Below are 57,671 nucleotides of genomic sequence, written 5' to 3'. Positions count from 1 at the left end.
GGGCGGCGATGGCCGTGGGCTCGCGGCCGTCCTGGGACGCCTGGTGGAGTTCATGGCCCAGCAGGTCCTCCGGCTGGACCCAGGTGAGGCGGAGAGGGGTCACCGGGCGACCGCCAGGGCGGTGAAGGCGGCCTCGTGGGCCCGGCGGCGGCGTACGTCCCGGTCGTGGATCTCCCGGGTGACCTCGGCGAGGGTCGTCGCCGGCGCGTGCAGGTCCAGGCGGCTGGCCTCGGCGACCGTTTTCGCCCAGTCCGGCGGGATCTCCGAGCCCAGCGCTCCCGCCAGGGCGCCCGACATCGTGGCGATGGAGTCGCAGTCGCGGCCGTAGTTCACCGAACCCAGGACCGCGTGGCGGTAGTCGCCGCGGGCCACCAGCAACATGCCCAGGGCGATGGGCAGTTCCTCGATCGCGTGCAGACGGGAGGGGCGGCGGGCGCCGAGGGAGGGGGCGCGGTAGTCGGGGCCGACCGTGTCGAAGGGGGTCACCGCCTCGCGCAGGGGGCGCAGCGCCGACTCGAAGTCCGAGTGGCGGGACGCGACTTCGCACACCGACTCGATCGCCTGGCGTGTGCCGTCCTTCGCCAGGCGGACGCATGTCCCGATCACCGACTCGGCGGTCGCGCCCGGCCGGCAAGCCGCCGCCACCGCCGCCGCGAACACGCCCGCCGCCTCCCTGCCGTACGACGACTGATGGGCACCGGCGATGTCGAGCGCCTCGGCGTACGCGCCCCTGGGGTCGGCGGCGTTGACCAGGCCGACGGGGGCCATGTACATCGCGGCACCGCAGTTGACGATGTTGCCGACGCCGGCCTCGCGGGGGTCGATGTGGCCGTAGTGGAGGCGGGCCACCAGCCATTTCTCCGCGAGGAAGACACGGTGCAGGGGCAGGGCCTCGGCCTCCAGTTCCGGGATCCAGCGGGGGGTCGTCATCAGGTCCGGCACCAGGTGCTCGGCGATCGCGTACGCGTCGAGGTGGTCGCGGACCTTCGCGTAGACCCTTACCAGCGCGTGCGTCATCAAGGTGTCGTCGGTGACATGGCCGTCGCCCTTGTGGTACGGGGCGATGGGGCGGGCGGTGCGCCAGTCGTCGCCGTTCCAGGGGCCGACGATGCCGTGGACCCGGCCTCCGTGGCGTTCGAGGATCTGCTCCGGGGCGTAGCCCTCGACCGGGCCGCCGAGCGCGTCACCGACCGCGGCACCGACCAGGGCGCCGGTGACGCGGTCTTCGAGGGCCGCTGTGGGGGGTGCGTCGGCGGTTACTTCGGTGGGTGCGTCGGTTGTCGGTCCGCCGGTCGCTTCGGCGGTCGGTTCGGGGGTGCCTTCAGCAGGGGGTTCCGGGGAGGGCGTCATGCCCGAATCATCCTCCTGGGACGGCCAGTTCCGTGGCTGCGAGAAGTTCGGCGAGGTGTACGAGATCCGTACCGGTGAGGCGGGGGAGGGCGCAGCCGGAGAGGGTGCGGCAGGCGTCCCGCCAGGCGTCGGGGATGGCGGCGCCGCCGCTGAGCGCGCCGGTCAGGGCGCCGGCGAGGGCGGGGGCGGAGTCGGCGACGCGGGAGAGACAGGCGGCTGCGGGGACCGCCTCGGCGATCCGGCCGCGGGCGGCGGTGGCCAGGGCGAGGGCCACGGGGACGGTCTCGGCGGCGGCGATGCCGTAGCTGTAGACATGGTCGACGATCTGGTGCTCAAGGAGCGGCACCAGAGCGAATGTTCCTTCTCTCTTGTGGCGGTGGGCCAGGTCCAGGGCGTGCCGGGCGTTGCGGCCGATCTCGGTCTCCTCGGGGAGTTCGGCCAGCGCCGCCGCCACGCAGTCGTCCACGTCCGCGCCCACCAGGGCGAGTGCCAGTGCGGCGGCCATCGCGCGGGCGCCGTGCACCCCGTCGCCGTCCTGGGTGTAGCGGGCGTCGAACTCGGCCAGCTCGGCGGCCGGTCGGGGTTCGCCGGGGTGGGCGATCGCCAGCACGCAGGCGCGTACACAGGCCGCGTCGTCGAAGTAGTGCGGGTTGTCGTGGCCGGTGGCGGGTGGGCGCAGGCCGGTGGCGAGGTTGCCCAGTCCGGCGCGTACGGAGATACGGGCGCGCAGGGGGAGTACGGCGGACTCGACCTCGGGGGCGCGTTCCGCCGCCGCCGCGATCTCGCTGGCAACGGCGTTCCAGGACAGGTCGATGGAGGCTCGGGTGCGTCTTTCCAGGCTCAGGTCGCCCAGTGCGCCCGCGTCCCCGGCCCGCAGTACGGCCTCCGCCGCGAACGCCGCCCACTCCGCGTCGTCGGAGGGACCGAGGCGTAGGGGCTCGGGGGGTTGGTTGAGCGCGATCGGCACCGGCAGCGTGGTGGTCGCGTTCTGCTCCGCGAACGTGTCCAGTTCGCGGGTGAGGCGGCGGGTCCACTCCGGCATGCGGGCGGCGCGGTGGCGGGCGGCCGGCCAGCCGGCGGCGTCGCCCGCGGCGAGGCCGAGGAGGAGGCCTTCGATACGGCGGCCCTCCGGGGGGTGCGCGGTGCGGGCCTCGGTTTCGCCTTCGGCCGGGTTGTTCCGACCGGCACCACCAGGACCACCCGCACCACCGGCATCACCCGTGCGACTTTCGTCGTCGGGTGCGGGTGGCCTGTGGGGGGCGTTCTCACCGTCGGCGACCGCGGGTCGGGGGGCGAGCGGCTGCGCCACGACCGTGAGTTCCATCCCGCCGGAGATGGTCTCCGCCCACGAGGTGGGTGCGACGGTGGGCGCGGTCTCGGCAGACGGGGCGGGGGCTGCGGTCGTCGCCGCGTCCCACGAGATCGGCTTCGCGCCGGGCGGCTCCCCTTCCCCGTAGGGGGGTGCGGTGGCGGGCGGGGCCGCGTCGTGCGCGGCCGAGGTTGTGCCCGGTGGCTCCTCGTCCCACAGCGAAGGCGTTGTGCCGGGCGTCGTCCCGTCCCACGGGGTCGGCGGTTTCATCAGGGGGTCTCCGTGTTGTTGTCCGGCCTCAGGGCGAGGTTGTCGTCGGATGCCGAAGTGAGGGCGCTCGGGTCCGGCAGTCGCCACTCGTCGTGTCGCAGGGGATCCGTGCTCGTGGCCCACTTGCCGCCCTCGCCGGGGACCAGCAACTCCGCGACGTCCAGCACGTGATGGCCCGCCATCGACGGCAGGCAGGTGCCGCGCGCGGGGCCGACGGCCGCGGCCCAGTCGGTCGGGATCGCCGAGGCGCCCCGGGTCGCGCCGGCCAACGCGCCGGCGACCGCCGCGGTGGTGTCGGCGTCGCGGCCCATGTTGACCGCGGTGAGGACGGACTCGGTGAAGTCGCCGTCGGCCGCCGCGTAGGCGCCGAAGGCGAGGGCGACGGCTTCGGGGGCGAGGTCGGTCCAGGGGTAACCGCCGATCACCACCGCGGAGCGGACGGCGCGTTCGCCGCGGTGGGCGGCGGCCATCGCGCGGCGCAGGGAGCGGGCCGTCCAGGAGTCGTCGGGGATGACCGCCAGGGCGGAGGCCGCCACCGCTATCGTCGGTGCGCCCGCCATGGCCGCCGCCACGCCCGCGGCGACCGCCTGGCCGCCGTAGATGCCCTCCCCTTCGTGGCTCACCGAGCCGTCGATGGCGACCAGTCGGGCGGCCTCCGCCGGACGGCCGGCCGCGAAGACGCCGAAGGGGGCCGCGCGCATGGCCAGACCGTCGCTCCAGGCGTGCCGGTGCTGGGCGGAGATGGGGGCGGCCAGGCCCCGGCGCAGGTTCTCCAGGGTGCCGCGTTCGCTGAAGCCGGCGCCCCGGAACGGGCCCTCGTCGCGGTCCGCGATCCACTGGTGCCAAGCCGTCTCCACATGCGTGACGGTGAGCGCCGAGCCGTGCCGGGCCAGCAGCAGCCCGGAGAAGATGGCGTACTCGGTGTCGTCCGTGCCGGAGGGGTCCTCGGCCACGTACCCCGTGATGCGCCCCCAGCGCGCGCGGATCTCGGACGGCTTCATGTTCTCCGCGGGCGCCCCCAGCGCGTCCCCGACGGCGAGCCCGAGCATGGCTCCGCGCGCCCGCTCGCGGAGATCGGCGGCGTCCCCCGGCGCCGGTACCGACGGAACGCAGACGATGGAAGGCATACGGCGCCTCTCTGGCCCAAGGGGCGGTCCGGCCCGTTGACCTGATTGATGTGCTTGGTGCTTGATCTGCTCTGAAGATTTCTTCCTGCAAGATCTCTGCCACATCACGTGCCTCGCCCGGCGCCGGAACGGGCTGGTATCACCCGGTCGACATCTGTGCGGCGTCATGTACGAATGAGCGTCATCGTTTCCTCGAACAGTCGCGAGCCCCCGGCGGGCTCCGCCCCAACCCCGGTAAGTACGGCCTTCCTTGCTGGCAGAAGCGATTTTCCGAGCGTACGTTCGAGATATGGCGATCATTGAGACCGAAGCGGCGCTGCACGTGGCGCACCGCGACAACCACACCCACCGGGACGTGACCGGCGGCTGGCTGCGGCCCGCCGTCTTCGGCGCGATGGACGGGCTCGTGTCCAATCTGGCGCTGATGACCGGTGTCGCCGGGGGATCGGCGAGCCGCGAGGCGGTCGTCATCGCCGGGCTGGCGGGGCTCGCCGCCGGGGCCTTCTCCATGGCGGCCGGCGAGTACACCTCCGTGGCCTCGCAGCGCGAACTCGTCGAGGCCGAACTCGACGTCGAGCGACGGGAGCTGCGCAAGCACCCCAAGGACGAGGAGAAGGAACTGGCCGCGCTCTACGAGAGCCGGGGTGTCGAGCCGGGGCTCGCCCGCGAGGTGGCGCGGCAGCTGTCGAGCGACCCCGAGCAGGCGCTGGAGATCCATGCGCGTGAGGAGCTGGGCGTCGACCCCGGCGACCTCCCCTCGCCGACCGTCGCCGCCGTGTCCAGCTTCGGCTCGTTCGCCCTGGGCGCCCTGCTGCCCGTACTGCCGTATCTGTTCGGCGCGAGCGTGCTGTGGCCGGCCGTGCTGGTCGCGCTGCTCGGGCTCTTCGTGTGCGGTGCGGTGGTGGCCCGGGTGACGGCCAGAACATGGTGGTTCAGCGGGCTGCGTCAGCTGGCCCTCGGAGGCGCCGCCGCGGGTGTGACGTACGCCCTGGGCGGCCTGTTCGGAACGGCCGTATGATGGATCGGATCGCCTACGTATGCGAGGGGCCGCATAAGTAGTCGTTACTAGACGGTTTCGAATGCTTAACCGCCGGGCATGAGCCGTAAGCGCTCAGGCAATGACGCCTGTGCCGCACCCCCAGCAGTACCTCACGTGGTGGGCGACGACGCCCTCTGCGCCCCGAGTCGACGGACATGGATCTGCCCGGCCGACTCTTCTCACTTTCGCCGCTGTGCGCAGCACCGCTTCGCGCCCGCGGCGTCCCGCATGTTGGAACGAAGTATCCACTTCCCGAGAACCGCTCCATCATGTAACCTGCACGAAATTTTGCACTCCGCGCAGAGGGCCAGCGTCGTCCCTCGGCAAATGCATATGCCAGATGACGACGACGGGAGAGCCGATGCGTCCGCCGCGCCAGCCGTCCCAGCACTCCACGAATGGCCAGAAGTGGTCGTTCATGGATGCTCGCCCTGCCGCGCAGGGTATGTACGACCCCCGCAACGAGCGCGACGCCTGTGGCGTCGGCTTCGTGGCCACCCTCACCGGCGAGGCGAGCCATGCGCTGGTCGAGCAGGCGCTCACCGTTCTGCGCAACCTGGAGCACCGCGGAGCCACCGGCTCCGAGCCGGACTCCGGTGACGGCGCCGGCATCCTCTCCCAGGTGCCGGACGCGTTCTTCCGTGAGGTGGCCGGATTCGAGCTGCCCGAGGCCGGCTCCTACGCCGTCGGTATCGCCTTCCTCCCCGAGGACGGCGCGGACGACGCCGCCGCCCGTATCGACGCGATCGCGGCCGAGGAGGGCCTGACCGTCCTCGGCTGGCGCGAGGTGCCCGTCGCCCCCGAACTGCTCGGTGCCACGGCCCGCTCCACGATGCCCGTCTTCCGTCAGGTCTTCGTCGCCGACGGCACGGCCGCGCCCGCCGCGGGCATCGACCTCGACCGCAAGACGTTCGTGCTGCGCAAGCGCGCCGAGCGCGAGGTCGACGTCTACTTCCCCTCGCTGTCCGCGCGGACCATCGTCTACAAGGGCATGCTGACCACCGGCCAGCTGGAGCCCTTCTTCCCGGACCTGTCCGACCGCCGCTTCGCCTCCGCGATCGCGCTCGTGCACTCCCGGTTCTCCACGAACACCTTCCCGTCGTGGCCGCTCGCGCACCCCTACCGCTTCGTCGCCCACAACGGTGAGATCAACACCGTCATGGGCAACCGCAACTGGATGCGCGCCCGCGAGTCCCAGCTGGTCTCCGACCTGTTCGGCCCGCAGGAGAAGCTGAAGCGGATCTTCCCGATCTGTACGCCGGACGCCTCCGACTCCGCCTCGTTCGACGAGGTCCTGGAACTGCTCCACCTCGGTGGCCGCTCCCTGCCGCACTCCGTGCTGATGATGATCCCGGAGGCGTGGGAGAACCACGACTCCATGGACCCGGCCCGGCGCGCCTTCTACCAGTACCACTCCACGATGATGGAGCCCTGGGACGGCCCGGCCTGCGTCACCTTCACCGACGGCAAGCAGGTCGGCGCGGTCCTCGACCGCAACGGCCTTCGCCCCGGCCGCTACTGGGTCACCGACGACGGCCTCGTCGTCCTCGGCTCCGAGGTCGGCGTCCTCGACATCGAGCCCTCCAAGGTCGTCCGCAAGGGCCGACTGCAGCCCGGCCGTATGTTCCTCGTCGACACCGTCGAGCACCGCATCATCGAGGACGACGAGATCAAGGCGCAGCTCGCCGCCGAGCACCCGTACGCGGAGTGGCTGGAGGCCGGCGAGATCGAGCTCTCCGACCTGCCCGAGCGCGAGCACATCGTGCACACCCACGCCTCGGTCACCCGCCGCCAGCAGACCTTCGGCTACACCGAGGAGGAGCTGCGCGTCATCCTCGCGCCGATGGCCAAGGCCGGTGCCGAGCCGATCGGCTCCATGGGCACGGACTCACCGATCGCCGCGCTGTCCTCGCGTCCGCGGCTGCTCTTCGACTACTTCACCCAGCTGTTCGCGCAGGTCACCAACCCGCCGCTGGACGCCATCCGCGAAGAGCTCGTCACCTCGCTGCGCTCCTCGCTGGGCCCGCAGGGCAACCTGCTGGAGCCGACCGCCGCGTCCTGCCGGTCGGTCACCCTGCCCTTCCCGGTGATCGACAACGACGAGCTGGCCAAGCTCATCCACATCAACGCCGACGGCGACATGCCCGGCATGAAGGCCGCCACGCTCTCCGGCCTGTACCGGGTCTCCGGCGGCGGTGACGCCCTCGCCGCGCGCATCGAGGAGATCTGCGCCGAGGCCGACGCCGCCATCGACAACGGCGCCCGCCTGATCGTCCTGTCCGACCGCCACTCGGACGCCGAGCACGCGCCGATCCCGTCGCTGCTGCTCACCGCGGCCGTCCACCACCACCTCATCCGCACCAAGCAGCGCACCCACGTGGGCCTGCTGGTCGAGGCCGGTGACGTCCGCGAGGTCCACCACGTCGCCCTGCTCATCGGCTACGGCGCCGCAGCCGTCAACCCGTACCTGGCGATGGAGTCCGTCGAGGACCTGGTCCGGGCCGGAACGTTCCTCTCCGACATCGAGCCCGAGCAGGCCATCCGCAACCTGATCTACGCCCTCGGCAAGGGCGTACTGAAGGTCATGTCCAAGATGGGCATCTCCACGGTCGCCTCCTACCGCGGCGCCCAGGTCTTCGAGGCCGTCGGCCTCGCCGACGAGTTCGTCGAGAAGTACTTCAACGGCACGGCCACCAAGATCGGCGGCGTCGGCATCGACGTCATCGCCAAGGAGGTCGCCGCCCGCCACGCCAAGGCGTACCCGGCGTCCGGCATCGCGCCGGCCCACCGCGCCCTGGACATAGGCGGCGAGTACCAGTGGCGTCGCGAGGGCGAGCCGCACCTGTTCGACCCGGAGACGGTCTTCCGCCTCCAGCACTCGACCCGGGCGCGCCGCTACGACATCTTCAAGAAGTACACGGACCGTGTGAACGAGCAGTCCGAGCGCCTGATGACGCTGCGCGGCCTGTTCGGCTTCAAGTCCGACCGGCAGCCGATCCCGATCGACGAGGTCGAGCCGGTCTCCGAGATCGTCAAGCGGTTCTCGACCGGCGCCATGTCGTACGGCTCCATCTCCAAGGAGGCGCACGAGACGCTCGCCATCGCCATGAACCAGTTGGGCGGCAAGTCCAACACCGGTGAGGGCGGCGAGGACCCGGACCGTCTGTACGACCCGGCGCGGCGTTCGTCGATCAAGCAGGTGGCGTCCGGCCGCTTCGGTGTGACCTCCGAGTACCTGGTCAACGCGGACGACATCCAGATCAAGATGGCCCAGGGCGCCAAGCCCGGTGAGGGCGGTCAGCTGCCCGGCCACAAGGTGTACCCGTGGGTCGCCAAGACGCGTCACTCGACGCCGGGCGTGGGCCTCATCTCCCCGCCGCCGCACCACGACATCTACTCCATCGAGGACCTGGCCCAGCTGATCCACGACCTCAAGAACGCGAACCCGCAGGCGCGGATTCACGTGAAGCTGGTCTCGGAGGTCGGCGTCGGCACGGTCGCGGCCGGTGTGTCCAAGGCGCACGCGGACGTCGTCCTCATCTCCGGCCACGACGGCGGTACGGGTGCCTCGCCGCTGACGTCGCTGAAGCACGCGGGCGGCCCCTGGGAGCTCGGCCTCGCCGAGACCCAGCAGACGCTGCTGCTCAACGGCCTGCGCGACCGCATCGTCGTCCAGACCGACGGCCAGCTGAAGACCGGCCGTGACGTGGTCATCGCCGCGCTGCTCGGCGCCGAGGAGTTCGGCTTCGCCACCGCGCCGCTGGTCGTGTCCGGCTGCGTGATGATGCGCGTCTGCCACCTGGACACCTGCCCGGTCGGCATCGCCACGCAGAACCCGGTGCTGCGCGACCGGTTCTCCGGCAAGGCCGAGTACGTCGTGAACTTCTTCGAGTTCATCGCCGAGGAGGTCCGCGAGATCCTCGCCGAGCTGGGCTTCCGCTCGATCGAGGAGGCCGTCGGCCACGCCGAGACGCTCGACGTGACCCGCGCGGTCGACCACTGGAAGGCGCAGGGCCTGGACCTGGCCCCGCTGTTCCACGTGCCCGAACTGCCCGAGGGCGCGGTGCGCCACCAGGTGATCGAGCAGGACCACGGTCTGGAGAAGGCCCTCGACAACGAGCTGATCAAGCTCGCCGCGGACGCGCTGGCCGCCTCGGACGCCACCGACGCCCAGCCGGTGCGCGCCCAGGTCAAGGTCCGCAACATCAACCGCACGGTCGGCACGATGCTCGGCCACGAGGTGACGAAGAAGTTCGGCGGCGCCGGTCTGCCCGACGACACCATCGACATCACCTTCACCGGCTCGGCGGGCCAGTCGTTCGGCGCGTTCCTGCCGCGCGGTGTGACGCTGCGCCTGGAGGGCGACGCCAACGACTACGTCGGCAAGGGCCTCTCCGGCGGCCGTGTGATCGTCCGCCCGGACCGGGGCGCCGACCACCTCGCCGAGTTCTCGACGATCGCGGGCAACACCATCGCCTACGGCGCGACCGGCGGCGAGCTGTTCCTCCGGGGTCGTACGGGTGAGCGGTTCTGCGTCCGCAACTCCGGCGCCCTGGTGGTGTCCGAGGGCGTGGGCGACCACGGCTGCGAGTACATGACCGGCGGTCACGCGGTGGTCCTCGGCGAGACGGGCCGCAACTTCGCGGCCGGTATGTCGGGCGGTATCGCGTACGTCATCGACCTGAACCGCGACAACGTCAACGTCGGCAACGTGGGCGCCATCGAGGCCCTGTCCGACGACGACAAGCAGTGGCTGCACGACGTGGTGCGCCGCCACGCCGAGGAGACCGGCTCCACGGTCGCCGAGAAGCTGCTCGCGGAGTGGGACGAGGCCGTGACCCGCTTCAGCAAGATCATCCCCAGCACGTACAAGGCAGTGCTCGCCGCCAAGGACGCCGCCGAGCGAGCCGGTCTCTCCGAGACCGAGATCACCGAGAAGATGATGGAGGCGGCGACCAATGGCTGATCCCAAGGGCTTTCTGAACCACGGCCGCGAGGTCGCCAAGTCCCGCCCCGTCGACGTACGGCTGAAGGACTGGAACGAGGTCTACGTCCCCGGCTCGCTGCTGCCGATCATCTCGAAGCAGGCGTCGCGCTGCATGGACTGCGGCATCCCGTTCTGCCACAACGGCTGTCCGCTCGGGAACCTGATCCCCGAGTGGAACGACTACGCCTACCGCGAGGACTGGGCGGCGGCCTCGGAGCGGCTGCACGCGACCAACAACTTCCCGGAGTTCACCGGTCGCCTCTGCCCGGCCCCCTGCGAGTCGGCCTGTGTCCTCGGCATCAACCAGCCGGCCGTGACCATCAAGAACGTCGAGGTCTCGATCATCGACAAGGCGTGGGAGGCGGGCGACGTCGCCCCGCAGGCTCCCGAGCGCCTGTCCGGCAAGACGGTCGCGGTCATCGGCTCCGGCCCGGCGGGCCTGGCGGCGGCGCAGCAGCTGACGCGGGCCGGCCACACGGTCGCGGTGTACGAGCGCGCGGACCGCATCGGCGGTCTGCTCCGCTACGGCATCCCCGAGTTCAAGATGGAGAAGCGGCACATCAACCGCCGTATCGAGCAGATGCGCGCGGAGGGCACCCGCTTCCGTACGGGCATCGAGATCGGCCGCGACCTCAAGGCGACGGACCTGAAGAAGCGGTACGACGCCGTCGTGATCGCGGCGGGCGCCACGACCGCGCGCGACCTGCCGGTCCCCGGCCGCGAGCTGACCGGCATCTACCAGGCCATGGAGTACCTGCCGCTGGCCAACAAGGTCCAGGAGGGCGACTACGTCACCTCCCCGATCTCGGCCGAGGGCAAGCACGTGGTCGTGATCGGCGGCGGCGACACGGGCGCGGACTGCGTGGGTACGGCCCACCGTCAGGGCGCGGCCTCCGTGACCCAGCTGGAGATCATGCCGAAGCCGGGTGAGGAGCGTGCCGCGCACCAGCCGTGGCCGACCTTCCCGATGCTGTACAAGGTCACGTCGGCCCACGAGGAGGGCGGCGAGCGCGTCTACTCCGTCTCGACCACCCACTTCGAGGGCGACGAGGACGGCAACGTCCAGTGGCTGCACCTCGTCGAGGTCGAGTTCGTCGACGGCAAGCTCACGCAGAAGCCGGGCACGGAGCGCAAGATCCCGGCCCAGCTGGTGACGCTGGCGATGGGCTTCACGGGCACCGACCGCGAGAACGGCCTGGTGGAGCAGTTCGGCCTGGAGCTGGACGAGCGCGGCAACATCGCGCGCGACGCCGACTTCCAGACCAACGTGCCGGGCGTGTTCGTCGCGGGCGACGCCGGTCGCGGCCAGTCCCTGATCGTGTGGGCGATCGCGGAGGGCCGCTCGGCGGCCCGCGGCTGCGACCGCTTCCTGACCGGCGCGAGCGACCTGCCGGCCCCGATCCGTCCTACGGACCGCGCGCTGACGGTCTGACGGCCGACGGCCACGGAAACACGGTGACCTGAGGGGTTTCCTGACGGTCACCCCGACACACGTCCCGTACAACGGCGTACGGGCGGGACATCTGGGGGGAGACCCCCCAGACCCCCCGAGACGGCGCCTGCCCGCCAGTCCCCGACCGGACGACTGGGCAGGCGCCGTTGCTGCATGTCGGGGGCGGGGAGCCCCGATGTGCCGTGCTCCGCGTCTCAGCCCGTCATCGCCACGACCTACCCCACCGCCAGCACCACCAACAGCGCCAGTACGGCCACACACGCCCCCGCCTGCACCAGCACCCGCCGTCGATCACGAGGCGCGTAGGCGAAGGCCAGGGCGATCAAGCCGCCCGTCAGCAGCCCCCCGAGGTGGCCCTGCCAGGATGTGACGACCGCCGAGATGATCAGCCAGATCAGCAGGCCGGCCATGAAGCGGTTGATGCCTGCCGGGTCGGCGCCCAGGCGGCGGGCCAGGACGTAGTAGGCGGTGCAGACGCCGAAGATCGCGCCGGAGGCGCCGACCGTGTTGCTGTCCGGGGCGAGGAGCAGCACGAGGACCGAGCCGCCGAGGGCCGAGAGCAGATACAGGGTCAGGTAGCGGGCGCGGCCCAGTTGGGTCTCCACCACCCGGCCCACGTTCCACAGCGTGGCCATGTTCATCACGATGTGGAGGATGCCGAAGGTCCCCTCGGTGGGCGGCAGGTGGAGGAACGCGCCGGTCAGGAGGCGGTACCACTCGCCCTCCAGCACGCCCTCGGGGCGGAAGTCGGACGGGTAGGCCTCCTGCCAGACGTAGTGGAGCCCGTCCGGGCCGACCAGGCCGCGTCCCAGCATCGCGAAGTCGTCCACGATCTCCGGGCGGACGAGTTCGGCCAGGTAGGCCAGGACGTTGAGGGCGATCAGCAGGTACGTCACCAGCGGCACGACCGAGATACGGCCGCCGAACGCCGTCCGCGCCTGGCGGACCGTCCGCGCGCCCTCCTTCACGCACTCGGGGCACTGGTGGCCCACCGCCGCGTCACGCATGCAGTCCGGGCAGATGAACCGTTCGCAGCGCGTGCAGCGGACGTACGACTCCACTTTCGGGTGGCGGTAGCACGTGGAGACGGCGGGCGGGGCGGGGGACGGGGGCGGGGTCGAGGGCGAGGACTCCGGGGACTCGGGTTCCACTGCCGGCTCCTTATGAGGGTGCGGGACTGATGTTGAGCCGGTGGGGACGGCGGCGAACAAAATAGCGAACGGTCGGGGGCGAGCGGTGAGGCGGCCCGGGGAATCGTCGCGCGGGCGGGCTCGGGGCATGTCACATCAGCGGGCTCGGGCTCGTCGAGTAAGGAGTGGAAGCGGAGTGGCATAAGTGGGGAGTGGGCCCCATTTACATCAACGGGTGTGCGTGCCACTCTGGGACGAGCCGAGGGGAGGGCTACGCATGGACGGCGCGCGGGCGGGCAGGTCGGACGGCGGTGGCGGAAACGGTGGCCGTGGAAGCGGTGGTCGTGGAAGCGGCGGGGGCGCGAGGGGCGCCGCGGCGAGCGGCCGGGGACGACGGGGCGAGGCCGGTAAAGGGGAGCGGGTCGCGGACTGGGCCGATGGGCGGCTCGGGCTGTACGGGATCGCCAAGGCCAATCTGCGCAAGGTGTTCCCGGACCACTGGTCGTTCATGCTCGGCGAGATCTGCCTCTACAGCTTCCTCATCCTGATCCTCACCGGCGTCTATCTGACCCTGTTCTTCGAACCGAGCGGCGTCGAGGTCGAGTACAACGGCACGTACGAGCCGCTGAACGGCGTCCTGATGACACGGGCGTACGAGTCCACGCTGGAGATCAGTTTCGACGTACGCGGTGGGCTGCTGATCCGGCAGATCCACCACTGGGCGGCGCTGGTCTTCGTCGCCGGGATGCTCATCCACATGATGCGGGTGTTCTTCACCGGCGCCTTCCGCAAGCCGCGCGAGCTGAACTGGCTGTTCGGCTGGACGCTGCTGTTCCTCGGCATCATCACCGGCCTCACCGGCTACTCGCTCCCGGACGACCTGCTCTCCGGCACCGGCATCCGCTTCGCCCAGGGCGCCATCCTGTCCGTCCCGGTCGTGGGGACGTACCTGTCGTTCTTCCTGTTTGGCGGGGAGTTCCCCGGGCACGACATCATCTCCCGGCTCTTCCCGATCCATGTGCTGCTGCTGCCCGGGATCATGCTGGGGCTCGTCGTCGCCCACCTGATCCTCGTCTTCTACCACAAGCACACCCAGTACCCCGGGCCCGGACGGGACCAGAAATCCGTCGTCGGCATGCCGTTCATGCCGGTCTACATGGCCAAGGCCGGCGGCTTCTTCTTCCTCGTCTTCGGCGTGCTCACCTTCATGGGCGCGATCGCGACGATCAACCCGGTGTGGGCCTTCGGGCCCTACCGCCCCGACCTGGTCACCACCGGCGCCCAACCCGACTGGTACCTCGGCTTCTCCGAGGGCCTGATCCGGGTGATGCCGGGATGGGAGATCAACGCCTTCGGACACACCCTCGTCCTCGGCGTCTTCATCCCCTTCTCCCTCTTCCCGCTGATCATGCTGGCCATCGGCGTCTATCCGTTCGTCGAGGCATGGATCACCGGCGACAAACGCGAACACCACATCCTCGACCGGCCGCGCAACGTACCCGTGCGCACCGGACTCGGTGTGGCCTGGCTGAGTCTGTACGGCGTCCTGCTGATCGGCGGTGGCAACGACATCGTCGCCACCCGTCTGCATCTCTCCATCAACGCGATCACCTGGTTCGTGCGCATCGGTTTCTTCGTCGTGCCCGTGGTCGCCTTCATCGTCACCAAGCGGATCTGTCTGGGGCTGCAGCTCCGGGACCGCGACAAAGTGCTGCACGGCCGGGAGACCGGCATCATCAAACGGCTCCCGCACGGCGAGTACGTCGAGGTCCACGAACCGCTCTCCCAGGCGCGGCTGTTCACGCTCACCCAGCATGAGCAGGATCCGCCGTACGAGATCGGGCCGCGTGTCGACGCCCATGGGGTGCGGCGGCGCGTCAGGCCCACCGACCGGCTGCGCGCCCGTCTCGCCCGGGCCATGTTCGGGCCGGGGACGCGCATCGAGAAGCCGACGGCAAAGGAGTACCGGGAGCTCACGAGCAGCGACCACCACCACTGAAATCACCGGCGGCGCCCAGGACTTCGTCCCTGCACTCCGCCGGGCTGCCCCAAGCCGTCCGCAGCGCACGGGCCTTGGTCAGCCACAGGGACAGGTCGTACTCCGCGGTGTAGCCGATCGCACCGTGCGACTGCAGCGCGGTGCGGGCGGTGGTGTACGCCGCCTCGCAGGCCGCGACCTTGGCCGCCGCCACATCGGCCGGGGTCAACGTGACCGCCGCCCCGAAGACCAGCGGGCGCGCGAACTCCAGGGCGATCTTGGCATCGGCCAGCCGGTGCTTCACCGCCTGGAAGGAACCTATGGGCACGCCGAACTGCGTTCGCTGCTTGACGTAGGCCACCGTCCGGTCCAGCAGGGCCAGTCCGACGCCGAGGGACTGGGCGGCCACCGCGAGACGAGCCCACAGGAGCGCCCGGGGGACGGGTGGGCGTGTGGAGAGCACCTCACCGCCGGGGGAGAGAGGAGTCAGGCGGCGGGCCGGGTCCAGGGACGGGCGGATCGGGCCGTGGCCGGGGGCCAGCCGCAGTTCGCCGTCGGCCAGGGACAGGCGGGTCGTCGCCGCGTCCCCGTCCAGGGCGTACGACCCCCAGGGCGCGACCGTGGCCATGGCCTCCCCGGCCACGAGTGCCGGGAGCAGACGCTTCGCCGGGCCCGGGTCGTCCAGCCCGGCCAGCAGGACCGCCGCCGTGACCGTCTCCACCAGTGGGCCCGGCACCGCGTGCCTGCCCAACTCCACGAAGGCGGCGGCCAGTTCCACCGGAAGGGGACCCACACCCTCGTACTCCTCCGGGACGGCCAGCGCGAACAGCCCGGCCTTGGCGATACGGCGCCACAGCGCGCGTCCGCTCGCGTGCTCCGCACGGCTCCAGTCCCGTATGACCGACGGCGTGCCGGCGGCCGTCAGCATCGCGTTCAGTGAATCGGCGAACGCGCGCTGTTCGGTGTCGAGGAGGAACTGCATCAGCGGCCTCTCTTCGACGGCCCCGGCGCTTCTTCCCTTGTCACCGCGTCCCCTTTCGTGCGCGCGGCCCTTCCTTCGGTGTCGGCGGAGCCTTCTCGCATCAGCGTCGCCCCTTCGGCAGCCCCAGCAGTCGCTCGGCGATGATGTCGCGCTGGATCTCGTTCGTGCCCGCGTAGATCGGGCCCGCGAGGGAGAAGACATAGCCCTCGGACCATGCGGTGTCGGCCAACTCGCCCTCCTCACCGAGCAGTTCCAGTGCCGTCTCGTGCAGGGTCATGTCGTACTCGGACCAGAAGACCTTGTTCAGGCTGGACTCCGGGCCGACCGGGGTGCCGTCGAGGAAGCGGGACGCGGCGGCGTAGGTGAAGAGTTGGTAGGCGCGGGCGCCTATCAGGGCGTCGGCCACCCGGGCACGCTCCGTGGACGGACGCCCTCGCCTGTGCCACAGGTCGTGCAGTCGGGCGGAGGCCGCGAGGAAACGGCCGGGGGAGCGGAGCATCAGGCCGCGTTCGTTGCCGGCGGTGGACATGGCGATGCGCCAGCCCTGGCCGGGCTCGCCGATGACGTCCTCGTCCGGGACGAACACCTCGTCGAGGAAGAGCTCCGCGAAGGCCGGCTTGCCGTCGAGGCGGCCGATCGGGCGGACCGTCACACCCGGGGCGCGCAGGTCGAACATGACGTACGTCAGACCCTGGTGGGGTCTCGGGGTGTCCGGCTCGCTGCGGAACAGGCCGAACGCCCGATCCGCGAAGGCGGCACGCGACGACCAGGTCTTCTGGCCGCTGAGCAGCCAGCCTCCGTCGGTGCGTACGGCTCTGGAGGTGAGCGAGGCGAGATCCGACCCGGCCTCCGGCTCCGACCACGCCTGGGCCCACACCACCTCCCCGGAGGCCATCGGCGGCAGTACCCGGGCCCGTTGCTCCTCCGTGCCGTGGTCGAAGAGTGTCGGGGCGAGGAGGCTGATGCCGTTCTGGCTGACGCGCCCGGGGGCGCCCGCCGCGTAGTACTCCTCCTCGAAGATCAGCCAGCGCAGCAGGCCCGCGTCACGGCCGCCGTACGCCGTCGGCCAGTTCACCACCGACCAGCGGTCCGCCGCCATTTCGGCCTCCCAGGCGCGGTGCGCGGCGAAGCCCTCCTCCGTCTCCAGGGAGGGCAGCGGCTCGGGCGGGACACGGTCGCGCAGCCAGGCGCGCGCCTCGGCACGGAAGGCCTCGTCGGCGGGGGAGTGGGCCAGGTCCACGGGGGTGCCCTCCTTCCCTGACAAACGTTTGGGCGTTCTAACAAGTGTTTGGCAGGTTCCCTAACAAGTGTTTGGTAGGTTAGCGTGCCCTCATGAACAACGTCGAGGCTCCGGCGTACATCCCCGGGCACGGACTGCTCAGCGGACGCACCGCGGTCGTCACCGCGGCGGCCGGCGCGGGCATCGGCGGGGCGACCGCGCGGCGCTTGTTGGAGGAGGGCGCACGCGTACTGATCAGCGACGCGCACACCCGACGGCTCAAGGAGCACGAGGCCCGGCTGGCCGGGGAGTTCGGGGCGGAGTCGGTCGGAGCGATGCCCTGCGACGTGACGGACGAGGACCAGGTGCGCGCGCTGTTCGAGGCCGCCGTACGGGAGCACGGGCGGCTCGACATAGTCGTCAACAACGCGGGACTCGGCGGGACCTCGGCCCTGGTCGACATGAGCGACGACCAGTGGTCCCGGGTACTGGACGTGACGCTGAACGGCACGTTCCGGTGCATACGGGCGGCACTGCGGCTCTTTCGTGACCAGGCAGGACGGGAGCGGGGGCGCGGCGGTGGGGTGATCGTCAACAACGCCTCCGTCGTCGGCTGGCGCGCCCAGGCCGGGCAGGCGCACTACGCGGCGGCGAAGGCCGGGGTCATGGCGCTGACGAGGTGCGCGGCCCTGGAGGCCGCCGAGTACGGAGTCCGGGTCAACGCCGTATCGCCGAGCCTCGCCATGCACCCGCACCTGGCGAAGGTGACCACACCCGAACTGCTGGAGGAGCTGACCGCGCGGGAGGCCTTCGGACGGTACGCCGAGCCGTGGGAGGTGGCCAACGTGATCGTGTTCCTGGCGTCCGGCTACTCCTCGTACATGACGGGAGAGGTCGTCGCCGTCAGCAGCCAACATCCCTGACGACCGGAGCAGCCCACAATGGAACCGTGCCGACCAAGAAAGCGCCTCAGAAGCAACTCCGGAAACCCGCCGCGAAGCCGAGTGGGAAGCCCCCGGTGACCGCCGCGCCCGCCCGCCGCCGCGAACTCCTCGACAAGGCAGCCGCGGTCTTCGCCGACCTGGGCTACAACGCCACCACCGTCCGCAGGATCGCGGACGACGCGGGCATGCTCGCGGGCAGCCTCTACTACTACTTCGAGTCCAAGGACGCGATGCTCGAGGAGATCCTGCGGACCTTCCTCGACGAGCTCTGGGACGCCTACGACACCGTCCTGGCCGCGGAACGCGGGCCCAGGGAAACCCTGGAGGCCCTTGTCACCGAGTCGTTCAGGGCGATTCACCGGCACCGCTCCGCCGTCTCGATCTACCAGAAGGAAGCCCGGCAGCTCATCGCGCAGGAGCGGTTCCGGTTCCTCGAAGCGTCGCAGGCCAGGTTCGAGAAGGTGTGGCTGTCCGCACTGGAGCGAGGGGTCGCCGCCCAGGTCTTCCGGGACGACCTCGACATGAGGGTCACCTACCGGTTCCTGCGCGACACCGTATGGGTCGCCGCGGCCTGGTACCTGCCCGGCGGACAGTACAGCGCCGAGGAGATCGCCAGGCAGTACCTGTCGACGGTGCTGGACGGGATCGCCGTACGCACATGACCGCACACAACCACTGACGAGTCTGACGAGTCCGGGGAGTCGCCATGGCCGAGGCCTACATCGTCGAAGCGGTCCGTACGCCCGTGGGGCGGCGCGGGGGAGGGCTCGGCGCGGTGCATCCGGCCGACCTGGGCGCGCATGTGCTGAAGGAGTTGGTGACACGCTCCGGCATCGACCCGGCCGCCGTGGAGGACGTCGTCTTCGGCTGTCTGGACGCCGTCGGGCCGCAGGCCGGTGACATCGCCCGGACCAGCTGGCTGGCCGCCGGGCTGCCCGAGGAGGTGCCGGGCACGACCGTCGACCGGCAGTGCGGCTCCTCGCAGCAGGCCGTGCACTTCGCCGCCCAGGCCGTGCTCTCCGGCACCCAGGACCTGGTCGTCGCGGGCGGCGTCCAGAACATGACGATGATCCCCATCGCCTTCGCCTCCCGCCAGGCCGCCGTACCGCTCGGCCTCACCGAGGGACCGTTCGCGGGCAGCGAGGGCTGGCGGGCCCGGTACGGGGACCGGCCCGTCAACCAGTTCGCCGGCGCCGAGATGATCGCCGCCAAGTGGGGCATCAGCCGCCGCGACCAGGAGGAGTACGCCCTCCGCTCCCACCAGCGGGCGGTACGGGCCGTCGACGAGGGCCGGTTCGAGAAGGAGACCGTCCCCTACGGGGAGGTGACCGTCGACGAGGGCCCGCGCCGCGACACCTCGCTGGAGAAGATGGCCGCGCTGAAACCGGTGATCGACGGTGGAACCGTCACCGCCGCTTGCTCCTCCCAGGTCTCCGACGGCGCCGCCGCGCTCCTCCTCGCCTCCGAGCGAGCCGTACGCGAACACGGGCTCACCCCCCGCGCCCGCGTCCACCACCTCTCCGTACGCGGCGAGGACCCCATCCGCATGCTCACCGCCCCCATACCGGCGACGGCGCACGCGCTGAAGAAGACCGGCCTCACCCTCGACGCCATCGACCTCGTCGAGATCAACGAGGCCTTCGCCCCCGTCGTCCTCGCCTGGCTCAAGGAGACCGGCGCCGACCCCGACAGGGTCAACGTCAACGGCGGCGCCATCGCCCTCGGCCATCCCCTCGGCGCCACCGGGGCCAAGCTGATGACGACGCTGCTGCACGAACTGGAACGCACGGGCGGCCGGTACGGGCTCCAGACGATGTGCGAGGGCGGGGGGCAGGCGAACGTGACGATCATCGAGCGGTTGTGAGGCCGGCGGTTGTGAGGAGGCGTACGTGGCGTCGAGTGGCTGTGAGCGGCTTCGTCAGCCGGCCACCGTGAGCCGCTTCCGTACTTCGTCCGCCTCCTTGATGATCCGCTCCACCAGTTCCGCGCACGACGGCAGGTCGTCGATCACCCCGGCGACCTGCCCGGAGGCCATCACGCCGAGATCCGTACGGCCGTCCACCATCGCCGACCTGAGGAGCATGGGTGTGTTGGCGGCGAGCAGGACCTGGCTCCAGGTGAGGTCCTTGCCGTGGCGCAGGGCGAGGCCGTCGTGGATCAGCTGCCGCCAGGTCAGGCCGGAGAGTTTCCGGAAGCGGGCCGCGCGGCGGACCGCGTGCGACAGGGCCTTCGCGTGGCCGGAGTTCTCCAGGGCGGCGACGAGGTCCGTACGCAGCATGCGGTGCGGCAGGCCGTCGACGGCCCGGGTCACGGTCACGTCCTTGACGGTCGCCGCCAGATAGCGCGCCTTCACCGCGTCCGGCACCGTCGAGTCCGAGGTGAGCAGGAAACGCGTCCCCATGGCGACGCCCGCCGCGCCGTACGCCAGCGCCGCGACCAGGCCCCGACCGTCGAAGAAGCCGCCCGCCGCCACCACCGGGATGTCCACCGCGTCCACGACCTGCGGCAGCAGTACGGTCGTCGCCACCTCGCCGGTGTGCCCGCCGCCCTCGCCGCCCTGCACGATCACCGCGTCCGCGCCCCACGCCGCCACCTTCTCCGCGTGCCGCCGTGCCCCGACGGACGGGATGACGACGACACCGGCCTCCTTGAGCTGCGCGATCAGTTCACGTGAGGGTGCGAGGGCGAAGGAGGCGACGCGTACGCCCCCCTCGATCATGACGCCCACCCGGTCCCCGGCGTCCGCCGCGTCGGCGCGCAGATTGACGCCGAAGGGCGCGTCCGTACGGGACTTCACCTCCCGTACCGCATCGCGCAGTCGGTCGAGGGTCATGGTCGCGGAGGCCAGGATGCCGAGGGCGCCCGCGTTCGCCGTGGCGGAGACCAGACGGGGGCCGGCGACCCAGCCCATGCCGGTCTGCACGATCGGATGACGGACGCCGACGAGCCGGGTGAGGGCCGTGTCCATCGGTGACTTCCCCTCTGTCGGTGCCGTGCCGTGCCGTGCCGTGCCAATGCTGCGTTGGTGCTGTCAGCCGGCGACCTCACGCGCGCGGGTGTTCTCCGGGTCGATGACCTCACGGATCAGGCGCAGCTCTTCCGTGGTCGGCTCACGGGTGTACGGCACCTCGTCCGGGACGGCGAGTTCGAAGCCGGTCGCCTCCCGCACCTGCTCGACCGTGACCCCGGGGTGGAGTGAGGCCAGCCGCATCGAGTGGTCCGGGGTGGCGAAGTCGAAGACACCGAGATCGGACACGACGCGGGGGAGGCGGTGGAAGCGGGCGGTCACGGGATGCCCGGCCGCGCGGTCGTACCCCACCCCGCACACCATGTCGACCTTCTCGACGAAGACCCGCCGGGAGTGCCGTGGCACCCAGTAACTGGTGGGGTGGTTGAGGGAGTTGACCGGAGCGCCCCGCACCCCGAGCAACTGCCGTGCGGGCTTGGCCCAGTCGCCGACGCAGGAGATGTTCTGGTTGCCGTACCGGTCGAGCTGGCTCGCGCCCATCATGACGTGCCGTCGGCCGCCGGTGACCAGGGCCAGGTGCCGGCGGTACGGCAACCAGCCCTCGACGGTGCCGTCCAGGCCGACGAGCAGGGCCTCGCCGTCGGTCAGCAGCAGGTCCGGGGAGAAGGTGCGCCGGGCGAGGCGGGCGCCGAGTGACGGGATCAGCCCCATGGGACTGGCCAGCACTTCACCGTTGTCCCGCCAGGCCTCGGCGCAGGCGATCACGCAGTACTCGGCGCGGGTGGGGCGTGCGGTCGCGGCGGCGGGGGACGGGGCTGCGGTGGTGGGGGAGGGGGCTGCGGCGTTCGGCGGTGGTGTGTGCGAGGGCGGCGGCGTGGTCATGAGGAGCGCTCCTTGTGCCAGGTCTGCACGGCCGCCTGGTAGGCGTGTTCGTCGTCTGCCAGGAACCGTTCCGAGAACTCCGCCCAGGGAGTGGTGGCGTAGTGCTTCTGGAAGGCCTCGTCGCGGGGGTGGTCGGGGGCGCAGGAGGTGAAGTGCGCGCCGTTCGGTGCCTCGATCACGCCCGTGACCGTGTGGCGCTTGATGAGCAGCGACTGGGGCGGGCCCTCCTTCGTCAACTCGGCCGTGTCCACCACCCGTTCGCAGGAGACGTACGCCGTGTCGGCCGCCTCGCAGAAGAGGTCGTCGAAGTACGGGTCCGGGCCCAGATACTGGCCGTTGCCGAGCCGGTCGGCGCGGTTGACGTGCACGAACGCCGCGTCCAGGCGCAGGGCGGGCATGGCGACGTAGGTCTCCCCGTCGTCGTACGGGGAGGTGACGGTGCGCAGACCGGGGTTGACGCGCAGGACGTCCGAACCGATCCCGGCGCGTACCGGCATGAAGGACAGCCGGTTGGCCGCCGCGTGCAGCCCCCACATGAACATCGCCTCGTCGACCTCCATCAGTTCGAAGGCGCCGCGCTCGCGTGCCGCGCGGAAGTGCGGTTCGAGGGGGATGGAGTCGAGGGTGGCGAAGGCGGCGACCAGTTTCCGGATGCGCCCGGCGGCGGCCAGCATGCCGATGTCCGGGCCGCCGTACGAGACGACGGTGAGATCGGTGATCCCGGTACGGAGCAGTGCTCGCACCAGGGCCATGGGTTTACGGCGCGAGCCCCAGCCGCCGATGCCGAGGGTCATCCCGCTCGCCAGCCGCGAGACGGCCTCGTCGGCGGACATCGTCTTGTCACTCACCGCGCCCCCTGTTCCCGATCTTCCCGATCTTCCCGGCCGTCCCGACCATCTACGCCCCCTCGCCCCTGTCGTTACCGGTCTTGCCGCCCGTGCCGAAGGTGTCGCGGAGTTCGTCGGCGACTCCGCTGAGGTTCGCCTCGAAGGTGAAGCCCTGTTCGAAGCGGTAGCTGTGGCGGACGTCGACGGGGTCGATGCCGTTGATCGCGGCCTTGGCCAGCCGGATCAGCCGTCCGTCCTTCGCGGCGATCTCCCGCGCCAACTCCATGGCCGCCTCGCGCAGTCCGGCACGCGGTACGACCCGCCACACCGAGCCATGCGCCCGCAGTTCGGCCGCGGTGGCCGTGCGCGAGGTGTAGTAGAGGGCGCGCATCAGATGCTGGGGCACCAGCCGGGCCAGATGCGTCGCCGCGCCGAGTGCGCCACGGTCCAGTTCCGGCAGTCCGAACGTGGCGTCGTCGCTCGCCACGATCGCGTCCGCGTTGCCCACCAGTCCGATCCCGCCGCCCAGACAGAACCCCTGCACGGCGGCGACGACCGGCACCTCGCACTCGTACACCGCGGCGAACGCCTCCGCACAGCAGTGGTTGGCGCCGAGCAGCGCGCTCCGCCCGGCCGTCTGGATCTCCTTGATGTCCACCCCGGCGTTGAAGCCGCGCCCCTCCGCCGTCAGCACCACACACCCCACCGACGGATCACGCCCCGCGCCGCGCACCGCCTCGGCCAGCTCGAACCAGCCGCGCACCGGCAACGCGTTCACCGGCGGGAAGTCCACCGTGACAACGGAAATCCCCTTTTCGGGGGACGAGGTGGAGACACCCATGGGAGCATCAGCTACCTTCCACCTAACGTTTGTTAGGTACGCCTCTTGGGTGGAAGGTAGCAGCGGATGGAGCTCAACGGGAAGCTCGCCGTCGTCACCGGCGGCACGCGCGGCATCGGCGCCGGCATCGCCCAAGCCTTCGCCGAAGCGGGCGCCGAGGTGGTGATCTGCGCCCGGAAGCCCCCTGAAGTGCCGCTGAAGGGGGCGGAGTTCGTCCCGGTCGACGTGCGTGACCCCGAGGCCGTGCAGAGTCTCTTCGAGGGCTTGCCTCGCCTTGACGTCCTGGTCAACAACGTGGGCGGTACGCCGTATCGGTTGCTGGGCGGGGCGGGGGCGGCCGAGGTGGGTGCCGGAGACGGGGAAGAGGTGGCTGGGCGGGGTGCCGAGGTCGGGGTGGGAGCGGCCGGCCGTAGCGGTGGGTTCGGGGTCGAAGCCTGTCGTCATGCCCGAGTCATCGAGCTCAACCTCATCGCCCCCCTGACCGTCTCCCTCGCCGCCCACGAGCACTTACGGCGGACCAGAGGCTCCATCGTGATGATCGGCAGCGTCAGCGGCAGCCGCCCCTCGCCCGGCTCGGCGGCCTACGGCGCGGCCAAGGCAGGGCTCGCCCACCTGGCCCGCTCCATGGCCGTCGAATGGGCCCCCGAGATCCGCGTCAACACCCTGATCCTCGGCATGGTCCACACCGAACGCGCCCACCTCCACTACGGCGACGACACCGGCATCGCCGCCGTGGCCCGCACAGTCCCTCTGGGCCGCCTCGCCACCCCCTCCGACGTGGCCGCCGCAGCCCTCTTCCTGGCCTCCGACGCGGCGGCGTACATCACCGGAGCGTCCCTGCTCGTCCACGGCGGCGGTGAACGACCGGCGTTTCTCGACCAGGCGACGGTCAACAGGGCGGCCGGTGAGAACCAAGAGGCCGGTGAGAACCAAGAGAAAGACGAGGAGAAAGGAGAACCCGCGTGAGTGTGCAGCGACTCTGTGAGGGGCGCGTTGTGGTGGTTACGGGCGCGGGGCGCGGACTGGGGCGGGCGCATGCTCTCGCGTACGCCGCCGAGGGCGCCCGAGTCGTCGTCAACGACCTCGGCGTAGGACTGGACGGCACGCCGGACCCCGAGAGCCCGGCAGTCCAGGTGGTGGAGGAGATCCGCGCGGCGGGAGGTTCGGCGGTCGCCCACGGCGGCGACGTGGCGACGACCGAGGGCGCCGCCTCCCTCATCCACACCGCGCTGGAGACATACGACCGTCTCGACACCTTGGTCAACAACGCCGGCTTCCTCCGCGACCGCATGCTCGTCAACCTCGACGAGGACGACTGGGACGCCGTCGTCCGCGTCCACCTGAAGGGCCACTTCCTCCCCCTGAAGCACGCCGCGGCCCACTGGCGGGCGGAGGCGAAGGCAGGACGCGTGCCCACGGCCCGGGTCGTCAACACCAGCAGCGGAGCCGGCCTGCTCGGCTCGGTCGGACAGGCCAACTACAGCGCGGCCAAGGCAGGCATCGTGGCCCTCACCCTTGTCGCGGCGGCCGAACTCCAGCGCTACGGCATCCAGGTCAACGCGATCGCCCCCGCGGCCCGCACCCGCATGACCGAGCACGTCTTCGCCGAAACGATGGCCGCGCCCGCAGACGGCTTCGACGCGATGGCCCCGGAGAACGTCTCCCCGCTGGTCGTCTGGCTCGGCTCGGCCGCCGGTGCGGGAGTAACCGGCCGAGTCTTCGAAGCGGAAGCCGGCCGCATCACCGTCATGCAGGGCTGGCACCAGGGCCCCACCACAACCAAGCCCACCCGCTGGACCCCCACGGAGGCAGGCGAGGCCACCCTGAAACTACTGGCCCAGGCACAGCGACCCGGTCCGGTGTACGGGGCGGAGTGAGGGACGGCGAACAGGACTGGGCTGTGGCGGTACCCCAACCACACCCCCACCCCCTACGTGTCACACTCCAAAACCGTCCGGCACAACCCACACCGAGCCCGCACCCGCCCCCGAACCGGTACCCGAATCCGCTGGTGGCAGGTCGGACAAGGAAACGACACCCGCAGCGGCCCCCGCCCATCAGGCGTGAACGCATACACCACCCCCGCCTGCCTCCCACCCCCGGCCTGCGCCCCCACGCGCGGCCGAGCCGACCGCAGGTCCTGCGCATGGCGCCGATCCCGCGCATACCGTCGCCGCCCAGCCCACCCCGCCCCGGACAGCGGCGGCTGCTGCTCATCCCGGCGAGCCCGGGCACGGCCCTCCGTGTACGCGGAATACGCCTGCGGACTCGTGAACCACACCGAGGGATCCTCCCCGAACAGCTGCGCCCGCTTGGCCAGCACGTACCCGAACTCCTCCGGCGTCAGATACCCCAGCTTCTGCGACGACGTGCCGTCCTCCCGGTACGCGTCGAGGAGCAGCCACCCCGCCCCCAGATACGTCGCCGCCGTGTCCGTGAGGATCTCGTTCTCGCGGGTCCCGGGAAAGGACAGTCCCAGGCGGTGCAGATAGACGTGCATCACCTCGTGCGAGAGGGCCGCACCGATGTCCCGGCGGTGGGTACGGAAGCGATCGTTGAGCTCGACGAAGTACTCGGGGCCGGCGGCCAGTTCGACGTTTGCCGCATGGGTCATCCCACGGAACCCGACGATCATCCGCGCGTTCGGCAGCCGATAGTGCCGCACCAGCTCACGGGCCACCCGCTGGGTGCCGAGATAAAGATCGTCCGTGTCGCAGAACGCCACGTCGACGGGGGCCACGCTGGTGTCGAAGGTCCGGATCGTGTCGTACGAGAGCCGCTTGTACAGCGCGGTGATCGACGCCCGCACGGTCTCCAGGTGCGGGTAGCCATGCTCGACAGGTCCGCCGTTCGCCACGTCCGCACCCCCAAAGACGCCGATATGTTCCACTCTAAGCCGATGCGCACGGATACCGGCGTACGGACGGATACCGGCGACGGAGCCCAACCGGTGTCCGAATGACGGCTCCGCACGATGATCGGCCGCCCACCTCCCCGTAGGGTGACGACCATGACCACCAGCAACACCAACGAGGCGAACAGCAGGCCCGCGGCCGGCGAGATCGACGCGGACGTGCGGGCGGAGCTCGCCCGGCTGCGGGACAGCATCGACAACATCGACGCGGCCGTCGTCCACATGCTCGCCGAGCGCTTCAAGTGCACCCAGCGCGTCGGCCACCTCAAGGCCGAGCACCACCTGCCCGCCGCCGACCCGGCCCGCGAGGCACAGCAGATCAACCGGCTGCGCGGACTCGCCGAAAGTGCCAAGCTGGACCCGGCGTTCGCGGAGAAGCTGCTCAACTTCATCATCGCCGAGGTCATCCGGCACCACGAACGCATCGCGGACGACGCACAGAACGGCACCACGAACGCATCGCGGACGAGCCACTGAACGACACGACACGCACGGCACAGCACCACACGAAGACGGCACCGCACCGCAAAAACAGAGAGCAGCACAGAACACGACCGCACGGTGTACGAACGCGCGGCGTACAAACGCACGACGTACGACCGCACGGCGTAGGAACACGCAGGCACAGCCGTGGGCACAGGGGGAGTGACACGGCTGCCTCCAGCAGGCATCCTGCGCGGGCACTCTTCGTCAAGAATCAACTACCTTCAGTGAGGGACTCGGGTCCAGGCGCCGGACGTGGTCCGACGGGCCGAGCGAGGGGACATCTGCCATGCCGCCGCAAGCCAAGATCCTCATCGTCGACGACCATGAGGACACGGTGTACGCCCTCGAGAGCGCCCTGGCCCCACTGGGCTACCGCCTGACACACGCCACCAACGGCGACGCGGCCCTCAAGGAAGTCCTGCGCGGCCCGGTCGGCCTGCTCCTTTTGGACGTACGCATGCCCGGCGTCAGCGGACTCGACGTCGTCCGCTACATGCGGGGCGTGGAGCAGACCCAGCACATCCCCGTCATCCTGCTCACCGGCTTCGGCCCCGACGCCGAACTCACCTCCACCGCCTTCCGCCTCGGTGTCGCCGACCTCGTCATGAAACCCATCGACCCCTTGGCCCTGCGGATCAAGGTCCGCTACCTCTACGACGCCCACGAACGCGCCCACGCGCTGGAACGCGAGATCCACACCCTCCGCGCGCGCCTCAAGAACCACGAGGAGCACAACGAGACCGACGCCGCCACAGCGAGCGAAGCACACGAGGACCACGCACCCCACCAGCAACAGCACCATGCCCACCATCAGCAACAGCACCATGCCGACCATCAGCAACAGGAACCCATCACCCACCCCGAAGAACATTGCGTACCCGCCCAGCGGGACGGCGTGAACGACCGGGCATAGGCCCGCATACGACCGGGCGTACGGCGCATACGACCGGACATAGGTGGCGTACCCGGCCCGCCCCTGTCCCGCGTCAAGGGCATCAGGCAGCATGTCCCCCATGTCCGTACTGACGCGCGACGAAGCGCAGACCCGTGCCAAGCTCCTCGACGTCCACCACTACGAGATCGCACTCGACCTCACGCGTGGCGACGAGACCTTCGACTCCCGCACCGCCATCCGCTTCACCGTGCGGGGGAAGAAAAAGGCCGCGGACACCTTCGTCGAGCTCAAGCCCGCCGAACTGCGCTCCGTCACCCTCGACGGACAACCCCTCGACCCGGAAACCCTCGACGGCAACCGGCTGCCCCTCAAGGGCCTCACCCCGGGCGAGCACGAACTGCGCGTCGACGCCGCCATGCGCTACTCCCGCACCGGCGAGGGCATGCACCGCTTCACCGACCCCACCGACGGCGAGACCTACGTCTACACCCAGCTCTTCATGGAAGACGTCCAACGCGTCTTCGCCGCCTTCGACCAGCCCGACCTCAAGGCCGTCTTCGACCTCACCGTGACCGCCCCACAAGGCTGGACCGTCCTCGCCAACGGCATCACCGAGCAGCAGGACGGCGGCAGTTGGCGCGCCGCCACCACTCCGCCGATCTCCACCTACCTCGTCGCCGTCGCCGCCGGCCCCTGGCACTCCGTGCGCACCGAACACCGCGGCCTGCCCTTCGGCATCCACTGCCGCCGCTCCCTCGCCCCCTACCTCGACACAGACGCCGACGAGATCCTCGACGTCACCCGCGCCTGCTTCGACCGCTACCACGAGAAGTTCGAGGAGCCGTACCCCTTCGACTCCTACGACCAGGCCTTCGTCCCCGAGTTCAACGCGGGCGCCATGGAGAACCCCGGACTCGTCACCTTCCGCGACGAGTTCGTCTACCGCTCCGCCGTCACCGACACCGAACGCCAGACCCGCGCCATGGTCATCGCCCACGAGATGGCCCACATGTGGTTCGGCGACCTCGTCACCCTCAAATGGTGGGACGACATCTGGCTGAACGAGTCCTTCGCCGAGTACATGGGCTACCAGACCCTCACCGAAGCCACCCGCTTCGTCGACACCTGGGTCGACTTCGGCATCGCCCGCAAGGCCTGGGGCTACGACGCCGACCAGCGCCCCTCCACCCACCCCGTCGCCCCCGAGGCCGTCGACGACACCGCCGCCGCCCTCCTCAACTTCGACGGCATCTCCTACGCCAAGGGCGCCTCCGCACTGCGCCAACTCGTCGCCTGGCTCGGCGAGAAGGACTTCCTCGCCGGCATCAACACCCACTTCACCCGCCACCGCTTCGGCAACGCCACCCTCGCCGACTTCATCGACAACCTCGCCGGCGCCACCGAACGCGACGTCCACGCCTGGGCCGACGCCTGGCTGCGCACCACCGGCGTCGACACCCTCACCCCCAAGATCACCCGCGGCACCGACGGCACCTACACCCTCACCGTCGACCACATCGGCAGCCGCCCCCACCACATCACCGTCGGCCTCTACGACCAGGACCTCGCCGACGACCAGGGCCACCTCACCCGCCGCGGCAGCCTCGCACTCGACATCCCCCAGAGCACCGAACAGCCCATCGGCAAACGCCCCGCGCTGCTCCTCCTCAACGACGGCGACCTCACCTACGCCAAGATCCGCTTCGACCCCGACTCCTTCGCCACCGTCACGGGCAGCCTCTCCGGCCTCCCCGACCCGCTCACCCGCGCCGTCGTCTGGAACGCCCTCCGCGACGCCGTACGCGACGGCGAACTCCCGCCCACCGCCTACCTGGACGCCGCCCGTACCCACCTCCCGCGCGAGACCGACCTCGCCATCGTCCAAGGCGTCCTGTCCTTCGTCGCCACCCAGGTCGCCGACCGCTTCCTCACCCCCGAACAGCGCCCCGCGGGCCTGAGCACCCTCACCGCCCTGTGCCGCGACCTCATCCGCCGCACCGAGGACGGCGACAACCCCGGCCTGCGCCTGACCGCCGTACGCCACTACATCGACGTCGCCGCGCACCCCGAGACCATCGCCGCCTGGCTCGCCGAAGGCACGGTGCCGGGCGGCCCCGAGCTCGACCCCGAGCTGCGCTGGCGCGTCCTCGGCCGTCTCGCCGTCCTCGGCGCGGTGGACGCCGCCGCGATCGCCGAAGAGCTGGAGCGGGACCCGAGCGCCACCGGACAGGAGGGCGCCGCCCGCTGCCGGGCCGCCCTGCCCGACCCGGAGAGCAAGCGCAAGACCTGGGAGGAGATGTTCACCTCCGACCACCTCTCCAACTACCTCTTCACCGCCACCGCCCAGGGCTTCTGGCAGCCGGAACAGTCGGACATCCTCGGGGAGTACGTCGAGCGCTACTGGGCGGACGCGGTGTCGCTGGCCGCGAGGCGGGGCCCGGCCATCGCGGAGGCGGCCGGACGTTGGGCGTTCCCGGTGTATGCCGTGGATGGGGAGACGCTGAGCCTGGGTGAGCGCTGCCTGACCGAGGCCGACCCGATTCCGGCCCTGCGCCGCAAGCTGGTGGACCAACTGGATGATCTGGGCCGAGCTTTGAAGGTGAGGGCGGTGTAGCGCGCCCCTGAGGACGCGGGGCTGTATCGACATGCGGCTCCGCCGCGACGGGGGCCACTCAATGGCGCTCCCCAGCAAAACGGCGTCCCCAGCAAGACGGGGCCCCTAGCAAACCGGCGCCCCCAGCGAAACGGCGCCCCAACGGAGCGTCGCCGTACCCTCTTTCGGCTGTAATCAGCGGCTTTTTGAGTGCCAGCACCCAATCGACGCACAAAATGGGGTTCCCCGCGCTCCGGAGAACCCCATGCCCATCCCGCCCCTCGCCTCAGGCCCCCAAGGCCCCGGCGCGCTCCGCCCGTTGCTCGACACCGTCCTCGACGCACTCGGCGCGGGCGCCGAAGCGAGGGGCGGCCCCCTCCCCGCCGGTGGCCCGGAGGCGGTCGCGGCCCGGATGCGGGACGCACTCGGCGACCCGCTCCCCGCCGAAGGCGACCCCCAGGCCCTCCACCGGCTCGTCCACGCCCTCACCGCGGGCTCCGCGGACCCGGCCGACCCCCTGTGCGCGGCCCACCTCCACACCCCACCCCTGGCCGTCGCCACCGCCGCCGACCTCGCCGCCTCCGTACTGAACCCGTCCCTCGACTCCTGGGACCAGGCCCCGGCAGCCTCCGCGCTGGAAGCCCTCGTCACCGAGGCCCTGGCCAAAGAGGTCCACCCGACCGCCACCCCCGCGAAAAACACCCCGGCGGCGCCTGCCCCAGCGGCCGACGCCCCTGCGAGGACCACCCCGGAGGGCACCGCCCTCGTCACCACCGGCGGCACCGAGTCCAACCAACTCGCCGTCCTCCTGGCCCGGGAAACGCACCCCGGCGTGCAGCTGATCTGCGGAGACAACGCACACCACTCCCTCCCACGCGCCGCCTGGCTCCTCGGCCTGCCCGAACCCCTCACCGTGCCCGCACCCGCCGGCACCCTGGACCCCGCCGCCCTCGACCACGCCCTCTCCCGGCTCAACGGCCGCACCGCCCTCGTCACCGCCACCGCCGGCACCACCGACGCCGGCCTCATCGATCCGCTCCCCGACATCGCCGACCTGTGCGAGTCCCACGGCGCCCGCCTCCACATCGACGCGGCGTACGGCGGAGGACTCCTCTTCAGCGACCGGCGCCGAGCCCTGCTGACCGGCCTCGACCGCGCCCACACCGTCGCCCTCGACCTGCACAAACTCGGCTGGCAACCGGTCGCCGCCGGCCTCTTCGCCGTACGCGACAGCACCGACCTCGCCGCCCTCGCACTCCCCCACTCCCGGCTTCGCTCAAGCGGGGGGACCCCCATGGCCGACTACCTCAACGCCGAGGACGACACCGAAGCCGGATTTCCCGACCTCCTCGGCCGCTCCCTGCGGACGACCCGCCGCCCCGACATCCTCAAGATCGCCGTCACCCTCAAAACCCTCGGCCGCACAGGACTCGGCGCACTCGTCGACCAGGTCTGCGACCTCGCCCAGGAGTTCGCCGCCCTCGTCGACGCCCACCCCGGCTTCGAACTCCACGACCGGCCCACCATCAGCACCGTCCTGTTCCGGCCCACCGGAGCCTCCGACGACACCGTGGCCGCCGTACGGCGAAAACTCCTCCACGACGGCCGAGCCGTCATAGGCCGGGCCGCACTCGACGGCCGCCTCTGGTTCAAGACCACGCTGCTGAATCCCCACAGCCGCCCGGGCGACCTGACCGCCCTCCTGAAGCTCATAGAGGTCGCACAATCCGCCGACCTCCCAGAAGGAACAGAAGGAATCACCCCTACATGAGCACGCCCCCACCACGCCCGACCCCCACGAGCCCCACTCCGAGCACACCCGCCACACCCCCGGGCACCGCCACGAGCACACCCCCCACACTCCCGGGCACCGCCACGAGCACACCCCCGACGCCCCCGGGCACCGCCACCAGCACGCCCGAGGACCCGTCCACGCCCCTCCCCGACGAACCCGAAGCCCCCCGCGACCTCGTCGGCGTCGGCATCGGCCCCGCCAACCTCTCCCTCGCCGCCCTCGCCCACCCCCTCGCCGAACTCGACACGGTCTTCTACGAACAGCGCCCCGCCTTCGACTGGCACCCCGGCCTGCTCATCGAGGGCAGCACCGTCCAAGTGCCCTTCCTCGCCGACCTGGTCTCCCTCGCCGACCCCACGAGCCCCTGGTCGTTCCTGAACTACCTCCGCGCCCGCGACCGGCTCTTCCCGTTCTACTTCGCCGAGCGGTTCCACATCCAGCGCGCCGAGTACGACGCCTACTGCCGCTGGGTCAGCGAGGGCCTGCCCGGGCTGCGCTTCGGCCACCAGGTCGACTCGGTGCGCTGGAACCCCGAACGCGACCTGTTCGAGATCGACTTCACCCGGCTGGACGCCGACGGCGAGGTCGAAGGACTCGGTCGTACATACGCAAGGAACGTAGCCCTCGGCGTCGGCACCGAACCGTATGTGCCCGAACCCCTCAAGCCGCTCGTCGAGGCACCCGGCGTACCCGTCCTCCACGCCGCCGACTACCTCCGCGAACGCGACCGCCTCCTCACCGCCGGACACGTCACCGTCATCGGCGCGGGACAGTCCGGCGCAGAGGTCTTCCTCGACCTGCTGCGCCACCGGCCCGTAGGGCGGGAAGGCCTGCACTGGCTCGGCCGCACGGAGGCGTTCGCGCCCATGGAGTACTCCAAGCTCGGCCTGGAACACTTCACACCCGACTACACCCGCTACTTCCACGCCCTCGCCGAGGCCACCCGGGACCGGCTCGTCATCGCCCAGTGGCAGCTCCACAAGGGCATCGGCGCCGACACCATCGCCGCCATCCACGACGAGCTCTACCGCCGCACCCTCGACGGCGGCTGGCCCGACGCCGTCCTCACCCCCGGCGTCCACGTCCGCACCGCCGGACGGCTGGCCACCACCAAGGTCGAACTCCACCTCGAACACAGCGAACAGGGCACCCGTTCCCGCCTCACCACCGACGCCGTCGTCCTCGCCACCGGCTACCGCGAACGCCCCCTCGACCGCGTCCTCGCCGGACTCGACCCGTACATCCGCCGCGACAGCCGAGAGCGACCCCGCGTCGACGAACAGTTCCGCATGGTCCTCGACCCGTCGGTCACCGCCGCCGGCTGCCACGTCTACGTGCAGAACGCCGAACTGCACACCCACGGCGTCGGCGCCCCCGACCTGGGCCTCGCCGCCTGGCGCAGCGCCACCATCCTCAACACCCTCACCGGCAAGGAGCCCTACCTCCTCCCCGGCCGCACGGCCTTCACCACCTTCGGCCTCCAGCCACAGCCGCAGATCCCGTCGGCCCGGCAGGAGAAGCCGGCCACCCCGCTCACACCCCTCGCCGACGTAAGGTAATTGAAAGGTAAAGAAGCAAGGCAAGAGTGGTGACGGCTGCAAGAAAACTGCCTACCTTGCCGCCATGACCAGCACCCGCGCAGACAACACCTGGATCGCCGCTCACCGCTCCGCCGTGATCGACCCACACGAAGCCTTCAAACTCTTCGAAGTCCGAGGCTTCACCGACCAGACCGTACGCCAGACCCTCCGCCCCGCCGGCGGCGGCCAGGCACTGCGCGTCCGACTCAGCAACCGCTACGGCCAGACCCCCCTGGAGATCGGCGGCGCCCACCTCGCCCGCCGCACCGAACGCAGCACCATCGACCCCACAACAGACATCCCCCTCCTCTTCGCCGGCGCCGAAACCATCACCATCCCGGTCGGCGAGGACATCGTCAGCGACCCCGTCGAAGGCACCGTCACCCCCGGCGAAGAACTCGCCCTCAGCCTCTACCTCCCCGGCGACACCGGCCTGTCCACCTACTCCGCCATCCCCTACGACGTCGGCCACGCCGTCCCCGGCAACCAGCTCACCGCCGAAAGCCTCGACGAATCAGAAGAGCTGATCACCAGCCACTTCATCACCGGCATCGACGTTCTCGCCCCCGAGGGCACCCGCATCGCCGTCGCCTTCGGAGACTCCTGGATCGAAGGCATGGCCACCACCCCCGGCACCGGCAGCAGCTTCCCCGCCCAACTCGACCGCCGCCTCACAGACGGCTGGATCGTCGCCCCCGGCATCTCCGGCAACCGCCTCCTCACCGACGAGATCGGCGCCCACCTGCTCTCCCGCGTCGAACGCGACGTCCTCGACATACCCGGCGCCAGCCACGTCATCATCCACGTCGGCCTCAACGACCTCGGCCTACCCGGCGCCATCGCCTTCCCCGAGCCCGGCAAACTACCGACCAGCGCTGATCTGATCGCAGGCCTGACCGCCCTCGCCGACCGCCTCCACACCGCCGGACTCACCGTCATCGGCTCCACCATCGGCCCCTACGCCGGCACCGTCTACCCCGGCTACGACACCGCCGAAGGCCAAACCATACGAGCCGAGGTCAACACCTGGCTCCTCGGCACCGACCACCCCTTCGACGCCGTCATCGACATCGCCGCAGCCGTCGCGGACCCCGACCAACCCACCAGAATCCACGACGACTACAACAGCGGCGACGGCCTCCACGTCAACGACGCCGGCGCCAAAGCCATCGCCGACGCCGTCGACCTCTCCCTACTGCCCCTCTAGAACACAGGCACCCCGTCACGCGTCAGCTTCCAGTCCACCGAAGCGAACTCGGCCGGATCGATCGACCCCTTCGCCTTCACCCAGGCGATCATCGTGTTACGGATCTCGTCCGAGTTCGACCACAGCAACTGGGCCGCGGCGACATACGGGAAATTACCCCCGCCGTTGGCCCGGTAGTTGTTCACCGCGAACACGAACTGCTTGTCATCCGCCAACGGCGCACCCTCGAACCGCACATTCGTCACCCGCGACCCCGCCGGCTTCGCAATGTCGATCTCATACGACAGACCGCTCACCGCGTCATAGTTGTAGTCCGGCGTACCATTCGCGTTCGTCAGCTTCGCCGGATCGATCACCGCATCCGCCGCCGTCTGCACGAAATAGTTCGCCGAATACTCCAGATACGCCTTCATCTGCGCACCCGTCATCAGACGCGCCTCCAACGTGTTCTCGAACACGTACAGACCCGCCACATCCCGAATCGTGACGTTCCCCGCCGGAATCACCGCACTCCGCGAAAACGCGGCAGCCTGCGACAGCACCGGCAGCGACGCGTACTCCGTCGACGCCAACGCCTGCCTCACCGTATCCGCCTGAATGTGATTGATCAGATCGATGATCGCCACATCCTTGTACGGCGCCTCCACCGACGTCATCTCGACCGCATTCGTACCGATCACCTGATTGACGTACGCGACGACCTTCTCGTGCTCGTCCGAGAGCAGCTTCACGATCTCCGGATCCTCAGCCACCGTGTTGGAGTTGAGAACCTGCGCACCGACCTTCTCGACCTTCCAGCAGCCCCTGCTCCACACCATCTCGAAGTCGAACAGCGTCAACCGCTGCCCCCACTTGAGCGGCTCGGACAGCACAACCTGCTTACCCGTCTCCTTGTTGGTCACGAAATACTCGGCGATCTCCGTGTGCGCATGCCCCACCAGAATCGCGTCGATCCCCGGCACCTGCTCGGCCACCAACCCGGCCGCATTCTCGATGTACGGCAACTGATCACCGTACGACGACGTACCGGAAGACCCACTGTGCGCCGACACGATCACGACATCCGCACCCATCGACCGCAGCTTCGGCACCCACTTCGCCGCCTGCTCCTCCAGCCCCGGGAACGTCATCTTCCCCTGCACATTCGCCTTGTCCCAGATCGCGATACCCGGGTTCGTGAGCCCGAGCACCGCCACCCTCACATCACGCCCGAACGGCGTACGCAACCGGTGCATGCTGAACGGCGGGAAAGCCGGCCGCAGCGTCTTCGCATCCAAAGCGTTGGCACCCAGCAGCGGAAAACGACACTGCTCCTGGAACTTCCGCAGCACCGGAATACCGTAGTTGAACTCGTGATTCCCCAACGCGGCGGCGTCATAGCCGATCGCGTTCATCGCCTGCGCCATCGGATGCACCGGACCACCCTTGGCGGTGATCGGGTCCACCTTCGCGTAGTAATACGACAACTGCGTGCCCTGGATGGTGTCACCGGCGTCGATGAGGAGAGTGTTACGGCGCCCCTTCTCCTCACGCACCTGATCGACCAACGTCGAGATCTTCGCCAGACCGACATCGTTGTGCGCCCTGTCGTCGAACTCCTTGTCCGTGAAGTAGTCCCAGTTGAAGACATTGCCATGCAGGTCCGTCGTCCCCATCACGGTGAACCTGTACCGCTTCGGAGCCTTCGCCCCCTCACGGCCCGACACCTCCGCCGCCTGCGCGCTCGGCGCCACAGCCGCACCCGCGACGGCCACCCCCGCACCGGTCACAGCGGACTTCTTCAGAAACTTCCGGCGGTTCAAGGCCATATCGGGGCACTCCTCGGAGAAACGGATCTCAACGCGCGTAGACACTGGGGTGCGCCGCTCGGAACAGCAGACAGCGGAACACAAGAACACACGCGACAACGCGCGTAGATTCTGACCTGTACATTCCCCCTGTCAACAGACCCCCCAGGTTTCGATCTGATGACCGACCAACCTTCCCACCAGATGCCCGGTGACAGAGTGGGACGTATGACCACCAGCCCAGAGGACACCCAGCCCACCGCCGCCCCCTACGGCACCCCCGAAGCACCCCGCATCGCCGTCCGAGGCGAAGCCCGCCTCGAAGTCGACCCCGAAATCGCCCGCATCGGCATCACCGTCCTCGCCCGAGGCAAAGACCGCCGCACCGCCCTCGACGACCTCACCCGCCGCAACACAACCGTCCTCGACCTCATCAAGACCTACGGCGAAGCCGTCGAACGCCTGGAAACCGGCGCCTTCTCCATCACCCCCCAACTCAAAGAAAAAAGCCGAGGCGAACGCATCCAGGCCTACCACGGCCGCGTCCACATCACCGCCGAACTCACCGACTTCACCGCACTCGGCGAACTCACCACACGACTCGCCGACCTCGACCTCACCCGCGTCGACGGCCCCTGGTGGGCCCTCCGCCCCAACTCACCCGCCTACAAACGAGCCCGACAACAGGCCGTACGAGAAGCCGTGCAACGCGCGAGAGAGTACGCCGAGGCGCTGGACACCACATTGGCGGCGCTGGTGGAACTCGCCGACATCGGCGCCGAAGCCCCCCAGCCACTCCGCCCCGCAGCCCCCGGCGGCCACATGCGCTCCATGGCCGCCGCAGCCGAGGACACCACCCCCGCCCCCCTCGACCTCGAACCCCAACGCCAACGCGTCTACGCACAGGTCAACGCCCGCTTTACGATGCGGCCGCCACAGCTGTGAACCACCGCCGAAAGGTGCTCCGTTCCGTTGGCTTCCGCCATCTCGACGGAGCACCCGGCGCACCCCCGACCCCGTCACCACTCGTCTCACCACCCGTGACTACTTGTCAATTACCTTAATGCAAAGGCCGTTGAGTAGTCACCCACCGCCAAACCCCTACCAACGGGTAAGCCATAGGCTCGAACCATGCGCCGAGCGAAGATCGTCTGCACCCTCGGGCCCGCCACCGACTCATACGACCAGATCAAGACACTGGTCGAAGCCGGAATGGACGTAGCCCGCTTCAACCTCAGCCACGGCTCCCACGCCGAACACGAGGAGCGCTACCACCGCGTCCGCAAGGCCGCCGACGAAACCGGCCACAGCGTAGGCATGCTCGCCGACCTCCAAGGCCCGAAGATCCGCCTCGGCCGCTTCACCGAAGGCCCCGTACTCCTCGAACGCGACGACACGTTCACCATCACCGTCGAGGAGGCAGCGGAGGGCAACGGCCACATCTGCGGCACCACCCACAGCGGCCTCGCGACGGACGTCACCACCGGCGAACGCATCCTCGTCGACGACGGCAAGGTCACGCTGGAGGTCACAGCGGTGGACGGCCCCCACGTCCACACGAAGGTCGTCGAGGGCGGCGTCATCTCCGACCACAAAGGCCTCAACCTGCCCGGAGTCGCCGTATCCGTCCCCGCCCTCTCCGACAAGGACGAGGAAGACCTCCGCTGGGCCCTGCGCACAGGCTTCGACGTCATCGCCCTGTCGTTCGTACGATCCGGCCGGGACATCGAGGACGTCCACCGCATCATGAACGAGGAGGGCCGCCGACTCCCCGTCATCGCCAAGGTGGAGAAACCACAGGCCGTCGAAGCGATCGACGACATCGTGGCCGCCTTCGACGGCATCATGGTCGCGCGAGGAGACCTGGGCGTCGAAATGCCCCTCGAACAGGTCCCCATGGTCCAGAAACGAGCGATCAAACTCGCCAAGCGCAACGCCAAGCCGGTCATCGTGGCCACCCAGATGCTCGACTCGATGATCGACAACTCCCGCCCGACGAGGGCGGAGGCGAGCGACGTGGCCAACGCGGTGCTCGACGGCACGGACGCGGTGATGCTGTCCGGCGAGACGAGCGTCGGCAAGTACCCGGTGGAGACGGTCCGCACGATGGCGAGGATCGTGGAAGCGGCGGAGGAGGACATGCTGTCCAAGGGCCTCCCCCCTCTGACCGAACGCAACAAACCCCGCACCCAGGGCGGCGCCGTGGCCCGCGCGGCAGCGGAGATCGGCGACTTCCTGGGCGCGAAGTTCCTGGTCGCGTTCAGCCAGAGCGGCGACACGGCCCGCCGCCTGTCCCGCTACCGTTCCCCGATCCCGCTCCTGGCCTTCACCCCCGACCCGGCGACCCGCTCGCAGCTGAGCCTGACATGGGGCGTGGAGACGTTCCTGGGGCCGCGCGTGGATTCGACGGACGCGATGGTCGACCAGGTGGACGAGCTGCTGCTCAAGTACGGCCGCTGCAAGAAGGGCGACGTGGTGGTCATCACGGCCGGCTCACCGCCGGGGGTCGCGGGTTCGACGAACATGGTGAGGGTGCATCACATCGGGGAGGACGACAGCCCCAAGTAGGGGGCGGGGTCAGTACTTGGGGCCTACGTGGGTGTCCATCAGGGCTACGGAGGCTTTGCGGGCGATGGAGATATTGAAGGGGTCGCTACCGCGGGCGAGGGTGGTCCACTCGACGCCCACCTTGTCGAGGGTGTCGGTGAAGAGCTTCCGGATGTCGTCGGACTTGTTGGCGAAGAAGTAGCGGGGGTACTCGTAGCGCTTACGTTCACCGCCGACGAGGCGGGTCGTCCAGTTGGTGATCCGGCATCCGTCAGAGTGGATGAGACCGCGGATGAATTCCCAGGGGCAGGCGTCGACGATGGCTTGCTGCCAGAGTTCGAGAAGGATGGTGCGCTCGTGCTTCTTTCCGGGGCCGTGTTGAGGGAAGAGGCAGTGCAGGTGCTTTGAGTAGACCTTCACGTTGCTGCAGCCAGTCCTTCGGACACGGCAGACGGCATTGTCGGGGAAGACGGCACGCATGGCGCGCTCACAGTCATCCATGAGACCGGGCCAGGACTGGGTACAAGTGATCATGAGGTTCGGTACGCGATGCTCGGAGTAGTGGCTGATGTGGCCGTCGCCGAGATAGAGGCCGAGTAGGTAGCTGTACGCGGACTCGTCTAGCGTGCTGCCATCGCACCTCGGGCACTGTGGACTGGGCCTGCCGGGACACTCGCCGCGCTTCGCACGGTCGAGGTGCTTCCAGTAGCTGACTGTGCCGCGGGGGATGTTGAGCTTCCGGGATACCTCCGCGTTCGGCGTGCCGCCACGCAGGAGTGTCAGCGCCCTCTGTCGCACTTCTGTGCTGTGGAAGTTCATGCGACCACTCTGTGTTACTGATCGCGACCGTATGCAGCAAAAAGCGGATGTTCACGAGAACGTGGACATCCGCTTAGCTCTGTCGACCTTGGAATTGAAGGAAAAGTGCCCTGGGTGGGACTCGAACCCACACTGTATGGTGTTTGAGACCATCGTCTGCTGCCAATTGGACTACCAGGGCCTACGAATCGAAGGCTCGCTCCGACTCCGTGCTCACTACCTTACCGCAGCTAGGTACCCTCTTGTCAGCAGTACCCCTGCCCTGCAGCAAGGAGCCCCTCGTGACCGCCCCCGAGTCGCCCCAGCCTCTCGACGCACCCGACGACGACAAGTCGCACGTGCCTCCGCTGACGACCCGTGTCGTCATCGCCGAGGACGAGGCGCTGATCCGCCTCGACCTCAAGGAGATGCTCGAAGAGGAGGGCTACAGCGTCGTAGGCGAGGCCGGCGACGGTGAGCAGGCCGTCGAGCTGGCCCGGGAGCACCAGCCGGACCTTGTGATTCTCGATGTGAAGATGCCGAAGCTGGATGGGATCTCGGCGGCGGAGAAGATCGCCGAGGAGCGGATCGCGCCGGTGCTGATGCTGACGGCTTTCTCGCAGCGTGATCTCGTCGAGCGGGCTCGTGACGCCGGTGCCATGGCGTACCTGGTGAAGCCGTTCAGCAAGAGTGATGTGGTGCCGGCGATCGAGATGGCCGTGTCGCGGTTCACGGAGTTGAAGGAGTTGGAGAAGGAGGTCGCCGACCTCACGCTCCGTCTGGAGACCCGCAAGCTGGTGGACCGTGCGAAGTCGATTCTGCAGACGGAGTACGGGCTGACGGAGCCGGCGGCGTTCCGGTGGATTCAGAAGACGTCGATGGACCGTCGGATGTCGATGCAGCAGGTCGCGGAGGCCGTCATTCAGGACGCGGAGGAGAAGAAGGCGGCCAAGGGCTGACCTCGACTCCGAGCAGACCACGAGGCCCGCACGCCCCGATGAGGGGGTGCGGGCCTCGTGGTGGTGGGCCGGAGGCTAGTCCTCGCCGAGGTATGCCTTGCGTACCGATTCGTCGTGGAGCAGGTCGGAGCCCGTGCCGGACAGCACGATCTTGCCGATTTCCATGACGTGGCCCTGGTCGGCGAGGGAGAGCGCCGCCTGGGCGTTCTGCTCGACGAGCAGGATGGTGGTGCCTTGGGCCTTGAGTTCGGCGATGGTGGCCATGATCTTCTGCATCATGATGGGGGAGAGGCCCATGGAGGGCTCGTCCAGCATGAGCAGTTTCGGCTGGGACATGAGGGCGCGCCCCATGGCCAGCATCTGCTGCTCGCCGCCGGAGAGGGTTCCCGCGGCCTGCTTGCGGCGTTCTCCCAGGATGGGGAAGAGGTCGTAGGCGCGCTGGATGTCCTTTTCGATGCCGGGTTTGTCGCTGCGCAGGAAGGCGCCGAGGCGGAGGTTGTCCTCGATGGTCATGCGCGGGAAGATGTGCCGCCCCTCGGGGGAGTGGGCGAGTCCGAGGGAGACGATGTTGTGTGCGGGGATCTTCTTCAGCGACTTGCCGTTGAATTTGATCTGGCCGCCGACCGGCTTGAGGAGACCCGAGAGGGTGCGCAGGGTTGTGGTCTTGCCTGCGCCGTTGGTGCCGATGAGGGTGACGACTTCGCCTGCGTTGACTTTGAAGGAGATGCCTTTGACGGCCTCGATCTTGCCGTAGGCGACCCGGAGGTCCTCGACTTCGAGCAGTGCGGTCATCGGTCGTTCTCCTTGCCGGGTGCGGCGTCCGTGGAGGCCTCGGCGTGTGCTTCGGCGGCCTCGACTTCGGCGGCCTCGTCCTTTCCGGGGGCGTCTTCGAAGGGTTCGCCGAGGTAGGCGGCGACGACGCGTTCGTCTCCTTGGACGGTGGCGCTGTCGCCTTCGACGAGTTTTTCGCCCTGGACGAGGACGGCTACGCGGTCGCAGAGGTTGAAGATGAACCGCATGTCGTGCTCGATGACGAGGACGGCGATGCCCTTGTCGCGGATGGCGAAGACGAGTTCTTCGGTGGCGCGGGTCTCCTGGGGGTTCATGCCTGCTGTGGGCTCGTCCAGGAGGAGGAGGCCGGGTTCGCTGGCCAGTGCTCGTGCGATTTCGAGCTTGCGCTGTTCGCCGTAGGGCAGGTTGCGCGCGAGGTGTTCGGCCTTGGTGTCGAGGCCGACGAACTCGAGGAGTTCCATGGCGCGTTCGCGGGAGGCGGCTTCGGCCTTGTGGAAGCCGGGGCCGCGGAGCAGGGCGGACCAGAGGCCTTCCTTGGTGCGGGTGTGGCGGCCGACGAGCACGTTTTCCAGGACTGTCATGTTGGCGAACAGGCGGATGTTCTGGAAGGTGCGGGCGATGCCGGCTGCGGTGACTTTGAAGGACTTGGGTGGGAGGACCTGGCCTTTGTAGCGGACTTCGCCTTCGGTGGGGACGTAGAGGCCGGTGAGGCAGTTGAAGAAGGTGGTCTTGCCGGCGCCGTTGGGGCCGATGAGTCCGACGATCTCGCCGCTGTTGACGGTGAGGTTGACGTTGCGTACGGCGGTGAGGCCGCCGAAGCGCATGGTCACGCCGCGGGCGTCGAGGACGGTCTCGCCGGTGGTGGCGTCCTTGGTGGTGGTGTCGGTGGTGGTCATGGGTCAGGCCCCTGCCTTGCTGAGGACTGTGGGCGCTTCGGCCTCTTCGTGGAATTCGAGCTGGCGTCGCCGGTTGGGGATGAGGCCTTCCGGGCGGAAGCGCATGAGGAGTACGAGCGCGACGCCGAAGGCGAAGAGCTGGTAGTCGCCGAGGAACTGGAGCTTGGCGGGGATGAGGTAGAGCAGTGCGGCGCCGACGAGGGGGCCGCTGATGGTGCCCATGCCGCCGAGGACGACGGCTGCCAGGAGGAATGCCGAGTTGGGCGGGACGACGTGGGCGAACTGGTACTGCTCGGGTGTGACGGTGTAGGTGACGTGTGCCTGGACGGTGCCGGCGAGGCCGGCGAGGGCGGCGCCGAGGGCGAAGGCGATGAGTTTGACGCGGAAGCCGTTGATGCCCATGGCGAGTGCGGCGGTCTCGTCTTCGCGGATGGCGATCCAGGCGCGGCCGATGCGGGAGTCGCTGCTGCGTCGGAAGACCACGACGACGACGAGCGTGATGAGGAGCATCAGCAGGAAGTAGTTGGCGAATCGGGCGATGGTGAACCCGAAGACCGAGTGTTCTTGGCCGAAGTCGAAGCCGAAGATGTTGAGGTTCGGGATCGAGGAGATGCCGTTGGAGCCGTTGGTGATGTCGGGGCCCGAGGTGCCGTCCATGTTGAGGACGGCGAGGCGGAAGATCTCACCGAAGCCGAGGGTGACGATGGCGAGGTAGTCGCCGCGCAGTCGGAGGGTGGGGGCGCCGATGATGACGCCGAAGATCATGGCGACGACGGCGCCGAGGATGGCGGAGGCCCAGAACGGCAGGTGGATGTCGAAGGGGGAGGAGGGGGAGCCGGAGACCATGGCGGAGGTGTAGGCGCCGACGCCGAGGAAGGCGACGTATCCGAGGTCGAGGAGGCCGGCGAGGCCGACGACGATGTTGAGGCCGAGGGCGACGGTGGCGAAGATCAGGATGTAGACGCCGATGGTCGCGTACTGGTCGTCGGACTGGGTGAAGGGGAAGAGTGCGGCGGCGATGAATGCGCCGGACATGGTGATGGTGCGGTGTTTGCCGGTGATCGCCGAGATCCGGGCCACGAGCCCGGCTTTGGCGAGGGCGGCGAAGCCGAAGCCGACGGTGATGAGGAAGCCGACGAAGAGTTCGTCGTATTCGGTGCCGATGCCGTAGGTGAAGACGATCAGGCCGACCGCCATGGCGGCGACGATGACCAGGATTTCGGCGTAGGCGGGGATTTTGCGGGCCGGGGCGGCTGTGCCGGTGGCGAAGCAGGCCTTGACGATGGCCCAGGAGTTGCGGCCGCTGAGCTGGAACTGTTCCCAGGGGCTGTCCTCGGGGTCGGCGATTTCGGGCTCCGGCCGTGTGAAGGGCAGGGCGAGTGCGCCGAGGAGGGCGGCGAGGGTGGCGATGGCGACGACGAAGCCGCCGGGTTCGAGGTTGACGAGGCCGCCGAGTTGGATGGTGATCGCGAGGATGGTGTACCAGGCGGTGGCGAAGGTGCCGAGGGCGGCCAGTTTGATGGAGCTGTCGGCGCCGGCGGGGACGAGCCAGCCGAGGCCCTTGATGCCGTAGGAGGCGAGGCCGAACAGGGTGGTGAGGGCGCCGCCGATGAGGACGAGGATCTGCAGGCCGCCGGGGTAGCCGTAGACGGTGAGGTTGCCGGGGAAGGCGGCGGTCCAGGTCCAGGAGAGGAAGGTGGAGATGACGGCGAGGGCGCCGCCGCCGGTGGCGAGGGCGCGGCCGAGGTTCTCGGGGATGCCGACGAGACCGCGGGGGGTGTCGTGCTTGGTGGTGGGTGCCGGGGTGGCGGTGGTGTTTGTGGTCATCGGTGTTACGCCCTGTCCGCGACGCGTTCTCCGAGCAGGCCCTGTGGCCTGAACAGGAGGACGAGGATGAGGAGTACGAACGCCCAGACGTCGGCCCAGGACTGGCTGCCGAACTGTTCCATGCCGGGGATGTCGGCGATGTAGGCGGTGGACAGTGCTTCGGCGAGGCCGAGGACGACGCCGCCGAGCATGGCGCCGTAGATGTTGCCGATGCCGCCGAGGACGGCTGCGGTGAAGGCTTTGAGGCCGAGGATGAAGCCCATGCGGAACTGGACCTGGCCGTATTTGAGGCCGTAGGCGACGGCTCCGACGGCGGCGAAGGCGGCGCCGAGGGCGAAGGCGACCACGATGATGCGGTCGGTGTTGATGCCCATGAGCTTGGCGGTGTCGGGGTCCTGGGCGGTGGCCTGCATGCCGCGCCCGGTGCGGGTCTTCATGACGAAGTACGCGAGGATCGCCATGCTGATCGGGGCGGCGATCAGCAGGAAGATGTCACCGGTCTGGATGGTGACGTTGCCGATCTCGAAGGGGCCGCCGTCGATCTGCGGGAAGTTGATGGATTCCTTGGCGTCCGGGTACCAGGCCCATACCGCCTGCTGGAGGGCCAGGGAGAGGCCGATGGCGGTGATGAGGGGGGCGAGGCGTGGCGCGCTGCGCAGGGGGCGGTAGGCGAGCCGTTCGGCGCCGACGGCGGCGAGTACGGCGACGATGATGCCGCCGAGGAGCATGAGGGGGAGTGCCACCCACATGGTGGTGCCGTCGGGGAGTACGTACAGGTACACCGTGATGGCGCCGAAGCCGCCCAGCATGAAGATTTCACCGTGGGCGAAGTTGATGAGCTGGACGATGCCATAGACCATCGTGTAGCCGATGGCGACCAGCCCGTACATGGATCCTAGTAGCAGGCCGTTGACCAGCTGCTGCGGCAGTTCGTTCACCGCATGTCCTCCGAGACTTTCGGATGTTCGACGAATGTGACCGGATGTGAGTCCGCGCGGGGCGCTTTTGTGCAGCGCCCCGCGCGGCTCATGAATGTGCGGGTTGGGTCAGCCGGAGTAGGTGCCGGACTTGACTGCCTTCCACTCCCCGCCCTCGACCTTGTAGACGGTGAGCTGCTTGTTCGTCGTGTCACCGTATTCGTCGAAGGCGACCTTGCCGGTCACGCCGTCGAAGGAGACGTTCTGCATGGCTTCGGTGATCTTTGCGCGGGCGTCGTCGGGGAGCTTGCCGTCGTTGTCTTCGACGACCTTCTTCACGGCTTCGATGACGGCCCAGGCGGAGTCGTAGGAGTAGCCGCCGTAGGCGGAGTAGGACTCCTTGTAGCCGGCGGCCTTGTAGTCGGCGACGAAGTCCTTGGCGGAGGAGAGTTCTTCGACGGGTGCGCCGACGGAGGTGGCGAAGTCGCCGGTGCTGGCGCTGCCGCCGAGCTTGATGTACTCGGGGTCGTACATGCCGTCGCCGCCGACGACGGGGATCTTGGCGCCGTTGGCCTTGATCTGCTTGGTCAGGGGGCCGGACTGCGGGTATTCGCCGCCGTAGTAGACGACGTCGGCGCCGGAGTTCTTGACCTTGGTGGCGACCGCGGAGAAGTCCTTGGTGTCGGGGTTGATGTGCTCGGTGCCGACGACTTCGCCGCCGAGCTTCTTGAACTCGTCGGTGAAGGTGGCGGCGAGGCCGGCGCCGTAGGTCTTCTTGTCGTCGATGACGAAGACCTTCTTCTTCTTGGCGTCGTTGTAGAGGTACTGCGCCGCGTACGGGCCCTGGATGGCGTCCGTGGTGGCGGTGCGGAAGTACGACTTGTACGGGCGGACCTTCTTGGTCTGCCAGTCGGCGCCCTGGGTGAGGGTGGGGCCGGTGTTGGCGGGGGAGACCTGTACGAGCTTGGCGTCGTCGAAGACTTTCTGCATCGATTCGGCGACGGAGGAGTTCAGGGGGCCGACGACGCCGTAGACGTCCTTGTTGGCGACGAAGGTGACCGCGTTCTGCTGGCCGGAGGAGGGCTGGGCCTGGTCGTCGAGGGCTTCTACCTTGAAGGTTATGCCTTCGACGTACTTCTCCTTGTTGGCCGTCTTCGCGGCGAGGTCGGCGGAGTTCTTGATGCCCAGACCCATGGCGGAGAGGTCACCGGTCAGTGGGGCGTCGACGCCGATGACGACGGTGGTGCCGCCGTCGGCTTCCGAGCCGCCGTTTCCCTCGTCGCGCGAGCCGCAGGCGGTGAGTGTGAGTGCTCCCGCCGCCAGCGCGGCGGTGATGGCGATGAGCGAACGTTGACGCACGATCAGTCCTTTCCCTGGCACGGCCCTTCCTGTTTGGAAGCGGCCGAGTCGAGCGCTGGGCCGAAGACGTGACTTCGATTCCGATGGCGCGGTGACTGGGCGTGACTCTAAGCGTGTGTGGGGAACGTGGAGGAGAGTCTGGCCAAGGCTGTGACGCTCTTGTTATGACACGAGGTAATGCAGAGCGGTACTCACGGGGTGGATGTGTGGAATTCCAGCCGATTCGCCCTGTCCGCATGGTGAGAACGTGCAGGATCGGCCGGGGTCGGTTCAGGAGTGTTCAGGCTTTTGGTGATGACGGGGATTTGTTGCCGCAGGCGACGTGGAGGGCGTTGGAGAGGTCCTGTGCGTAGCGCTCGCCCAGGATGAAACTGTGTTCTTCTATTGCGCGCGTATTACGTAGAGTTACGTCCAGGAAAGGCAGTCCGGCGTTCTCCGGTACTTTTTCGCATTCCGTGACGCGCATGGTGATCACGATCGTGCGTGCGTCGTTCTGCTCGGTCCGAAACGGAGTGCGCGGGTCCGTGGTGAGGGAGAGGGCCGCGTACGGCTGGCGCATCCGTTCCACTGTGATCGGGGGGTCGGAGAGCGCCTTCACCTCCATCTCGAAGGTGAAATTCCTGTTCGTGGGGCTGGTGGCGGGGGTCACGGGGCCGAGGTAGAGGACGCCGACCGCCTGGGAGGGGTACGGCGCGAGGGGTGGAGGTGGCGGTTCGGGGCGGGTGGCGTACAGATAGCCGCCGCCCGCGAGGACGGCGGCGGTGGTCGTTGCCGCGAGGACGGCACGACGGTGCGTGGTGTACGCGTGTGCGAACCGTCCGGCGGGGGGTGGCGGCGGGGCTTCGGTGTCGGGTTCCGGGAGCTCCCACGCGCGCGTGCCCTCGCCCGGCTCGACGGGGCCGACGCCGCTCATCGCCAGGGCCTGTCGCCCGGACCGCCCTCGCGGTACCACTCCTCGCAGCCCTCGCAGCCCTCGCAGCCCTCGCAGCCCTCGCAGCCCTCGCGCGCCCGCGCGTCGATCAGCCGTTCGGCCGCGTCCGGGCCTGCCCGTTCGTTCTCGACGCGGGCGGCGTCGACGACCTTCCGCAGGATGTCGTACTGGCCGTTCGACAGCCCCATCGATTGGTAGTCCCCGTAGGTGTCGCCGACCAGAGCCTTCCGCGACCAGTGGGCGACGATCTTCGTACACAGTTCCTCGGGTGGCGTGGCCGACGGCGAAGCCGACGGTGAGACGGTCGCCCGTGCGTCCGCCGCCGGGTCCGACTCCCCGCACCCGGTCGCCAGGGCGCCGAGCAGCAGCGCCGACCCGAGCACAGGCCCCCACCCGAACGCTCCTCCCGTTCCCATGCCCCGACGCTAGAGCCTGCCGGTCGGGGTTGTCAGCCTGGTGAGCGCAGGCTTGTCGGCCCGGTGCGGAGCTGGTCGGCCCCGTGCGGCCGGTCTTCAGCTCGCCGTCGCCCGCTGTGCCTCGCCCGGTGTCACATCGCGCAGCAGGCAGGTCAGGCGGGCCGTGCACACCCGCTTGCCGGCCTCGTCGCTGATGGCGATCTCGTACGTCGCTGTGGTGCGCCCCCGGTGCAGGGGTGTGGCGACGCCGGTGACCAGGCCGGACCGTACGCCCCGGTGGTGGGTGCAGTTGAGGTCGACGCCCACGGCGATCTTGGAGCTGCCGGCGTGCAGCATGGAGCCGACCGAGCCCAGGGTCTCCGCGAGCACGGCGGAGGCGCCGCCGTGCAGCAGTCCGTACGGCTGGGTGTTGCCCTCGACCGGCATCGTGCCGACGACCCGGTCCGCCGAGGCCTCCACGATCTGCACCCCTATGCGGTTGCCGAGATGCCCTGCGGAGAACATCGCGACCAGGTCGACGCCGAGTGCCGCGTATTCGTCGATGACTTCTTGTGGGAACTGCACGTGGCGCTGCTCGCCCATGGGACTCCGTTCGTCTTCGGTCCAGGCGCATCGTCGGTCCGTGCGCCGCCGGTGGGTGTGCCACCGAACCTGACTGAGCGAACGCTCAGTCGGTGGACGATTGTTCCAGACGGACCACGACGGACTTGCTGGCCGGGGTGTTGCTCGTGTCGGCGGTGGCGTCCAGCGGCACCAGGACATTGGTCTCGGGGTAGTAGGCGGCGGCGCAGCCCCGGGCCGTCGGGTAGTGCACGACGCGGAAGCCGGGCGCGCGGCGTTCGATGCCGTCGTTCCACTCGCTGACCAGGTCCACGTAGCTGCCGTCGGCGATGTGGAGGGCGGCGGCGTCCTCGGGGTTGACCAGGACGACCCGGCGGCCGTTCTTGATGCCCCGGTAGCGGTCGTCGAGGCCGTAGATGGTGGTGTTGTACTGGTCGTGCGAGCGCAGGGTCTGCAGCAGGAGGCGGCCCTCGGGCAGTTCCGGGTACTCGACCGGGGCGGCCGTGAAGTTGGCCTTGCCGGTGGCCGTGGGGAAGCGGCGCTCGTCGCGCGGGGCGTGCGGGAGGGCGAAGCCGTTCGGGTCGGCCACGCGCGCGTTGAAGTCCTCGAAGCCGGGGACCACACGCGCGATGCGGTCGCGGATCGTCGCGTAGTCCTTCTCGAACTCCTCCCACGGTGTGCGGCTGTTCTCGCCGAGGACCCGGCGGGCGAGCCGGCACACGATCGCCGGCTCGGACAGCAGCCGGCTGCTCGCGGGCTCCAGTCGGCCGCGCGAGGCGTGGACCATGCCCATGGAGTCCTCGACGGTCACGAACTGCTCGCCGCTGCCCTGGAGGTCGCGTTCGGTGCGGCCGAGGGTGGGCAGGATCAGCGCCCGGGCGCCTGTGACGGCGTGCGAGCGGTTCAGCTTCGTCGAGACGTGCACGGTGAGCCGGGCGCGGCGCATGGCCGCCTCCGTCACCTCCGTGTCGGGGGACGCCGACACGAAGTTGCCGCCCATCGCGAAGAACACCTTCGCCTTGTCGTCGCGCATGGCCTTGATGGCCCGTACGACGTCGTAGCCGTGCTCCCGGGGTGGGGCGAAGCCGAACTCCTTCTCCAGGGCGTCGAGGAAGGCCGGGGCGGGGCGTTCGAAGATGCCCATGGTGCGGTCGCCCTGGACGTTGGAGTGGCCGCGCACGGGGCACACGCCGGCGCCCGGGCGGCCGATGTTGCCGCGCAGCAGCAGGAAGTTGACCACTTCGCGGATGGTCGGCACCGCGTGTTTGTGCTGGGTGAGGCCCATGGCCCAGCAGACGATGGTCCGCTCGGAGGCGAGGACCATGCGCAGGGCTTCCTGGATCTGCTCGCGCGTGAGCCCGGTCGCGGTGAGCGTCTCGTCCCAGTCGGCGGCGCGGGCGGCTTCGGTGAACTCCTCGTAGCCGTGGGTGTGTTCGCGGACGAACGCCTCGTCGACGGCCCCGTCCGTCTCGAGGATCAGCTTGTTGAGGAGGCGGAACAGGGCCTGGTCGCCGCCGATGCGGATCTGCAGGAACAGATCGGTGAGGGCGGCGCCCTTGAGCATGCCCTGGGGGGTCTGCGGGTTCTTGAACCGCTCCAGGCCGGCTTCGGGCAGCGGATTGACGGTGATGATCTTCGCGCCGTTGGCCTTGGCCTTCTCCAGCGCGGAGAGCATGCGCGGGTGATTGGTTCCCGGGTTCTGACCGGCGACGACGATCAGGTCGGCCTTGTAGAGGTCCTCCAGCAGGACGCTGCCCTTGCCGATGCCGATGGTCTCGGAGAGCGCCGAGCCCGATGACTCGTGGCACATGTTGGAGCAGTCCGGCAGGTTGTTCGTACCGAACTCGCGGGCGAACAGTTGGTACAGGAACGCGGCCTCGTTGCTGGTCCGCCCCGAGGTGTAGAAGAGGGCCTCGTCGGGGGAGTCGAGGGCGTGCAGTTCGTCGGCGATGATGTCGAAGGCGCGCTCCCAGGACACCGGCTCGTACCGGTCGCCCCCTTCGGGGAGATACATCGGGTGCGTGAGCCGCCCCTGCTGCCCCAGCCAGTAGCCACTGCGTGTGGCGAGGTCGGCCACCGTGTGGGCGGCGAAGAAGTCGGGGGTGACCCGGCGCAGCGTGGCCTCCTCGGCGACCGCCTTCGCGCCGTTCTCACAGAACTCCGCCGTGTGCCGGTGGTCCGGCTCCGGCCAGGCGCAGCCCGGGCAGTCGAAGCCGTCCTTCTGGTTGACCCGCAGCAGCGTCAGCGCGGTCCGCTTGACCCCCATCTGCTGTTGCGCGATCCGCAGGGTGTGTCCGATGGCGGGAAGCCCCGCCGCCGCATGCTTGGGCTCCGCGACCTGCGGCGCGTCCTGAACCGGGTCACTCTTGGGCGCCTTGCCGGCCATCGCTGCTCCCCATTCACGTACAGGTCTCCGGGCGTGAGCTACGCCTCCGATCCTCGCACGTGTCACCGACATCGATCGAGGTCGGTCTTCTCCGGGCGGGAGACGGCGGCCGTGGTCCGACTGTCAGTGGTACGTGGCAGGATCGGGGTCGTGGCAGAGACAGCATCGAAGAAGACCGACAACAGCCCCGGCGGCACCCGTCCCCGGCTCATGCTCATGGACGGGCACTCGCTGGCCTACCGCGCGTTCTTCGCGCTGCCCGTGGAGAACTTCACGACCGCGACGGGCCAGCCGACCAACGCGATCTACGGCTTCGCGTCGATGCTGGCGAACACGCTGCGCGACGAGGCGCCCACGCATTTCGCGGTGGCGTTCGACGTCTCCCGCAAGACCTGGCGCTCGGAGGAGTTCACCGAGTACAAGGCGAACCGCTCGAAGACGCCGGACGAGTTCAAGGGCCAGGTCGAGCTGATCGGCGAGCTGCTCGACGCGATGCAGGCGGTGCGGTTCGCCGTCGACGGCTTCGAGGCGGACGACGTCATCGCCACCCTCGCCACCCAGGCGGAGGCCGAGGGCTTCGAGGTCCTGATCGTCACCGGCGACCGTGACTCCTTCCAGTTGGTCAGCGAGCACACCACGGTGCTGTACCCGACGAAGGGTGTCTCGGAGCTGACCCGGTTCACCCCGGAGAAGGTGTTCGAGAAGTACGGCCTCACCCCGGCCCAGTACCCGGACTTCGCGGCGCTGCGCGGCGACCCGTCCGACAACCTGCCCGGCATCCCGGGCGTCGGTGAGAAGACGGCCGCGAAGTGGATCAACCAGTTCGGTTCGTTCGCGGAGCTGGTCGAGCGCGTCGAGGAGGTCAAGGGCAAGGCGGGTCAGAACCTCCGCGACCATCTGGAGGCCGTCAAGCTCAACCGCCGCCTCACCGAGATGGTCCGTACGGTCGAACTGCCCAAGGGTGTCGCCGACTTGGAGCGCGCCCCGTACGACCGCAAGGCCGTCGCGATGGTCCTGGACACGTTGGAGATCCGCAACCCGTCGCTGCGTGAGCGTCTGCTGGCCGTCGACCCGGGCACGGAGGAGGCCGACGCCGGTCAGCCGGTCGGCGAGGGCGTCGAGGTGGACGGCACGGTGCTCGGCTCCGGCGAGCTCGCCCCGTGGCTCACCGAGCACGGCACGGCGGTCCTCGGTGTGGCCACGGTCGACACATGGGCACTCGGCACGGGCTCGGTCGCCGAGGTCGCGCTCGCCGCGGCCGGGGGAGCGGCGGCCTGGTTCGACCCGACGCAGCTGGACGAGGCGGACGAGACGGCGTGGGCGGCCTGGCTCGCCGACGCCGGCCGGCCGAAGGTGTTCCACAACGCCAAGGGCGCGATGCGGGTCTTCGCCGAGCACGGCTGGACCATCGAGGGCGTCACCATGGACACCGCGCTCGCCGCGTACCTGGTCAAGCCGGGCCGGCGCTCCTTCGACCTGGACGCGCTGTCGCTGGAGTACCTGGGCCGTGAGCTGGCGCCCGCCGCCACCGCCGACGGTCAGCTGGCCTTCGGCGCGGACGAGGGCGCCGAGGCGGACGCGCTGATGGTGCAGGCCCGCGCGATCCTCGACCTCGGCGAGGCCTTCGAGGAGCGCCTGAAGGAAGTGGGCGCCGCCGATCTCCTCCGTGATGTGGAGCTGCCCACCTCGGCGCTGCTGGCCCGTATGGAGCGGCACGGCATCGCGGCGGACCGGGCCCACCTGGAGGCCATGGAGCAGATGTTCGCGGGCGCCGTGCAGCAGGCGGTGAAGGAGGCGCACGCGGCGGCCGGGCACGAGTTCAACCTGGGCTCGCCCAAGCAGCTCCAGGAGGTCCTCTTCGGTGAGCTGGCCCTGCCGAAGACCAAGCGCACCAAGACCGGCTACACCACGGACGCCGACGCCCTCGCCTGGCTGGCGACGCAGACGGAGAACGAACTGCCGGTCATCATGCTCCGCCACCGTGAGCAGGCGAAGCTCCGCGTCACCGTCGAGGGCCTGATCAAGACGATCGCCGCGGACGGCCGTATCCACACCACCTTCAACCAGACGGTCGCCGCCACCGGCCGGCTGTCCTCGGTGGACCCGAACCTCCAGAACATTCCCGTCCGCACCGACGAGGGCCGTGCCATCCGCCGCGGCTTCGTCGTCGGTGAGGGCTTCGAGTCGCTGATGACGGCCGACTACAGCCAGATCGAGCTCCGCGTGATGGCCCACCTCTCCGAGGACGAGGGCCTGATCGAGGCGTTCACCTCGGGCGAGGACCTGCACACCACGGCCGCCGCCCAGGTGTTCGGGGTGGAGCGCGCCGCGGTGGACGCCGAGATGCGCCGCAAGATCAAGGCGATGTCGTACGGCCTCGCGTACGGCCTGTCGGCGTTCGGCCTCTCCCAGCAGCTGAACATCGACGCCGGCGAGGCCCGCACCCTGATGGACGCGTACTTCGAGCGCTACGGCGGCGTACGGGACTATCTGCGCCGGGTCGTGGACGAGGCCCGGGCGACGGGCTACACGGCGACGCTCTTCGGGCGCCGCCGCTATCTGCCCGACCTCAACAGCGACAACCGTCAGCGCCGCGAGGCCGCCGAGCGCATGGCCCTCAACGCGCCGATCCAGGGCACCGCCGCCGACATCGTCAAGATCGCCATGCTCAACGTGGGCCGCGCCCTCGACAACGCGGGCCTCACCTCCCGCATGCTCCTCCAGGTCCACGACGAAATCGTCCTCGAAATCGCCCCCGGCGAACGGGAACAGGCGGAAGCCCTGGTCCGCCGGGAAATGGCCGATGCCGTCCACCTCCGAGCCCCCCTCGACGTCTCCGTCGGCGTCGGCCCGGACTGGGAATCGGCGGCGCACTAGCTCTCGAAGCACCAGCTCTCGAAGGAGGAGCCCGGCTTTACACCGCCGGGCTCCTCCCACCGAGGTCGTCGCGGCCCACAGCGTCACCCCGCCCCACAGCGTCACCCCGCCCCGCAGTGTCGCCTCGCCCTGCGGTGTCACCCAGGCGGCCCTCACCAAGGCGCCCCCGGCCGGGCGGTGGCGCCAGGATGCCCGCATGGGCATACGCACGCTCCGCCGCCGTACCGCGACAGCTGCCACCCGCCGCCCTTGGGCGCAGGCTCGCCTCCCCTGGGCACACACCCGCCTCCGACGGGCGCACTCCGGCCTGCGCCGCGCTCACGTCCACCTCAGACGCGCGCGGACCCGTCTCCCCTGGGCCCTCACCCACCCCGTCCCGGCCCTGCTGGGCCACGTACCGCCGTACGCCCCCGGCGCCGCGACCCGCCGCCTTCCCAGCGGAGCGCTCCCGCGTCGCCTGTCGCTCAGCGGTGGGCCGAGCTGCCCGCCTCCACGTCGGCTCCGTTCGTCGGCGACACGGGCGCCGGGCGCCGGACCCTGACGCCCACGCCGTAGAGCACCACGCCGACCACCAGCCCCGCGCCCGCCCCGAAGCACAGCGTCGGGATCACCTCGTACGGCTTGGCGACGGACCCCCAGTACGCCCACCAGCGGGCCACCCGCTGCACGGCCGCCACCAGGGCGCACCCGCCGATGACGGCGCACGCCACCCATCGGTCGGCCGACGAGAGCATCGGCACCCCCACGGGCTCGGCCACCGGCTGCCGTCGTAGCGCGAGGGTGACGAACACGGCGATCACGACGGCCGCGACCGCGGAACCGCCGTACTGCAGATACCAGTACAGCGGCGAGCCCGCGATCTCCTCGCCGAGGAGGGGAAACAGCCGCATCCCCCACCGGTCGAGATGCGTGAACGCGTCCCAGACGACATGGGTGAGCGCGCCGAGCGCGGCGGAGACGTACCACCAGAAGACCAGCGAAAGACTCCTGGGGCGCGTACCGGACCCGCAGCGCACCAGCGCGGCCAACCGCCCCTGCCGCCGTCTCGGCAGCAGCGCGACGACCGGTTCGCGCAGCACCAGCCACAGCCCCACCAACGCCCAGGTGATGAGGACGTCGACGGTGAACACCCCGGCGAAGGAGTGCGTGACATCGCCGAACTCCATGGCCTCGGGCAGCACACTTGCCGCGTAGTAGGTCATGTCGGGCGCGAACGAGCCGGCGACGAGCACCGACGGCACCAGTGGTCTCCGCCCGGTGCCGTCCCCGCGCAGTGCGGGCAGCACGGCGGCGGCATGGCTGAGTGTGAAAGGCAAGTCGTCCCCCTGTGATGCGCTTTGGCCGGATTCATGGACCGGCTGATCATCGGCCGCCAGTATGCGCGACTCGGGCAGACGTATCCGAAAGGCGCCCGCGCCCTCAGAAAAGTCGCAGGTGTCCGAGCGGCGAGCGACAGGAAACCGATAAGGCCAATCGGTGAAAATCGGGCACCAACGGGTGTCCGGGCGACGGAAGTTGTCGTAGGGTCGCCTGGGTCCCCGCGCCGGTGGGCGCGGGAACCACCGGAAGTCCGGGAAACGGATCGCCGGATCGGGGCAACCAAAAGCGGAAGCCCGGAGTCGGTGTATCAGAGCAGGGAAGCTGCTCCGGACAAACCGGAAAAGCGCCCGAGACAGTACCAAAAGCGAAATACGCCAAGGCGATCGACCACCGGGGAGGGGTTCACTCAATGGCGGCGCAGTTCGGTTTGAGGCTCCGCAAGGGAGCGGCGACCACCGCTCTGGCCGCGGCCACGGTAGCGGCACTGGCCGCCTCCCAGGCCCCGGGAGTGGCCACCGACGACGCCGGCAGACAGACGACCGGATCGCCCTCGCCCGATGTGAGCCCGCAGGCCGACGACACCGCGTCGGGCAACTCGCGCTACTACACGGACCTTCCGCCCCTCGACAGCCCCACCCCGACCACCGGTACGGGCGACAGTTCGGGCACGACGGGCGGCGGTGAACGCGGCATACCCGCGACCGTCCTCGACGCCTACAAGAAGGCCGCGGAGTCCCTGCGCGACTCCAAGCCCGGCTGCAACCTGCCCTGGGAACTCCTCGCCGCCATCGGCAAGGTCGAGTCCGGCCAGGCAAGGGGCGGTCGTGTCGACGCCAACGGCACGACCTACACGAAGATCCTCGGCCCGGTCCTCAACGGCGGCGCGTTCGCCCACATCAGCGACACCGACAACGGCGCGTACGACGGCGACAGCCGGTACGACCGGGCGGTCGGCCCCATGCAGTTCATCCCCTCCACGTGGGAGTGGGCGGGCCGCGACGGCAACGGCGACGGCGCCAAGGACCCCAACAACGTCTACGACGCGGCCCTTGCCGCCGGCCATTACCTGTGCCGCTTCGACTGGGACCTGTCCAGCAGCGCCGACCTGCGCAGCGCGATCCTCAGCTACAACAACTCGACGGCGTACTACAACCTCGTCCTCACCTGGCTGGAGTACTACCGCAAGGGCACCCACGAGATCCCGGACGGCACCGGCTCGCTGCCCCGCACGCCCAGCGACAGCGGCAACCACGGCAACAGCGGCAGGGGCAACAGCGGCGGTGGCAACGACTCCTCCGACGGCCCGACGACGAGCCCCAGCCCGACGCCGCCGAAGACGGAGAAGCCCGACACCGACAAGCCGGACGGCGGCGGCACGAGCCCGACTCCGCCGACCACCACCCCGCCCAGCACACCGCCGACCACTCCGCCCACCGCCACCGACACGGTGGACCACCTGGAGAACGCCGGCGCGGCGACCCTCACGGCGATGGCCGGCGACACCTTCACCGAGAAGGTCACCGCCCGCACCGAGACCAAGGCCGGCAAGGCCGTGGCGAAGGTGAGGGTCCGCTTCACCATCGTCGGCGACACGGACACCACCTTCACCGGCGGCGAGTCCGTCGCCACGATCGTCACCGACAGCGCCGGTCAGGCCACCGCCCCCGCGCTGGTCGCCGGTGAGAAGACCGGCGACTTCACGGTCCGCGCGACCGTCGTGGGCCGCTCGGTGACCGCCCTCGACTACAAGGCGACCGTCACCGCCCGCCAGGCCGACGCCCTCGTCCGCACCGGCGAGACCGCGCTGACCTGTGTGCCGAACGGCGAGTTCGCCGAGCAGGTCGAGGTGAAGGCCACCTACAAGGGCGAGATCGCCGACAAGGTCGCGGTCAAGGCGACCCTCGTCAAGTCGCCCCTCGACCCGACCGAGAACGACAAGGGCCCCTACTTCAAGGGCGCCGACGACAAGCCCGTACGCACCCTGACGGGCCTGGCGACCGACGAGAACGGCCTGCTCACGCTGCCGAAGCTCTACTCGGACGACACCACCGGCACGTTCCTGCTGCGCATCGAGACCGAGGGCGGTGCGGTCATCACGGTCGAGCTGAAGGTGGAGGCCCCGGCCCCGGCCCCCGCCGAGTCCGCGTCGCCGAGCCCCAGCGCGTCCTAGCGGTCCACGCGTCTCAGCGGTCCAGGCGTCCTGGCGGCCCATACGGCCCAGCGGTCCATACGGCCATGGCGGCCGTCCACACCGCCGCCCGCCGCCTCGGTGAGCTGTTGCCGCTGGACTTCCGGGCTCAGCCGGCGCCGGCGGACCTGCGCGCCGCCCTCCACCGTGCACTTGGGCTCCGTGGCGAGGCGCCTGCCGACCCCGGGGCCGCCGATGCCTTAGTCCACCGCGCCTTGGCTCTCAAGACACGGATCGTCGTGGTCGAGGACGCCCACCGGCTGTCGGCGTCGTGCTTTGAGTACTTGCGTTTCCTGCACGACGATCTCCCCCAGGGGCTGTGTGTGGTGCTGAT

Annotated in this window: 45 protein-coding genes and 1 tRNA gene (1 of these 46 running past the window's edge); 21 read left to right on the top strand and 25 right to left on the bottom strand. The window is 69.7% G+C overall.

From position 1 onward, the window contains the following. The 4 genes in view from STRIP9103_RS28910 to STRIP9103_RS28895 are tightly spaced (at most 7 nt apart) and all read right to left on the bottom strand, a layout consistent with a single transcriptional unit that may run on beyond the window. Nucleotides 1-103, bottom strand: partial view of an ADP-ribosylglycohydrolase family protein gene (locus STRIP9103_RS28910; RefSeq protein ID WP_009326357.1) — the 5' portion only. It extends 1,442 nt beyond the left edge of the window; only the first 103 of its 1,545 coding nucleotides appear in the window; it begins with the start codon at nt 101-103; its stop codon lies off the left edge, out of view. Beyond that, the gene (locus STRIP9103_RS28905) at nt 100-1,350 is read right to left on the bottom strand and encodes an ADP-ribosylglycohydrolase family protein (protein ID WP_009326362.1); all 1,251 of its coding nucleotides are present in this window, start codon (nt 1,348-1,350) and stop codon (nt 100-102) included. Before STRIP9103_RS28905 ends, STRIP9103_RS28910 begins: the two co-directional genes overlap by 4 nt. A gap of 7 nt (nt 1,351-1,357) precedes the next feature. Beyond that, the gene (locus STRIP9103_RS28900) at nt 1,358-2,929 is read right to left on the bottom strand and encodes an ADP-ribosylglycohydrolase family protein (protein WP_009326352.1); all 1,572 of its coding nucleotides are present in this window, start codon (nt 2,927-2,929) and stop codon (nt 1,358-1,360) included. Continuing rightward, the gene (locus tag STRIP9103_RS28895; RefSeq protein ID WP_048821168.1) at nt 2,929-4,056 is read right to left on the bottom strand and encodes an ADP-ribosylglycohydrolase family protein; all 1,128 of its coding nucleotides are present in this window, start codon (nt 4,054-4,056) and stop codon (nt 2,929-2,931) included. The genes STRIP9103_RS28900 and STRIP9103_RS28895 overlap by 1 nt, the downstream gene beginning before the upstream one ends. Before the next feature lie 289 nt (nt 4,057-4,345). Here STRIP9103_RS28895 and STRIP9103_RS28890 point away from each other — a divergent pair, with 289 nt between their 5' ends. The 3 genes from STRIP9103_RS28890 (at nt 4,346) to STRIP9103_RS28880 (ending at nt 11,514) form a co-directional block, all read left to right on the top strand. Further along, nucleotides 4,346-5,074 (top strand): VIT1/CCC1 transporter family protein, encoded by a 729-nt coding sequence (locus STRIP9103_RS28890; RefSeq protein WP_009326358.1) that lies wholly within the window; start codon nt 4,346-4,348, stop codon nt 5,072-5,074. A 382-nt stretch (nt 5,075-5,456) separates the two neighbouring features. Continuing rightward, nucleotides 5,457-10,061 carry a glutamate synthase large subunit gene (gene gltB, locus STRIP9103_RS28885; RefSeq protein WP_009326363.1) on the top strand — a complete coding sequence of 1,535 codons (4,605 nt, stop codon included), beginning with the start codon at nt 5,457-5,459 and terminating at the stop codon, nt 10,059-10,061. Next, nucleotides 10,054-11,514 carry a glutamate synthase subunit beta gene (locus tag STRIP9103_RS28880; RefSeq protein ID WP_009326355.1) on the top strand — a complete coding sequence of 487 codons (1,461 nt, stop codon included), beginning with the start codon at nt 10,054-10,056 and terminating at the stop codon, nt 11,512-11,514. The genes gltB and STRIP9103_RS28880 overlap by 8 nt, the downstream gene beginning before the upstream one ends. A 236-nt stretch (nt 11,515-11,750) precedes the next feature. Here the strand turns inward: STRIP9103_RS28880 and STRIP9103_RS28875 are convergent, their stop codons facing one another. Continuing rightward, nucleotides 11,751-12,686 carry a rhomboid family intramembrane serine protease gene (locus tag STRIP9103_RS28875; RefSeq protein ID WP_009326348.1) on the bottom strand — a complete coding sequence of 312 codons (936 nt, stop codon included), beginning with the start codon at nt 12,684-12,686 and terminating at the stop codon, nt 11,751-11,753. Between the two features lie 256 nt (nt 12,687-12,942). Here STRIP9103_RS28875 and qcrB point away from each other — a divergent pair, with 256 nt between their 5' ends. Next, the gene (qcrB, locus tag STRIP9103_RS28870; protein ID WP_009326353.1) at nt 12,943-14,664 is read left to right on the top strand and encodes a cytochrome bc1 complex cytochrome b subunit; all 1,722 of its coding nucleotides are present in this window, start codon (nt 12,943-12,945) and stop codon (nt 14,662-14,664) included. On the opposite strand, the gene STRIP9103_RS28865 is transcribed toward qcrB, so the two are convergent. Together STRIP9103_RS28865 and STRIP9103_RS28860 are read right to left on the bottom strand one after the other, a co-directional pair. Next, nucleotides 14,639-15,625 carry an acyl-CoA dehydrogenase family protein gene (locus STRIP9103_RS28865; RefSeq protein WP_009326349.1) on the bottom strand — a complete coding sequence of 329 codons (987 nt, stop codon included), beginning with the start codon at nt 15,623-15,625 and terminating at the stop codon, nt 14,639-14,641. The two genes, qcrB and STRIP9103_RS28865, sit on opposite strands and share 26 nt — an antisense overlap. Nucleotides 15,626-15,725: 100 nt before the next feature. After that, nucleotides 15,726-16,865 carry an acyl-CoA dehydrogenase family protein gene (locus tag STRIP9103_RS28860; protein WP_009326318.1) on the bottom strand — a complete coding sequence of 380 codons (1,140 nt, stop codon included), beginning with the start codon at nt 16,863-16,865 and terminating at the stop codon, nt 15,726-15,728. Between the two features lie 92 nt (nt 16,866-16,957). Between STRIP9103_RS28860 and STRIP9103_RS28855 the strand changes: the two genes are divergently transcribed. The 3 genes from STRIP9103_RS28855 to STRIP9103_RS28845 are packed head-to-tail and all read left to right on the top strand — an operon-like array spanning nt 16,958 to nt 19,652. After that, the gene (locus STRIP9103_RS28855; protein WP_009326341.1) at nt 16,958-17,767 is read left to right on the top strand and encodes an SDR family oxidoreductase; all 810 of its coding nucleotides are present in this window, start codon (nt 16,958-16,960) and stop codon (nt 17,765-17,767) included. A 26-nt stretch (nt 17,768-17,793) separates the two neighbouring features. Continuing rightward, complete coding sequence (locus STRIP9103_RS28850) at nt 17,794-18,450, top strand: TetR/AcrR family transcriptional regulator (protein ID WP_009326326.1); 657 nt, start codon at nt 17,794-17,796, stop codon at nt 18,448-18,450. Between the two features lie 44 nt (nt 18,451-18,494). After that, complete coding sequence (locus tag STRIP9103_RS28845) at nt 18,495-19,652, top strand: acetyl-CoA C-acetyltransferase (protein ID WP_009326331.1); 1,158 nt, start codon at nt 18,495-18,497, stop codon at nt 19,650-19,652. 54 nt (nt 19,653-19,706) lie between these two features. Here the strand turns inward: STRIP9103_RS28845 and STRIP9103_RS28840 are convergent, their stop codons facing one another. From STRIP9103_RS28840 to STRIP9103_RS28825, 4 genes are all read right to left on the bottom strand, one after another. Further along, nucleotides 19,707-20,756, bottom strand: a complete 1,050-nt coding sequence (locus STRIP9103_RS28840; RefSeq protein ID WP_009326361.1) for an NAD(P)H-dependent flavin oxidoreductase — start codon at nt 20,754-20,756, stop codon at nt 19,707-19,709. A 63-nt stretch (nt 20,757-20,819) separates the two neighbouring features. Then, nucleotides 20,820-21,638, bottom strand: coding sequence for a CoA-transferase subunit beta (locus STRIP9103_RS28835; RefSeq protein WP_009326351.1), 819 nt, complete (start codon nt 21,636-21,638; stop codon nt 20,820-20,822). Beyond that, nucleotides 21,635-22,486: a CoA transferase subunit A gene (locus STRIP9103_RS28830; RefSeq protein WP_009326321.1), complete on the bottom strand. Its 852-nt coding sequence runs from the start codon at nt 22,484-22,486 to the stop codon at nt 21,635-21,637. The genes STRIP9103_RS28835 and STRIP9103_RS28830 overlap by 4 nt, the downstream gene beginning before the upstream one ends. A 49-nt stretch (nt 22,487-22,535) precedes the next feature. Continuing rightward, entirely contained in the window at nt 22,536-23,306 is a 771-nt protein-coding gene (locus STRIP9103_RS28825) for an enoyl-CoA hydratase family protein (RefSeq protein WP_009326344.1), read from the bottom strand. Between the two features lie 66 nt (nt 23,307-23,372). On the opposite strand from STRIP9103_RS28825, the gene STRIP9103_RS28820 reads away from it, so the two are divergent. Both STRIP9103_RS28820 and STRIP9103_RS28815 read left to right on the top strand, forming a co-directional pair. Then, on the top strand, nt 23,373-24,272 hold the full coding sequence (locus STRIP9103_RS28820) for an SDR family oxidoreductase (protein WP_009326323.1): 900 nt from the start codon (nt 23,373-23,375) through the stop codon (nt 24,270-24,272). Nucleotides 24,273-24,274: 2 nt separating this feature from the next. Then, the gene (locus STRIP9103_RS28815; protein WP_086019322.1) at nt 24,275-25,183 is read left to right on the top strand and encodes an SDR family oxidoreductase; all 909 of its coding nucleotides are present in this window, start codon (nt 24,275-24,277) and stop codon (nt 25,181-25,183) included. 53 nt (nt 25,184-25,236) lie between these two features. On the opposite strand, the gene STRIP9103_RS28810 is transcribed toward STRIP9103_RS28815, so the two are convergent. Further along, nucleotides 25,237-26,163 carry a hypothetical protein gene (locus STRIP9103_RS28810; RefSeq protein WP_009326360.1) on the bottom strand — a complete coding sequence of 309 codons (927 nt, stop codon included), beginning with the start codon at nt 26,161-26,163 and terminating at the stop codon, nt 25,237-25,239. 153 nt (nt 26,164-26,316) lie between these two features. Here STRIP9103_RS28810 and STRIP9103_RS28805 point away from each other — a divergent pair, with 153 nt between their 5' ends. From STRIP9103_RS28805 to STRIP9103_RS28780, 6 genes are all read left to right on the top strand, one after another. Further along, a complete protein-coding gene (locus STRIP9103_RS28805) occupies nt 26,317-26,697 on the top strand; it encodes a chorismate mutase (protein WP_048821166.1) in 381 nt (126 codons plus the stop codon). Nucleotides 26,698-26,992: 295 nt separating this feature from the next. Then, nucleotides 26,993-27,619 carry a response regulator gene (locus STRIP9103_RS28800; RefSeq protein WP_009326317.1) on the top strand — a complete coding sequence of 209 codons (627 nt, stop codon included), beginning with the start codon at nt 26,993-26,995 and terminating at the stop codon, nt 27,617-27,619. 91 nt (nt 27,620-27,710) lie between these two features. Further along, nucleotides 27,711-30,215, top strand: a complete 2,505-nt coding sequence (gene pepN / locus STRIP9103_RS28795) for an aminopeptidase N (RefSeq protein WP_009326343.1) — start codon at nt 27,711-27,713, stop codon at nt 30,213-30,215. Nucleotides 30,216-30,459: 244 nt separating this feature from the next. Further along, a complete protein-coding gene (locus tag STRIP9103_RS28790; protein ID WP_009326338.1) occupies nt 30,460-31,965 on the top strand; it encodes a pyridoxal phosphate-dependent decarboxylase family protein in 1,506 nt (501 codons plus the stop codon). After that, entirely contained in the window at nt 31,962-33,548 is a 1,587-nt protein-coding gene (locus STRIP9103_RS28785) for a lysine N(6)-hydroxylase/L-ornithine N(5)-oxygenase family protein (RefSeq protein ID WP_009326347.1), read from the top strand. The genes STRIP9103_RS28790 and STRIP9103_RS28785 overlap by 4 nt, the downstream gene beginning before the upstream one ends. A 64-nt stretch (nt 33,549-33,612) precedes the next feature. Continuing rightward, nucleotides 33,613-34,776 (top strand): GDSL-type esterase/lipase family protein, encoded by a 1,164-nt coding sequence (locus STRIP9103_RS28780; RefSeq protein WP_009326319.1) that lies wholly within the window; start codon nt 33,613-33,615, stop codon nt 34,774-34,776. Here the strand turns inward: STRIP9103_RS28780 and STRIP9103_RS28775 are convergent. Then, a complete protein-coding gene (locus STRIP9103_RS28775; protein WP_009326345.1) occupies nt 34,773-36,584 on the bottom strand; it encodes a bifunctional metallophosphatase/5'-nucleotidase in 1,812 nt (603 codons plus the stop codon). The two genes, STRIP9103_RS28780 and STRIP9103_RS28775, sit on opposite strands and share 4 nt — an antisense overlap. A 207-nt stretch (nt 36,585-36,791) precedes the next feature. Between STRIP9103_RS28775 and STRIP9103_RS28770 the strand changes: the two genes are divergently transcribed. Continuing rightward, entirely contained in the window at nt 36,792-37,508 is a 717-nt protein-coding gene (locus STRIP9103_RS28770) for an SIMPL domain-containing protein (RefSeq protein WP_009326339.1), read from the top strand. Between the two features lie 186 nt (nt 37,509-37,694). Further along, a complete protein-coding gene (pyk, locus tag STRIP9103_RS28765) occupies nt 37,695-39,131 on the top strand; it encodes a pyruvate kinase (RefSeq protein WP_009326327.1) in 1,437 nt (478 codons plus the stop codon). 9 nt (nt 39,132-39,140) lie between these two features. Here pyk and STRIP9103_RS28760 read toward each other — a convergent pair whose 3' ends face one another. Then, complete coding sequence (locus STRIP9103_RS28760; RefSeq protein WP_048821165.1) at nt 39,141-39,929, bottom strand: helix-turn-helix domain-containing protein; 789 nt, start codon at nt 39,927-39,929, stop codon at nt 39,141-39,143. 106 nt (nt 39,930-40,035) lie between these two features. Beyond that, nucleotides 40,036-40,110: transfer RNA gene (locus tag STRIP9103_RS28755), tRNA-Leu, on the bottom strand. 100 nt (nt 40,111-40,210) lie between these two features. On the opposite strand from STRIP9103_RS28755, the gene STRIP9103_RS28750 reads away from it, so the two are divergent. Beyond that, nucleotides 40,211-40,867: an ANTAR domain-containing response regulator gene (locus STRIP9103_RS28750; RefSeq protein WP_009326342.1), complete on the top strand. Its 657-nt coding sequence runs from the start codon at nt 40,211-40,213 to the stop codon at nt 40,865-40,867. A gap of 75 nt (nt 40,868-40,942) precedes the next feature. Here the strand turns inward: STRIP9103_RS28750 and STRIP9103_RS28745 are convergent, their stop codons facing one another. From STRIP9103_RS28745 to STRIP9103_RS28705, 9 genes are all read right to left on the bottom strand, one after another. After that, nucleotides 40,943-41,659, bottom strand: coding sequence for an ABC transporter ATP-binding protein (locus tag STRIP9103_RS28745; RefSeq protein ID WP_009326359.1), 717 nt, complete (start codon nt 41,657-41,659; stop codon nt 40,943-40,945). Beyond that, nucleotides 41,656-42,555: an ABC transporter ATP-binding protein gene (locus STRIP9103_RS28740; protein WP_009326346.1), complete on the bottom strand. Its 900-nt coding sequence runs from the start codon at nt 42,553-42,555 to the stop codon at nt 41,656-41,658. Before STRIP9103_RS28740 ends, STRIP9103_RS28745 begins: the two co-directional genes overlap by 4 nt. 3 nt (nt 42,556-42,558) lie before the next feature. Then, nucleotides 42,559-44,382, bottom strand: a complete 1,824-nt coding sequence (locus tag STRIP9103_RS28735) for a branched-chain amino acid ABC transporter permease (protein ID WP_009326332.1) — start codon at nt 44,380-44,382, stop codon at nt 42,559-42,561. Between the two features lie 5 nt (nt 44,383-44,387). Continuing rightward, a complete protein-coding gene (locus STRIP9103_RS28730) occupies nt 44,388-45,320 on the bottom strand; it encodes a branched-chain amino acid ABC transporter permease (protein WP_009326350.1) in 933 nt (310 codons plus the stop codon). A 108-nt stretch (nt 45,321-45,428) separates the two neighbouring features. Next, on the bottom strand, nt 45,429-46,658 hold the full coding sequence (locus STRIP9103_RS28725; protein WP_048821164.1) for a branched-chain amino acid ABC transporter substrate-binding protein: 1,230 nt from the start codon (nt 46,656-46,658) through the stop codon (nt 45,429-45,431). 280 nt (nt 46,659-46,938) lie between these two features. Further along, on the bottom strand, nt 46,939-47,571 hold the full coding sequence (locus STRIP9103_RS28720) for a hypothetical protein (RefSeq protein ID WP_048821163.1): 633 nt from the start codon (nt 47,569-47,571) through the stop codon (nt 46,939-46,941). Further along, on the bottom strand, nt 47,568-48,005 hold the full coding sequence (locus STRIP9103_RS28715; RefSeq protein WP_048821162.1) for a hypothetical protein: 438 nt from the start codon (nt 48,003-48,005) through the stop codon (nt 47,568-47,570). Before STRIP9103_RS28715 ends, STRIP9103_RS28720 begins: the two co-directional genes overlap by 4 nt. Nucleotides 48,006-48,101: 96 nt before the next feature. Continuing rightward, entirely contained in the window at nt 48,102-48,587 is a 486-nt protein-coding gene (locus tag STRIP9103_RS28710; RefSeq protein ID WP_009326325.1) for a PaaI family thioesterase, read from the bottom strand. An 85-nt stretch (nt 48,588-48,672) separates the two neighbouring features. After that, nucleotides 48,673-50,952: an FdhF/YdeP family oxidoreductase gene (locus STRIP9103_RS28705; protein WP_009326356.1), complete on the bottom strand. Its 2,280-nt coding sequence runs from the start codon at nt 50,950-50,952 to the stop codon at nt 48,673-48,675. A gap of 150 nt (nt 50,953-51,102) precedes the next feature. Between STRIP9103_RS28705 and polA the strand changes: the two genes are divergently transcribed. Further along, nucleotides 51,103-53,829, top strand: coding sequence for a DNA polymerase I (gene polA / locus STRIP9103_RS28700; protein WP_048821161.1), 2,727 nt, complete (start codon nt 51,103-51,105; stop codon nt 53,827-53,829). A gap of 464 nt (nt 53,830-54,293) precedes the next feature. Here polA and STRIP9103_RS28695 read toward each other — a convergent pair whose 3' ends face one another. After that, nucleotides 54,294-55,145 carry a DUF4184 family protein gene (locus STRIP9103_RS28695; protein ID WP_048821160.1) on the bottom strand — a complete coding sequence of 284 codons (852 nt, stop codon included), beginning with the start codon at nt 55,143-55,145 and terminating at the stop codon, nt 54,294-54,296. A 413-nt stretch (nt 55,146-55,558) separates the two neighbouring features. Between STRIP9103_RS28695 and STRIP9103_RS28690 the strand changes: the two genes are divergently transcribed. Together STRIP9103_RS28690 and STRIP9103_RS52020 are read left to right on the top strand one after the other, a co-directional pair. Next, nucleotides 55,559-57,319: a lytic transglycosylase domain-containing protein gene (locus STRIP9103_RS28690; RefSeq protein ID WP_009326335.1), complete on the top strand. Its 1,761-nt coding sequence runs from the start codon at nt 55,559-55,561 to the stop codon at nt 57,317-57,319. A gap of 65 nt (nt 57,320-57,384) precedes the next feature. Continuing rightward, nucleotides 57,385-57,671, top strand: a 287-nt coding sequence (locus STRIP9103_RS52020; protein WP_234022329.1) for an ATP-binding protein, incomplete at its 3' end; no start/stop codon positions are given.

The sequence above is a fragment of the Streptomyces ipomoeae 91-03 genome, from assembly GCF_000317595.1.
Lineage (GTDB): Bacteria > Actinomycetota > Actinomycetes > Streptomycetales > Streptomycetaceae > Streptomyces > Streptomyces ipomoeae.
The sequence above is the reverse complement of the archived record's forward strand: the minus strand, read 5'-3'. Positions and strand labels throughout refer to the sequence as shown.

Coding starts and splice junctions, on each gene's coding strand:
- STRIP9103_RS28835 (WP_009326351.1), bottom strand. CDS start 21,638: ATGACCACGCCGCCGCCCTCGCACACACCACCGCCGAACGCCGCAGCC.
- pyk (WP_009326327.1), top strand. CDS start 37,695: ATGCGCCGAGCGAAGATCGTCTGCACCCTCGGGCCCGCCACCGACTCA.
- STRIP9103_RS28735 (WP_009326332.1), bottom strand. CDS start 44,382: ATGACCACAAACACCACCGCCACCCCGGCACCCACCACCAAGCACGAC.
- STRIP9103_RS28865 (WP_009326349.1), bottom strand. CDS start 15,625: ATGCAGTTCCTCCTCGACACCGAACAGCGCGCGTTCGCCGATTCACTG.
- STRIP9103_RS28880 (WP_009326355.1), top strand. CDS start 10,054: ATGGCTGATCCCAAGGGCTTTCTGAACCACGGCCGCGAGGTCGCCAAG.
- STRIP9103_RS28770 (WP_009326339.1), top strand. CDS start 36,792: ATGACCACCAGCCCAGAGGACACCCAGCCCACCGCCGCCCCCTACGGC.
- STRIP9103_RS28790 (WP_009326338.1), top strand. CDS start 30,460: ATGCCCATCCCGCCCCTCGCCTCAGGCCCCCAAGGCCCCGGCGCGCTC.
- STRIP9103_RS28895 (WP_048821168.1), bottom strand. CDS start 4,056: ATGCCTTCCATCGTCTGCGTTCCGTCGGTACCGGCGCCGGGGGACGCC.
- STRIP9103_RS28720 (WP_048821163.1), bottom strand. CDS start 47,571: ATGAGCGGCGTCGGCCCCGTCGAGCCGGGCGAGGGCACGCGCGCGTGG.
- STRIP9103_RS28715 (WP_048821162.1), bottom strand. CDS start 48,005: ATGGGAACGGGAGGAGCGTTCGGGTGGGGGCCTGTGCTCGGGTCGGCG.
- STRIP9103_RS28710 (WP_009326325.1), bottom strand. CDS start 48,587: ATGGGCGAGCAGCGCCACGTGCAGTTCCCACAAGAAGTCATCGACGAA.
- pepN (WP_009326343.1), top strand. CDS start 27,711: ATGTCCCCCATGTCCGTACTGACGCGCGACGAAGCGCAGACCCGTGCC.
- STRIP9103_RS28825 (WP_009326344.1), bottom strand. CDS start 23,306: ATGGGTGTCTCCACCTCGTCCCCCGAAAAGGGGATTTCCGTTGTCACG.
- STRIP9103_RS28780 (WP_009326319.1), top strand. CDS start 33,613: ATGACCAGCACCCGCGCAGACAACACCTGGATCGCCGCTCACCGCTCC.
- STRIP9103_RS28840 (WP_009326361.1), bottom strand. CDS start 20,756: ATGGACACGGCCCTCACCCGGCTCGTCGGCGTCCGTCATCCGATCGTG.
- STRIP9103_RS28900 (WP_009326352.1), bottom strand. CDS start 2,929: ATGAAACCGCCGACCCCGTGGGACGGGACGACGCCCGGCACAACGCCT.
- STRIP9103_RS28705 (WP_009326356.1), bottom strand. CDS start 50,952: ATGGCCGGCAAGGCGCCCAAGAGTGACCCGGTTCAGGACGCGCCGCAG.
- gltB (WP_009326363.1), top strand. CDS start 5,457: ATGCGTCCGCCGCGCCAGCCGTCCCAGCACTCCACGAATGGCCAGAAG.
- STRIP9103_RS28845 (WP_009326331.1), top strand. CDS start 18,495: ATGGCCGAGGCCTACATCGTCGAAGCGGTCCGTACGCCCGTGGGGCGG.
- STRIP9103_RS28740 (WP_009326346.1), bottom strand. CDS start 42,555: ATGACCACCACCGACACCACCACCAAGGACGCCACCACCGGCGAGACC.
- STRIP9103_RS28745 (WP_009326359.1), bottom strand. CDS start 41,659: ATGACCGCACTGCTCGAAGTCGAGGACCTCCGGGTCGCCTACGGCAAG.
- STRIP9103_RS28905 (WP_009326362.1), bottom strand. CDS start 1,350: ATGACGCCCTCCCCGGAACCCCCTGCTGAAGGCACCCCCGAACCGACC.
- qcrB (WP_009326353.1), top strand. CDS start 12,943: ATGGACGGCGCGCGGGCGGGCAGGTCGGACGGCGGTGGCGGAAACGGT.
- STRIP9103_RS28785 (WP_009326347.1), top strand. CDS start 31,962: ATGAGCACGCCCCCACCACGCCCGACCCCCACGAGCCCCACTCCGAGC.
- STRIP9103_RS28855 (WP_009326341.1), top strand. CDS start 16,958: ATGAACAACGTCGAGGCTCCGGCGTACATCCCCGGGCACGGACTGCTC.
- STRIP9103_RS28805 (WP_048821166.1), top strand. CDS start 26,317: ATGACCACCAGCAACACCAACGAGGCGAACAGCAGGCCCGCGGCCGGC.
- STRIP9103_RS28890 (WP_009326358.1), top strand. CDS start 4,346: ATGGCGATCATTGAGACCGAAGCGGCGCTGCACGTGGCGCACCGCGAC.
- STRIP9103_RS28800 (WP_009326317.1), top strand. CDS start 26,993: ATGCCGCCGCAAGCCAAGATCCTCATCGTCGACGACCATGAGGACACG.
- STRIP9103_RS28690 (WP_009326335.1), top strand. CDS start 55,559: ATGGCGGCGCAGTTCGGTTTGAGGCTCCGCAAGGGAGCGGCGACCACC.
- STRIP9103_RS28760 (WP_048821165.1), bottom strand. CDS start 39,929: ATGAACTTCCACAGCACAGAAGTGCGACAGAGGGCGCTGACACTCCTG.
- STRIP9103_RS28820 (WP_009326323.1), top strand. CDS start 23,373: ATGGAGCTCAACGGGAAGCTCGCCGTCGTCACCGGCGGCACGCGCGGC.
- STRIP9103_RS28775 (WP_009326345.1), bottom strand. CDS start 36,584: ATGGCCTTGAACCGCCGGAAGTTTCTGAAGAAGTCCGCTGTGACCGGT.